Here is a 53,862-nt window from a genome sequence, read left to right on the forward strand (position 1 = left end):
CTTGTGCACGCGGTTCGCGTGCACAAGCCCCGTCTCAGCGGTGCAGGAGCCTCGTCTCGGCGATCAGGCGTTGGCGACCGCGACCTGGACCGCGAGGATCGGGCCCTCGGCGTACTCCGTCGCGACGGCGAGGGTCTCCCCCGCCACCAGGTCCTGGTGTGCCTCGGCGGCGTCGAGGAGGCCGCGCGGAGCGGTGATCGACAGGACGATCCGGTCGGAGACCTCGAGGCCGGCGTCCTTGCGGGCCTGCTGGATCGCGCGGATCAGGTCGCGGGCGGCACCCTCGGCCTCGAGCTCGTCGGTCAGCACCGTGTCGAGGACGACGAAGCCACCGCGCGGCAGGACACCGGTCGCGGTCCCACCGGAGGCATCGCCGGCAACGGTCTCGAGCGTGTACTCACCCTCGACCAGGGCCAGGCCACCCGCCGTCACGACGCCTGCGGCATCGACGGACCAGTCACCGGTCTTGGAGCCCTTGATCGCCAGCTGCACGTCCTTGCCGAGGCGCGGACCGGCGGCGCGGGCGTTGACCGTGAGCTTCTGCTCCACGCCGTACGCCGACGCCTCGTCGCTGTCGGCCGCAACGAGCTGCACGGACTTCACGTTGACCTCGTCGGCCACGATGCCGGCAAACGCCGACAGGTCGAGGTCGGAGACGACCGTGAGGCCGGCCAGCGGGAGACGGTTGCGCAGGTTGTTCGCCTTGCGCAGGGCCGAGGTCGCGGAGCAGACGTCACGGACGACGTCCATCGCGGCGACGAGCTCCTCGTCCTCCGGCAGGTCGTCGACGGACGGCCAGTCGGCGAGGTGCACCGAGCGCTCGCCGGTCAGGCCGCGCCAGATCTCCTCGACCGTGAGCGGGGCCAGCGGCGCCAGCACGCGGCAGACCGTCTCCAGCACCGTGTAGAGCGTGTCGAAGGCCGCCTCGTTGTCGGCGGTCACGACGCCGTCGGCCACCCAGAAGCGCTCGCGCGAGCGCCGGATGTACCAGTTCGTCAGCACGTCGATGAAGCCGCGCGTGCTCTCGCAGGCGTTGGCCACGTCGTACGCGTCGAGCTGCACGGTGACCTCGCCGACGAAGTCACGGAGCTTGGCGAGCAGGTAGCGGTCGAGCGGGTCGCTCGAGTCCGTACGACGCGTCGCGGTGTAGTCAGCCGCGTTGGCGTACAGCTGGAAGAAGTACCAGGACGACCAGAGCGGGATCAGCACCTGGCGGACCGAGTCGCGGATGCCCTGCTCGGTGACGACCAGGTTGCCGCCACGCAGGATCGGCGAGGACATCAGGAACCAGCGCATCGCGTCGGCGCCGTCGCGGTCGAAGACCTCGGCCACGTCCGGGTAGTTGCGCAGCGACTTCGACATCTTCTGGCCGTCCGAACCGAGCACGATGCCGTGGCTCACGCAGGACTTGAACGCCGGGCGGTCGAAGAGCGCGGTCGCCAGGATGTGCAGCGTGTAGAACCAGCCGCGGGTCTGGCCGATGTACTCGACGATGAAGTCGGCCGGGAAGTTCGCCTCGAACCAGTCGGCGTTCTCGAACGGGTAGTGGTTCTGCGCGAACGACATCGATCCGGAGTCGAACCAGACGTCGAGGACGTCGGTGACCCGGCGCATCGTCGACTGGCCGGTCGGGTCGTCCGGGTTCGGACGCGTCAGGTCGTCGACGTACGGGCGGTGGAGGTCCGTGACCTCGACGCCGAAGTCCTTCTCCAGCTCGGCGAACGAGCCGTAGACGTCGACGCGCGGGTACTCCGGGTTGTCGGACTTCCAGACCGGGACCGGGGAGCCCCAGAAGCGGTTGCGGGTGATCGACCAGTCGCGGGCGTTCTCGACCCACTTGCCGAACTGGCCGTGCTTGATGTGGTCCGGGGTCCACGAGATCTGCTCGTTGAGCTCACCCATGCGGCCCTTGAACTTGGTGACCTCGACGAACCACGACGACACAGCCATGTAGATCAGCGGCTGGCGGCAGCGCCAGCAGTGCGGGTAGCTGTGGTCGTAGGTCTCCTGGCGGAACAGCACGGTGCCGGGGGTCACCTTGCCGGTCGTGGCCTTGAGGTCCGCGATGACCGGCTTGTTGGCGTCGAAGACCTGCAGGCCGGCGTACTCCTCGACGGGGAAGGTGAACTTGCCGTCCTTGCCGACCGGCACGACGGTCTCGACACCGGCAGCGTCGAGGACGGCCTTGTCGTCCTCACCGAAGCCCGGCGCGAGGTGCACGATGCCCGTGCCGTCCTCGGTCGTGACGAAGTCGGCGACGAGCACCCGGTGGGCGTTGTCGGCACCGGCGTAGTAGCTGAACGGCGGCAGGTAGCGACGGCCCGCGAGCTCGGCACCAGTGAAGGTCGCGACGACGGTCGCCTCCTCGCCGAGCTCCTTCTTGTACGCCGCCACGCGGCCCTCGGCGAGCAGGAAGCGGCCGGCGACCTCACCCGTCGACTCGACCAGCGCGTAGGTGACGTCCGGACCGACCGCGACGCCCATGTTGGACGGCAGGGTCCACGGGGTCGTGGTCCAGATCAGGACGTTCGCACCGTTGAGCGGGTCAGCCGCGTCGTCGGAGTCGGCCAGCTTGAAGCCGACCGTCAGCGCCGGGTCCTGACGCATCTTGTAGACGTCGTCGTCCATGCGCAGCTCGTGGTTCGACAGCGGCGTCTCGTCGTTCCAGCAGTACGGCAGGATCCGGAAGCCCTCGTAGACCAGGCCCTTCTCGTGGAGCTGCTTGAAGGCCCAGATGACCGACTCCATGAACTCGGGGTTCATGGTGCGGTAGTCGTTGTCGAAGTCGACCCAGCGCGCCTGGCGCGTGACGTAACGCTGCCACTCGTCGGCGTACTTGAGGACGGAGGCGCGGCACGCCTCGTTGAACCTCTCGATGCCGAGCTCGTGGATCTCGTCGGTGGTCTTGAGGCCGAGCTGGCGCATCGCCTCGAGCTCGGCGGGCAGGCCGTGGGTGTCCCAGCCGAAGCGGCGCTCCACCCGCTTGCCGCGCATCGTCTGGTAGCGCGGGATCAGGTCCTTGACGTAGCCCGTCAGCAGGTGGCCGTAGTGCGGCAGGCCGTTGGCGAACGGAGGGCCGTCGTAGAAGACGAACTCGTCACCGCCGTCGGCGCGCGTCGGGCGCTGGTCGATGGAGGCCTGGAAGGTGCCGTCCTTCTCCCAGTAGGCCAGCACGGCCTCCTCGATGCTCGGGAAGCGGGGGGACGCGGGGACGCTCGTTGCGTCGGTGTGGCTGACCTTCGGATAGGTCATCTCGGCTCCTGCGGGGTACGTCGTTCTCGGGTCTCTTCCAGATTTCTCTGGGCCACGAGGACGACCTTCCGGCCGCGGTACCACCTCGCTTGCCGGCGTACGCCGACCGCTTCGTTGTGGCTGTGACGGGCCACCCGTCCGGTTCTACTGACGCCCGACTGCTGCGCGTTCTTCCGGAGGCTCGCCGCTGATGACGGCTCAGACGCCTTGGGCAGAATCGTACGGCGTGGCGCGCATCTCGTGGCAATCGGATTCGCCGGGCGCAAGGATGACGGTCGTGAGCACCTACGCCCTCGACGCCGCCGTCGCCTCCACCCCGCTGGGAGACGGCGTGCATCGCGTCGCCGTCACGACGGACTGGAACACCGCCAACGGCACCCCCAACGGCGGCTACATCCTGGCCCTGGTCCTGAACGCCGTCCTGCAGGAAGCGGCCGAGCCCGACCCGCTCAGCATCGCGATCACGTACTTCCGGCCGGCCCAGGCGGGCGACGCCGAGATCCGCGTGCGGCAGGTGCGCGCCGGCCGCCGGGTCTCGACGTACGACGCCCTGGTGGTGCAGGGCGACAAGGAGGTCGCGCACGCCGTCGTCTCGACGCACGACTGGGACCAGGCCGGCGCGGTGACCAACACTCCGCACGGTGCTCCGGAGATGCCGAAGCCCGAGGCGTGCGCCGACCTGACGACCGTCATCCCGGGCGGGATGGTGCCGATCCTGGATCGCTACACCTACCGCGCCGCGGCGATCCCGGGCTGGCTCGAGGGCTCCCCCAGCGGCACGACGGAGTCGCTGTGCTGGATCCGGACCTCGGACGCGCGGCCGGTCGACGCGATGCTCGCCGGCGCGATGACCGATGCATTCCCGCCGGTGACGGCCGAGATCGGTCACCTGGCCTCGGCGACGATCCAGCTCACCGTGCACTTCCGCCGTCGGCCGGAGACGACCTGGGCGCTCGGCCACGTCGTGACGCGGCACGTCATCGATGGCTATGCCGACGAGGACGTCGAGCTCTGGGACGAGCAGGGCCGGCTCATCGCCCAGTCGCGCCAGCTGGCCATTCTCGCCGGCTGAGCGAGTCTGGCGGGCTGAGCGAACCTCAGCGCAGGAGCGCGGGGACCAGGCCGGCGACGCGGGCCTGGAGGTCAGCCCCTGCCTGCGGGTCACCGGCGAGGTGGGCGAAGACGGCCTTCTCGAAGAGCCCGTCGATCAGCGTGTACGTCGTCGGCTCGTCGTACGCCGGAGTCGCGCCCGCGAGCTCCGCGAACCGGGTGACGATGCGCCACACCATCGCCTCTAGGGTGTTGTCGATCGTGATGACGTCGTCGCGCAGCTCGGCTTCGTACATCGCGGCCGTGCGCAGGTCGTACCAGAGCCGGTGCATCGCGATGTCGTCGTGGAGCGTCTGGACGAGGCGCTCGCTGAATCGCTGGCCGAGCTCCTCCGGCGTCTGCGACTCCTCGACGACGTCGTCGTAGCGGGTGACGCAGACCTTCTTGTACTCCCGGACGGCGTGGATGATCAGCTCGACCTTGGAGTCGAAGTAGTAGTGCACGACGCCGTGCGAGAAGGGCGAGTTCTGCGCGATCTCGCGCAGGGAGGTGCGCGCGTAACCCAGCTCGCCGAGCGTCTGCAGCGCCGACGCCGCCAGCTCGGCCCGACGGGCGTCGGTCTTCGCTGCGCCGCGGGCGGCGGGCACGGTCACGGCAGTCATAGCGGGAAGTGTAAGTGTTCATGGACCGACGCGCCCGGTCGGTTCACAGAGGGTGACCCCCGTAGAATCCGCTCACGTGACTGAGAATCTGATCGAGACCTCCGCCTGGGGCCACGGCCTCGCGACCCTCGCCGCTGACGGCACCACCCTCGACGTGTGGTTCCCGGCTCCCGCGCTCGGCGCGAAGCCGGCCGACGCGGAGGTCCCGGCCGAGCTGACCGCGCTGGCGACCGCCGATGCCGATCGTGGTGTCACGCGCGAGGTCGTCACGGTCGAGATCGCCGATCTCGGCACCGGTCCGGCGTCGGCCGCAGATGCGTGGCTGCGCCTGCACCTGCTCTCCACCCGCCTCGTGCAGCCGCACGGCCTGTCGCTCGACGGCGTCTTCGGCCTCCTCGCCAACGTCGTGTGGACCTCCCAGGGTCCGTGCGCGGTCGACGGCTTCGAGCTCACCCGCGCCCGCCTCAAGGCCGCCGGTCGTCCGGTCGCGGTCTACGGCGTCGACAAGTTCCCGCGCATGGTCGACTACGTCGTGCCCTCCGGCGTACGCATCGCCGACGCGGACCGCGTCCGCCTCGGCGCGCACCTCGCCTCCGGCACGACCGTCATGCACGAGGGCTTCGTGAACTTCAACGCCGGCACGCTCGGCACCTCGATGGTCGAGGGCCGCATCTCCGCCGGCGTCGTCGTCGGCGACGGCTCGGACATCGGTGGCGGCGCCTCGATCATGGGCACGCTCTCCGGTGGCGGCAAGCAGGTCATCTCCGTCGGTCAGCGCTGCCTGCTGGGCGCCAACTCGGGCCTGGGCATCTCGCTCGGCGACGACTGCGTCATCGAGGCCGGCACCTACATCACCGCCGGCTCCAAGGTCACCCTCGCCGACGGCTCGGTCGTGAAGGCCGGCTCGCTGTCGGGTGCGTCCAACGTGCTGTTCCGCCGCAACTCGGTCTCGGGTGCACTCGAGGCCGTGGCGTGGAAGGGCGAGGGCATCGCCCTCAACGCCGCGCTGCACGCCAACGACTGACCGCGTTCGACGAGCGACGGCGAAGGGGAAACAGGTGCGGGTCCGCAGCGCTGTGACCACCCTCGCCGTCCTCGCGGGCGTCGGGGCCGTCGGCGTCGCGGTCGTCCGCGGCACCGGTCCCCTGCCTGACCCGGAGGGCTGCACCGCCCTCGTCGAGGGCCACCACGTGGCGCTCGACACCGAGCAGGCGGAGAACGCCGCACTGATCGCCGCGATCGGCGTCCACCGCGACCTCCCGGCCCGTGCCGTCAGCATCGCGCTGGCCACGGCATACCAGGAGTCGAAGATGATCAACGTCGAGCACGGTGACCGCGACTCCCTCGGGCTCTTCCAGCAGCGGCCCTCGCAGGGCTGGGGCACCGAGGCGCAGATCCTCGACCCGGTCCATGCCACCAATGCGTTCTACGACGCGCTCGTGAAGATCGACGGCTACGAGTCGATGCGGATCACCGAGGCAGCGCAGAAGGTGCAGCGATCGGCGTACCCGGAGGCGTACGAGGACCACGCCGAGGACGGCCGGGCGCTCGCCTCGGCGCTGACCGGCTGGTCCGCGCACACGTTCACCTGCGTGGTCCGCCCGGACGAGACCTACGACGACCAGCGGCTCTCCGTCGTACAGGACGAACTGCGCAACGTCTTCGGCGCGACGGCGACGAAGGTCAGCACGCGTGGCGTGCTCGTGGAGGAGCATGCCGACGGTGCCGCTGCCCGCCGTCAGGGATGGGCGATGGCGTCCTACCTCGTGGCCCAGGCGAAGCGCCTCGGCATCAGCCAGGTCAGCTACGACGGGCGGGTCTGGCACGACGGTGATGCGAGCGAGGACGGCTGGACCGCGCACGGCACTGCCGACGGTGTCGAGGTCACCGTCCGCTGAACGCCGCCCCTGCCAGCGCCAAACTGTCAGACTGACAGTCTGGCCAGGCGGTCGGCTGAGCGCGTCAGGCGCCGAGGCGGGCGATGGCGGCGTCGATGCGCTCGTCGGTCGCGGTGATCGCGATCCGCACGTGCTGCGCGCCTGCAGGGCCGTAGAAGTCACCCGGCGCCGCGAGGATGCCGCGCTCGGCCAGCCACTGGACGGTGTCCCAGCAGTTCTCACCGCGGGTCGACCAGAGATAGAGGGCCGCCTCGGAGTGGTCGACAGTGAAGCCCGCCTGCTCCAGGGCCGCCTTGAGCCGTACGCGGCGCGCGGCGTAGCGGGCGTACTGCTCCTCCGCGTGCGCGTCGTCGCCGTAGACCGCGGTCATGACCTCCTGGACCGGACCGGGGACGATCAGGCCGAGGTTCTTGCGGACCGCGAGGAGCTCCTTGATGACCGCCGGGTCGCCGGCGACGAATCCGGCGCGGTAGCCCGCCAGGTTGGAGCGCTTCGAGAGCGAGTGGACGACGAGGATCCCCTCGGCGCTGCCTCCGCTGATCGACGGGTGGAGCACCGACGTCGCGGAGCCCTCCCAGACGCAGTCGAGGTAGCACTCGTCGGAGACCAGCAGGACGCCGCGCTCGCGGCACCAGTCGACGACCTTCTTGAGGTGCTCCGGCGGCAGCACGCGGCCCGTCGGGTTGGACGGGCTGTTGAGCCAGAGGATCTTGGGCGTCTGCGGACCGAACGCCGTCAGCGAGTCAGCCGCCATCGGCGTCGCGCCGACCAGCGCCGCCCCGACCTCGTACGTCGGGTAGGCAGCCTCGGGGAACGCGACCAGGTCGCCCTCACCCACGCCGAGGTGGAACGCCAGCTGGGCGATGAGCTCCTTGGTGCCGACGACCGGAAGGATCTGGTCGAGGCCGAGGCCCGTGACACCGTGGACGCGTGCGAACCAGTCGCTGATCGCCTGACGGGTCGCGGGCAGGCCGATCGTCGTCGGGTAGCCCGGCCAGTTGGCCGCAGCCACGAGCGCGTCGATCGCGACCTGCGGCGTCGGGTCGACCGGCGTACCGATCGAGAGGTCGACGATGCCGTCAGCGTGCGCGCGCGCCGTGGCGGCGTACGACGTCAGCTTGTCCCAGGGGAAGTCGGGGAGACGACCCGAGACGGAACCGGGGAGGGTCACTCCTGGTTCTGCGGGGGAAGCTCGGCGATGATCGGGTGGTCCTTGTCGATCTCACCCATCTTCGCCGCACCACCCGGCGAACCGAGGTCGTCGAAGAAGTGCACGTTGGCGTCGTAGTACTGCTTCTGGTCGGCCGGGACGTCGTCCTCGTAGTAGATCGCCTCGACCGGGCAGACCGGCTCGCAGGCGCCACAGTCGACGCACTCGTCCGGGTGGATGTAGAGCATCCGCTTGCCCTCGTAGATGCAGTCGACGGGGCACTCGTCGACGCATGCGCGGTCCTTGACGTCGACACACGGCTGCGCGATGACGTAGGTCATCTGATCCTCCAGAGGGGCTTAACGGAAAGCTGCGGGGCCAGCCTAGTATCCCCGCCATGTCCGACGGCAGCCGCTCTCCCTATCTGGGCCCCCACGTGGTCGGCCAGCGTGTCGTCGTACGCCGCCTGGTGCCGGGTGCAACGGGCCCGACAGGCGGGCCGGCGTTCACCGATGTGCTCGGCGAGTGCGTCGCCTGGGACCCATGTGTCGTCGTCACGGCCACGGGTGAGCGCGTCGAGATCCCTCTCGACCTGATCGTGTCCGGCAAGCCGGTCCCGCCGCGCCCGTCCGTGCGGCTGCGCGCCTCGGTCGCGGAGTGCGAGTCGCACGTCGCGGGGCTGTGGTCGTCGGCGGAGACGGCCGCGATCGGCGCGTGGCAGGTCCGCTCGTCCCGGACGGTCGGGCGCAAGCGCGCCAACTCGTGCCTGGCCGTCGTGGACCCCGGCCTCCCCCTGAGCGAGGCGCTGGACGCCGTCGGCGCCGCCTACGACGCCCTTGGCAAGCCGGCCCTGCTCCACGTGGAGGCCGATTCCGACCTCGAGGGTGCCCTGCTCGCCCTCGGCTGTACGCCGGCCGGCGGCGAGGCCGACTTCCTCCTTGCCGGCGTGACGCGCGCGCTCCGCGCCGCCGGGCGGCCCTCGGTCGCCGTCGACCTGTCGGCGTCAGGCGCCCACGCGATCGCCGAGGTCAGCAGCGCCTGCGACGCGATCGCCGAAGCAGCAGCGAGCATCGACGGCGACTGGATCGGCATCCACGACCTCCTGGTCGACCCGTCGCACCGGCGACGGGGCCTGGCCCGATCGGTGGTCGCCTCACTGCTCGAGTGGGGAGTCGAGCAGGGCGCGTCGACAGCGTGGCTGCACGTCGAGACCGACAACGCCGCGGCCCGCGCGCTCTACTCGTCACTCGGCTTCGTCGAACACCACCGCATGCGCTACATCGCGCTGCCTGGCTGACCGAAACCCGCGACTCGACACGTCAAAACCCGGGTCTCGGCGCGCCAAAACCCGGGTCTCGGCGGTCAGGGCGCGGGCTTCGGGGGCTTGCAGACCACCCGGTCGGCCGCGTTGTAGTGCGTGTGCATCTTCTCGACGCGCACCTCGGATCCGTTGCGCCGGAAGTGCCGGTAGACGTCGATGTCGAAGCCCGTGTTGGGCTCCTGCGGCTCGCAGTCGGGAGCCCGCGAGACCCGCTCCCCCGGTGGCACGACGTTGTAGCGATCGCCGGTCGTGGCGGTGATGTCCCAGTGCTTCGTCGACCACATGCTGACGGTCACCACACCCGAGCTGGACGGCGTCGACTTCTGCACGTGGGTCTCGATCAGGACCCCGTAGGGGGTGTCGTTCTGGAACTTCAGGTCGACGGTCGGCCAGGCGACCGTCGCCTCGCGGCCGACCGGATAGCGGTCGAAGTAGAGGCTGTGCGGCTTGTGCTGGATGTCCTTCAGGCCGGCGAAGAACGCGGCGTTGAAGGTCGTGGTCGCCACCTGCGAGACCCCACCGCCGAGCGCCGTCGTGATCTCGCCGCCGTCGATGACGTAGCCCTCGACGAATCCGTTGGCCTTCGTGCGCTGGCCCACGGTGTCGTTGAGCGAGAAGGTCTCGCCGGGCGCGAGGACCGTGCCGTTGATCAGGCTCAGGGCACGGGGGATGTTGATGTTGCGGTAGTCGGTGTGCGGGTAGTAGGTCGTGAAGGTCGAGACCTTCTCCATGATCCCCCACTTCCGGGCATCCGCGGTGGTGACCTCGGGCTTCTCGACGGTGGCCTCCACCGCGAGCCGGCGGCTGGCGCCGGTCTTCGTCAGGACGTCGGGAAGCGCCGCGGTCACGTCGTCGGGGTCATAGCCGACACCGGGCTTGCCCGGCACCACCGTCGGTACGCCGCGGACGAGCTCCACCGTCGCGTCGACCGGCTTGCCGGCGTCGCCGAGGTGAGCGTTGACGATGCTGGCAAGGCGCTTGCCGTTGACCTTCGGCACCAGCCGACCGTTCTCGGCGACCATCGACAGTGCCGGCGCGAGCTCCGCCGGCCGCAGCACGAGCTTCTGGGTGTCGAAGACGAGTGTCACCGGCCCGCTCATCGCGGGCGTCGCGAACTCCTCGAGCGCAGCATGGACGTCGTCGTCGCTGATCGCGGGCTGTACGTCGGTCAACGGCAGCGTCACACCCTGCCCGGCGACGTACGCCGCGAGGAGGGAGGCCCTGGTCGCAGCGGGGTCGAGGCCGAGACCCGACTGGGCGGGCACCGCCTTCGCGCGGCTGCCGACGAAGCGCACAGCGCCCTCACGCGGCGCAGTGCCGTGACGCTCGTCGAGGCCGGCGACGACCTGACCGAGCGCGGCGTCGTCGACGTCGACCACCGGCGCCACCTCGTCGGCACCCGCGTAGTAGTCCCACAGACGGCGCGGGTCGAAGGACCGCCCGCCGCCCGCCTTCTCCACGGTGGCCGCCGCATCGAAGTGGAAGCCGAGCTGCTCGGCCGTGAAGGTCTCCGTCGTGCCGCCGACGGTGACGCCGACCGTGTCGTGGCCTGCGAACTCCTTCTCCAGGCGCGCCTGCGCGACCGCCGGGGCCAGTCCGCCCAGCTCGACCCCGGCGACCGAGGTGCCACGCGGGAGCCGGTCAGCAGCGAATGCCCACGCGGCCGCGTAGAGCCCGCCGGCCAGCAGGGTGACCAGCAGGAGCGAGAGAACGACTGCGCCGCCGCCGAGCCGGCGACCCATCAGAGGCCCGCGAAGAGATCGGTCTCGAAACCGTCGTCGCCGACCGCGCCCTTGGCGCCCTTCGCGAGGCGGTAGAACTCGGTGCTCCAGAAGGCGGTGCCGACCGATCCGCCCATCGCGAAGAACGGGCCCTCGGGGTCGATCTGGGTGCGGTGCGCCTTCATCGCGTCGATCTTCTTCTCGCCGAACTCCCCACCGTCGACAGCCGCCGCGAGCCAGGCATCCGGCGTCGTGAACGGACCCATGTCTCCGTCAGGATCCATCCCAGCGAAGGTCTCGGTGTCACCGCTGGCGCGCAGCGCGCGGAGGCTGTCGCGCATGCGGCCCTCGGACATCGCGCACCAGTAGATCTTGGCGATGTCGTGGGGCTCGCCGAGGTCGGGCTTGTAGGACTCCACGGCGGCCAGCTGGGCGGCGTACATCGCGACGCGGTGCGCCTGGATGTGGTCGGGGTGGCCGTAGTTGCCGAACTCGTCGTAGGTGACCAGGACCTGCGGGCGGACCTCGCGGATCACCTTCACCAGCTCGTCGGCCGCCTTCGTCAGGTCGGCGTTGGCAAAGGCGCGCTCGTCGGTCTCGTCGGCGGCGATCGCGTAGCCCTTCTCGTGCCACTTCATGCCGGAGTCGCGGAACGCACCGAAGCCGCCGAGGAAGCGGTGGTCAGTGACGCCGAGGATCTCCATCGCGGCCGCGAGCTCCTCGCGACGGTGGTCGCCGAGGGTGTCGTCCTGGTCGGCCGCGATGTGCGCCAGCTCCGGGACGAGGACCTCACCGAGCTCACCGGCCGTGCAGGTCACGAGCGTGACCTGGCGCCCCTCGGCGACGTAACGCGCCATGGTCGCGCCGTTCTGGATCGTCTCGTCGTCGGGGTGGGCGTGGACCAGCAGGAGGCGCATGTCAGCGGGCGCAAGGCTCATGCGGGCAACCCTAGCCAGCAGCGCAGACAATCACTGGAGGTCGGGACGCTTGATCCGGATCGGTGCCTGCGGGAGGTCAGCGGTGCGCGGGGGCAGGACGACCTGCGTGGGCTCGGGCTCCTCGGCGTCGAGCCATCCGTCGTACTCGTCGACGAGGAGCTCCAGCGCGATCATCGGGGCGTCGGAGGTGACGCACCACGGATGGTCCTCGTCGTCGTCCTCGCCGGCGAGGCGCTCACGCGTCACGTCGGCGTCGAAACCGTCGCGGCGCAGCCGGGCGGCCACGGCCCGGGCGTCGTCCTCCTCGAAGAAGATCCCTCTCATGGGCGCTACGGTGCCAGACATGTCGGACAGCACCACCCCCGGGCCAGAGACCACGCCCGGGCCCGGGACCACTCCCGCGCCTGCCCACGGCGTCCACCTGCGGCGTACCGAGGAACGGGTCGACGAGGTGGCGGCGCTCGCCACGGCGTGCGGCGGGGCCGTCGGGGTCGGCGGTGTGCTCGACCATCTCGAACGCCGGCTGCGGCGCGCCGTCCCGACCGGCCTGAAGGTGTGGAGGCAGTGGGCCTGGGACCGCGCCGACTCGTTCAGCCAGCGCTGGTGGCCGCAGGGCATCACCACCTCCATCGACGCGACCGGCACCCGGCGCGGCCTGGTCGCGGGACGCGAGGTCGTGGTCACCAGCTGGTACTCCCACCAGGTCGCCGGCATCAATAAGGGCGTGCGGATCTCGTTCGTCGACGTCAACGCACGGCGCTACCGCCACGTGCTGCTGGTCGTGCCGAAGGTCGTCGACGGCCAGGTGACGCTCGCTCCCCTGAAGGCACACGCGGGCGGCATCGTCTGGGTCGGCCCGTGGCTCTACGTCGCGGGCACCGCCAAGGGGATCCACGTCTTCCGGCTCGACGACATCGTCGCGATCCCCGACGACCTGTACGACGAGGACGCCGACCGGATCGGACGGCACGGTGACCGCCTCGCCAGCTACGGACACCGCTACGTGCTGCCGCTGCGCTTCTCCTACCGCGCCGCTGCCGACGAGGGTGAGGAGCCGCTGCGCTACTCGTTCCTCTCGCTCGACCGCGACCCGGCCGGCCCTGCGCTGGTCGTCGGCGAGTACGGCCGGCGCAAGCAGACCACCCGGCTGGCCCGGTTCGAGCTCGACCCGGAGACGTACCTGCTCCCGACCGACGAGCGCGGCCTCTCCCGGCCGCTCCTGCTCGAGGGCAGCGGACAGCGCGGCATGCAGGGAGCGTGCGTCGTCGGCGACACCTGGTACCTCACCGCGTCCCACGGACCCTGGGGACTCGGCACCCTGTACGTCGGACGGCCGGGCGCCTGGCGCGCCGTGCGGCGGGCGCTCCCGATGGGGCCCGAGGACATCGCCTACGTGCCCGCGACCGACTCGCTGTGGTCGGTGACCGAGCACCCCGGACGCCGCTGGATCTACAAGCTGCGGCGACCGTCGGTCTGGACCACCGTCCGTTCATGAAGCCCTCAGGTGCCCGTCACTTCGACGGCACCTGCGCACTGCAAGCAATCCTTAACGTCCCGGACGTCCCGCCCCGAGATCCGGCGCGGGCTGACGCCCGGGAGACCTGACATGCACGTCCCGTTCCGCATCGCCACCGCTTCGCTCGCGCTCGTCGCGGGCACGACGGGTGCCGGCCTCGCCGTCATCGGCACGGCGGATGCCGCCGCGCCGCACCCGCACAACGTGATCTACCTGCTGGGCGACGGCATGGGCCGTACCCACGTCACCGCCGGCCGCGAGCGCTTCTACGGCGCCCACGGCAAGCTGAACATGGAGAAGCTCCCGGTCGTCGGCCAGGTGTCGACGTACTCGGTCGAGAAGAACTCCGGGCAGCCCGGCTCGGGCGACTTCAAGCCCAACCTTGTGACCGACTCCGCCTCGGCCGCGACCGCGTGGTCCTCCGGCGTGAAGACCTACAACGCCGCCCTCGGCGTCGACGCCAAGGGCACCGTGAAGGCAACGCTCATGGAAGCCGCCCACCAGGCTGGCCTGGCCACCGGCAACGTCTCGACCGCGGAGATCACCGACGCAACCCCGGCAGGTCAGATGAGCCACGCGCTGGCCCGCGGCTGCCAGGGTCCGACGTACTCCGCCTCCGCGTGCCAGGACACGACGATCACCGGCAGCGCCCTGCCGACCAGCGACGTCCGGGTCACCCCGATCGCCGACCAGGTCGCCCGCAACAACACCGCGGACGTCATCCTCGGCGGCGGCCTGGCCCGCTTCGACGCCGCCGATGAGGACGCGCTGAAGGCGTCGGGCTACGCGGTGCTGGGCTCGCCGGCGTCGCAGACCGTGGCGACGAAGTCCGACCTGTCGGGAGCCACCGGACAGAAGGTCTTCGGCCTGTTCAACAAGGGCAACATGACGATCGAGAAGTTCAAGCAGGACAACCCCGGCTCGGTCCAGGCCGAGGAGCCGACGGTCGCCGACATGACCCGCAAGGCGATCGACCTCCTGCAGGCCAGGAGCACCGCCACGGGCGGCAAGGGTTTCTTCCTCCAGGTCGAGGGCGCCCTCATCGACAAGCGCTCGCACGCCAACGACGCCGCCCAGACGCTCCAGGAGATCAAGGCGTTCGACGACGCGGTCAAGGCGGCGTACGACTTCGCCCAGGCGGACGGCAACACCACCGTGATCGTCACCGCTGACCACGAGTGCGCCGGCTTCAACATCATCGAGAAGGGCACGTTCACCAACGCCGAGGCGACGACTCCTCCGGCGAACGCCGACGCCGTCAACACCGCCAACAGCTCGGTGCTCGCCCGCCCGACGGGTGGTTCGAAGGACGCGACCCGGTCGACGGGCATCCTCAACGCCCCGGGCGCGACCAACGCCAACAACTTCGCCCCGGCCACGTTCCGTACGCCGGACGACGCCGCCGCGGTGACCGACGGCTCGGCCGACGCCAGCCTGTGGCTGACCTACCTCTCGGGCAACCACACCGGCGCCGATGTGCCGATCTTCGCCTTCGGCCCCGGCAGCAAGCGGATCGGTGCCGAGATCGACAACACCGACCTCTTCGGGATCATGGCCAAGGCCGCGGGCCTGAAGGTCACCCGCTGACCCAGCACCCGCGGGACCCGGGTCGGCGCGAGCCGGCCCGGGTCCCGTGCATTCATCCGGAGGACACATGAAGAAGCTCGCCGCCACCGTCCTGACGCTGACCCTCGCGGCCGGCGCCACCGCCTGCTCGGGCACCGATGACGCCGCCACCACCGCGGACCCGACCGTGCAGACGTCGTTCCCCGGACTGGCGACGCCGACCGGAGAGCCCGAACTGCCGGGCATGACCGACGCGCATCCGTCACGGGGCACGGTCACGTGGGTCTCGGGCCCGTTCGACACCCGATTCGACACCCGCGGGCTCCGCTTCGACGGATCGGCGATCCGCGGCGAGCTGGACGTGACCAGCGACGTCAGCGAGATCCTCGACCTGCAGGTGCTCGCCGGCTTCTACGACGCGCGCGGTGCGTACCTCGGCGAGGGCCGCTGGACGCTGCACAGCGAGGACGACAACGTCGGGCGGCCCGACGAGAGCGTGCGCTTCGCCGTGCGCGTGCCGTCGGCGTACGCCGGGAAGGCGGTCGCCGCGACCGTCGGCGTACCGGTGCTGGTCAACGAGTGACGGCTCAGAGCCAGCGCTTGGTCCGCAGCGCGTAGTCGTCCCACTCGTCGCCGAAGTTGCGCTCCATGGCGCGCTCCTCGGGCAGCACCTGGAGCTCGTCGATCGCGACGACGAAGGCGGCGACGGGTAGCCAGGTGGCCGCTCCCCCACGTCCGAGCGCGTGCGCGGCGAGCGCCCCGGCCATGCCGACGTACATCGGGTTGCGCGTGCGCCGGTAGGGGCCGTCGGTCACGAGTGCCGTGGCCTTCTCCGGGTGGAGCGGGTGCACCGTGGTCTGCGCAGCGCGGAACCGCTCGGCGGCTGCGGCCACCAGCCCGACACTGCCCGCCGCAAGAGCCGACGCGGCGACCTTGCGCACCGGACCCGCCCCCTCCTTCGGGGCGAGCAGGCGCTGGACGCCGGCGAAGCCGAGCGCGATGACCGGAGGCGGCACGACAGGCATGGTCCGACGGTAGCGCGGGGTTCAGCGGCGGTCAGCCGCGCTCGGCGTACCAGTGCAGGAGGCGGTCGGCGAACTCCACGACGAGCGTCTCGTCGGGGTACTTGCCGAAGTGGTCGTGCAGCTCGTGGTCGAGGTACGCCACGATGTCGTCGCGCTTCGTGGTGTGGCTCAGCCGCGTGAGGATCGGCTGGATGAGGGGCTCGTACTCGTCGGGGTAGATCCCGTTGGCGGCGTAGTAGCCGAGCGGGTCCCAGTCACTGAGCATGTGACGGACCTCGATGACATCCGTCGATTCGTGCTGCACGGTCATGAGCGGTATCCAAGCACGACCTGTGACGCCCGCCACGCGAAATGCACGAGGACCCCCTGCGCCGTGTCGGCGGACGGGGCCCTCAGCAGGTCACATGCCCGGGATGGCCTGGACCCGCGCCTCCGGTTGAATACGTCCATGACCGTCTGGACCTGCTTCGCCGTCGGGCTCGTGCTCGTGATCGGTACGTCGATCAGCATCATCGGCGCGCTGGTCGTGCCCCGTCGCGTCGACTCCTGGATCACCTCGGCGGTCGACGGTCTCCTCGACCGCACCTTCCTGCTGACGCTCCGGCCGGTCCGGTCCTTCGAGCTGCGCGACCGTGTTCTGGGCTGGCAGGCGCCGCTCGCGCTCGTCGTACGCCTGACGGTGTGGATGGGGCTGCTCGTCCTGGGCTACGCGCTGATGATGATGCCGGACACCGACGGCCACCTCAGCGATGCGTTGCGGGATGCCGGGTCGTCGATGTTCACGCTCGGCTTCGCTGTGCCCCACGGAGGCGACGGCCAGGTGCTCGCCTATCTCGCGGGCTTCACCGGCATGGTCGTCGTCGGCCTGCAGATCGGGTACCTGCCGACGCTGTACTCCGGCTTCAACAAGCGCGAGACCGAGGTGAGCCTCCTGGTCTCGCGGGCCGGCCTGCCCGCCTGGGGCCCCGAGATCCTGCTGCGCACCCACTGGGGCATGGGTGGCGGCGACACCGCCCCGGTGCTCGACGAGCTCTTCGTGCGGTGGGAGCGCTGGACCGCCGAGGTCGCGGAGTCGCACGCGACGTATCCCGCGCTGCTGCGACTGCGTTCGCCACGGGTCGACTCGCACTGGCTGACGTCGCTGATCGCGGTCATGGATGCCGCAGCGCTGCACCTCGCCCTGTCGCCGGACGCGGAGCCGAAGATCAACGCCCGCCTCGTGCTCCGCATGGGCTTCACAACGCTCGACGACATGGCCCGCACGCTCAAGCTCGCCGTACCGTCGCAGAAGTCGATCGACGCCGAGGCGACCCCGGTTTCCGTGACGTACGACGAGTTCGTCGCCGCCACGGCCGCGCTCCGTTCGGTCGACTATCCCGTGACGATGACCGACGAGGAGGCGTGGCCGCACTTCCGCGGCTGGCGGGTCAACTACGACACTGCCGCCCTCGCCCTCTGCCGCGAGCTCGACGCTCCCCCGTCGATGTGGACGGGCCCGCGCCGCTGGCCGTCCGAGCCGCGGGCACCCTGGCGGCCCGCGCCCGGCCGCGGGCGCGTCCGCGACTGACGGCGTACCGTGAAAGCCATGGCCACCGACCCCTTGTGCCCCACCTGCGGGCAGCCGCTACGACATGGCGGACACCTGACTGACGACGACGCCGCACTCGTCGCCCGCACCGGCAACGCCGGCATCACGTTCGAGACCCAGGGACGCTGCGAGAACGAGGCCTGTGCCGACTTCGGGCGCGAGTTCGCCCCGACGGAATGGCTCGATCCCGCCGGGGCCTGACGCACTTCCGTAGAGTGCTGGACGTGACGCGCAACGAGGTGCCCGAGCTCTCCGCTTCGATCCAGATCGCCGCCCCCGTCGAGGAGGTGTGGCAGCTCGTGAGTGATGTGACGCGGATGCCCGAGTGGAGCCCACAGGTCCAGTCCGTGCGCCTGCGCAGCGGCTTCGACGAGGTGTCACTCGGGGCAGAGTTCACCAACCGCAACAGCCTCGGCGGCGGGCTCGACTGGACGACGCACGCCACCATCACCGCGTACGACGCTCCCCGCGAGGTCGCCTTCCGCGTCGAGGAGAACTGGGTGACCTGGCGCTTCGCCCTCTCCCCGACGGACGACGGCACCCTGCTCGTCCAGCACCGCGAGGCGCCCGACGGCATCTCCGACCTGTCGCAGCAACTCACTGACGGCTTCATGGGCGGCACCGAGCAGTTCAGCGACACGATGCGCGCCGGCATGGCCGAGACGCTCGAGCGGATCAAGTCCGCTGCCGAGTTCCACTGACCCACACCGGAGGCATTCATGGCAGTCCGCGTCGACCTCAACGTCTCCCTCGACGGCTTCGCCACCACGACCGACCAGAGCCCGGAGAACCCCTTCGGCGAGGACTGGTCCCGCCTGACCGCGGCGTACGTCGCGACGAAGACGTTCCGCGAGCGGGTCCTCGGCGACCGATCGGGCGCGGGCACGACGGGAGTCGACGACCGCTACGCCGCGGCGTACTTCGAGGAGATCGGCGCCGAGATCATGGGCGCGGGCATGTTCGGACTGCACACCTTCCCCGACGACCCCGAGTGGAAGGGCTGGTGGGGCGACGAGCCGCCGTTCCGCTGCCCGGTCTTCGTCCTGACCCACACGGCGCGGCCATCGATCACGTTCGACAACGGCACGTCGTTCCACTTCATCAGCGCGACGCCGCACGAGGCGCTCGCGCGGGCGCTCGAGGCGGCCGACGGCGCGGACGTGCGGATCGGTGGCGGCGCCTCGGTCGCGCGCTACTTCCTCGCCGCCGGCCTCGTGGACCAGCTGCACGTCGCGATCGCTCCGATCCTGCTCGGCAGCGGCATCCGGCTGTGGGACGACCTGCGCGGCCTCGAGGCGGGTTACCAGGTCACCAGCGAGACCGCGGAGAGCGGCACCGTCCACGTCACCTTCCGCCGGTAGGCCTCCGGACGACGAGAGCCAGCGCAGCCACGGCGGCCACGAGCTCCGCGACGAAGCTCGCCGTCTTCCCGGCGAACCACAGTGGTTCGTACATGTCCGGAAGCGGCCCGATCCGCCCCGGATCCATCCAGGTGTACGCCGCGACGGCAGCCGCTCCCCCCGCGGCGACGGCCAGCGCCGCGAGCGCAGTCCACCGACGCGGCCACACCACGACCCCCACGGCCGCGAGCGCCGCGGCGACTCCTTCGATGCGAAACAGCGTCGCCTGGCTGACCACCGACGTGGCGACGAGGCGGTAGTCGTCGGCGTACCGCAGGTGCACCCAGGCGTCCACGGCCAGGCCGCCCACCACGAGCGGGACGAGCAACCACCGGCGCAGGTCCATGGCACGCCTCCTTCTCGCGTGACACGAGACGCGGCCGCGGACGGTTCACGGTGAACCATCCGGCCTCCCGCCTCGTGTCACTGGGGACGGCGGCGCCGAGCCGCATGGACACAGCGAAACGAGGACGCCATGGACGCGACACGACACGGGCAGCCCGCGCGGGCGGGCGCGGCGGCGCTGGTCGGCCTTGCCGCCGCCCTGCTGGCCGGCTGCGGCGGCTCGACCCCCGCGGACTCGGGCAGCGGCGAAGGCCCGGAGCAGATCGGGACGGCCACCGGCGAGTACGGCACCTACCTGACTGCGGACGACGGCAAGGCCGTCTACCTATGGGAGGGCGACCACAGCGGTACGTCGGCCTGCTCGGGGGCCTGCGCAGGCGCGTGGCCGCCGGTCCTCACCGACGGCGCACCCCACGCCGGCAGCGGGGTGGCCACCGGCCAGCTCGGCACCGTCAAGCGGTCGGACGGGACGACCCAGGTCACCTACGCCGGCCACCCCCTCTATTACTACGCAGGCGACGGCAGCGCGGGCAGCACCAACGGCGAGGGAAGCAAGGGCTTCGGCGCCGCTTGGTGGCTCGTCGCACCGGGCGGCACCGCGGTCATGGAGAAGGACGAGTCGCCCTCCCCGACGGACTCCTCGTCGTCCGACGACGGTGGCTACTGACCGGGCCGGCGCTCCCCGCGCCGGTGCTCCCCGCGCCGGTGAATCCGGGAGCACACTGGAGGACGTGACCGCGCGTCCGCTCCGCGACGACGGCCTGCTCCGCGCCCTGCACGACGAGCACGGCCCGGCGTTGTGGCACTACGCGCTCGGCCTGACCGGCGGCGACGTGGCGCATGCGGAGGACGTCGTCCAGGAGACGCTCCTGCGGGCCTGGCGGCACCCTCAGGCGTTCGAACCGCGACGGGGATCGCCCCGTGCCTGGCTCTACACGGTGGCGCGGCACATCGTCGTCGACGACCACCGCTCCGCCCGCAGCCGGCACGAGGCGGCGACCGGTCGCGTGCCCGAGCAGGAGGTGCCGGACGAGACGACGCACGTGCTCGACCAGGCCCTGATCAGCGAGGCCCTCGCGCGCCTCTCGACCGAGCATCGCGCGGTGCTCCAGGAGTGCTACTACCGCGGCCGCAGCGTCGCCGAGGCGGCCGTCGTGCTGGGCATCCCGCCCGGCACCGTGAAGTCCCGGACCCACTACGCCCTGCAGGCGCTGCGCCTGGCGGTCGACGAGCTCGGAGGTGAGCGATGAGCACCGATCCCTGGGAGTACGCCGACGCGGCCTACGCGCTGGGCGCGCTCGAGCCCGACGAGCGGGCGGCGTTCGAGAGGCATCTCGCGAGCTGTGAGGCGTGCCGGTCACGCGTGACGTCGGCCGGATCCGCCGTCGGCCTGCTGGCGCGCGGAGAGAGCCCGGACACTCCCCCGCTTCCGGCGACGCTACTGCCCGGGCTGCTGCACCAGGCGCGACGTGTGCGACGGCGCAGGCTCGTGGTGACCGGCGCACTGAGCGGCGTGGCCGCGGCCTGCGTCCTCGCGGTCGTCCTGGTCGCGGCCCCGCTCCGCGACGGTCCCGCGCGCGAGCCGATGGCCCAGGTCGGCCACCCGCCGATCAGCGCCGAGGCCGCCGTCGTACCCACCGCATGGGGGACGCGGATCACCCTCACCTGCCGCTATCTGGGCGAGCCAGCCGGCTACCGCTACGCCCTGCGCGTGCGTGGCACCGACGGCACTGTCACGACCCTCGGGACCTGGTCGCTCGGCGATCGCGACGTCACCTTCACCGGCGGCACGGCCCTGCCGGTCGCGGAGATCGCCGCCGTGGAGGTGACGGACGGGAGCGGCACGACGCTCCTCACCCTTGACCACCCGGGCGCCTGAAAGGGGCCGAGCCCGATCAGGCGTCGTCGAGGTGGGCGATCAGGACATTGAGCTCGTCGCGCAGGCTGACGACCGAGGACCGATCCAGATCCATGGCCGACGCGAGTCGCAGCGGCACGTCGGCGACCTGCTCGCGCAGCGCGCGGCCTGCGGCGGTCAGCTCGATCAGGACCCGGCGCTCGTCCTCCGCATCGCGGCGGCGCTCCACCCGACCCGCCAGCTCGAGTCGCTTGAGCAGCGGCGTGAGCGTGCCGGAGTCGAGCCGCAACCGGTTGCCCAGGGCGCTGACCGTGACCGGCTCCCCGGCCTCCCACAGCACCAGCATCACCAGGTACTGCGGGTAGGTCAGCCCGGTGCCGGTGAGCAGCGCGGCGTACTGCTTCGTGACGGCGCGCGTGGCGGCGTACAGCGGGAAGCAGAGCTGCTGGTCGAGGGCGAGCTGCGGGAAGTCGGGCACGTCCCCATGTTAACCCCTTGCGTCATTCGATTGTGCGCAATACAGTTGTGCACATGACCGCTCTTTACACAGCCACCGCCGTCAGCACCGGCGACGCCCGCAACGGCCACGTCTCCTCGACCGACGGCCTCCTCGACCTCGACGTCCGCATGCCGAAGGAGCTCGGCGGCGCCGGCGGCGCCACCAACCCCGAGCAGCTCTTCGCCGCCGGCTACGCGGCCTGCTTCCACTCGGCGCTCAAGCTGGTCGGCGGCAAGGCCCAGGCCGACCTGAGCGACACCGAGGTCGTCGCCGACGTCTCCCTGCACGCCGACGACCTGGGCTTCGCGCTCTCCGTCCAGCTCGAGGTCACCATCCCGAACGTCGACGCCGGCACCGCCCAGAAGCTCGTCGACGCCGCCCACCAGGTCTGCCCCTACTCCCGCGCGACCCGCGGCAACGTCGAGGTCACGCTGACCGTCGCCTGACGGCAGTTCGATCAGCGGGTGCCGAGCCGGAGTCCGACCCGGACGACGTCACCGATCTCGACACCCGCTGCTCGCCGCACCGCCACCTTGAGTGGCAACGCGCACTGCTCGCCGTAGGGGAAGGTCGCTGTCCGGAACGCCGTCTCCCCGATGCGCGCCTCGACCGGGATCTGCCCCCAGTAGACGAGCTCGCGCCCGACCTCCCGGAGCTCGTCGCTCTCGTCGGGCGGGATCACCACGAAGAAGTACGGCGACGGCCCGCGCCACTCGATGACCTCGCCCTCGAACTCCCACTCCACCCTGCCGACCGTAGCCCGGCACACCGACAAGCGGTTCGCCCGCGCGCCCCGATACCGATCAGTACGGCCCCACAATCGTCCACTGCGGGGCCGTACTGATCGGTATCGCAAGCGGACAACCCGAAATGAACGCGACCCCGGCAGCCAAGGCGGCTGCCGGGGTCGTCGTACGAGATGGATCAGACGGTCACCATTTCGTCTGACGTCCTGCGGGGCTCGCCTCCGCCACACCTCGCTGCGCTCGGCGTGACTCCGGCTCACTCCTCGGATCAGACGTTGAAGCGCCACTCGCAGACGTCGCCGTCCTGCATGACGTACTCCTTGCCCTCGATGCGGACCTTGCCGAGCTCCTTGGCCTTGACCACGGAGCCGGCCGCGATCAGGTCGTCGAAGGCGATGACCTCGCCCTTGATGAAGCCCTTCTGGAAGTCGGTGTGGATCGCACCAGCGGCCTCGGGGGCGGTGGCGCCCTTCTTGATCTCCCAGGCGCGCACCTCCTTCGGGCCGGCCGTGAGGTAGGTCTGCAGGCCGAGGGTGTCGAAGCCGACGCGCGCGAGCTGGTCCAGGCCCGACTCGGGGATGCCGAGGTCGTTGAGCATCTCGAGGGCCTCGTCGGCCTCCATCTCGATCAGCTCGGACTCGATCTTCGCGTCGAGGAAGATCGCCTCCGCGGGCGCCACGAGGGCGCGCATCTGGTCCTTGAGCGCCTCGTCGGCGAGCTCGTCGGTGTCGCAGTTGAAGACGTAGATGAAGGGCTTCGCGGTCAGCAGGGTGAGCTCGCGCAGGTGCTCGGCCTCGATCTTCGTGGCGATGACCGGCGTGCCGGCCTCGAGCGCTTCCTTGGCCTGCTTCACGGCCTCGAGCTTGGCCACGGACTCCTTCTTGATCCGCGCCTCCTTCTCCAGCCGCGGGATCGCCTTCTCCACCGTCTCGATGTCGGCGAGGATCAGCTCGGTCTTGATCGTCTCGATGTCCGAGCCCGGGTCGACCTTGCCGTCGACATGCGTGACGTCCTCGTCGCGGAAGACGCGGGTCACCTGGCAGATCGCAGCGGCCTCACGGATGTGCGCGAGGAACTTGTTGCCCAGGCCCTCACCCTGCGACGCGCCACGGACGATGCCCGCGATGTCGACGAACTCGACGGTGGCCGGCAGCAGCTTCTGCGAGCCGTAGATCTTCGCGAGCTCGGCCAGGCGCGGGTCGGGGACACCCACGACGCCGACGTTCGGCTCGATCGTGGCGAACGGGTAGTTCGCCGCGAGCACGTTGTTCTTGGTCAGCGCGTTGAAGAGCGTCGACTTGCCCGCGTTGGGGAGACCGACGATTCCGATAGTGAGAGCCACGGGGCGGAATTCTACGGGGGATTACGGGCGGTTCCGACCGAGGTCGTCGTGGGCCTGCACCCACTCCTCCGCGACGACGGCCGCACCGAGCGACAGCTCCCCCGCCAGCACCGTCGCGGCGATGATCTCGGCCAGCTTGCGGGCCTTGCCCGCGCCGTAGCAGTCCATGATCTCGAGGCCTTCGCGCTGGGTCGCGAGGCCGGTGCCGCCGCCGTACGTCGCGATGATCAGCGACGGGAGGGTGACCGAGACGTACAGGTCGCCGTTCGGGAGGAGCTCCGTGAAGCCGTAGAGCGCGGAGGACTCCGCGACGTTGGCGACGTCCTGGCCGGTCGCGATGAAGATCGCGGTGATGCCATTGGCGGAGTGATTTCCGTTGTTGTTCGTCACCGACATGATCGAGCCGAGCTGGCCCTTGAGACGGGCGGCGAAGAGCTTGTCCGTCGAGACGTTGAGGTGCTTCAGCACCAGATCGGCGGGCAGGGTCGCCTCGGCGACGACCCGCTTGCCGCGCGTGTGGAGCATGTTGACGACCGACGTCTTCTTGTCGGTGGCGAACTGACCCTCGAGCACGAAGTGCAGCTCTCCCGGGTAGTTGAGCTTGATCCAGGCGCACGCGGCGAACGTCGCCTTGCCGGTCATGTTCTGACCCGCGGCGTCGCCGGTGGAGTAGTTGAAGCGCGTGTAGAGCAGCTTGGAGACCGAGAACTGCTGGATCTCGAGCAGCTTGCCGGTCGTCGTGGTCGTCTCCGCTGCCGCGGCGACCTCGTCGAAGTGCTCCGTCAGCCACTCGCCGAACGCACGCGCCTCGCGCGCGGACTCGAAGGAGAAGACGGGAGCGCGCTGCATCTTGTCGTCGAGGACGGTGGTCGTGATGCCGCCGGCCTCGCGGAACAGCTTCATCCCGCGCGAGTACGACGCGACGAGCGTGCCCTCCGTGGTGGCGAGCGGCACCAGGAACTCACCCTGGGCGTGCTCACCGTTGACCAGCAGCGGACCCGCCAGACCCACCGGCACCTGCGCGACGCCCAAGAAGTTCTCGATGTTGCCCGGCAGGGTTTGTGGGTCGAGCGAGAAGTGCCTCATGTGCGGCTGGTCCGCGCCGGTCGCGGCGGCGAGGAACTCCTGCCGCGCGCCGATCGCCTCGGCGGAGTAGTCGTCGCTGCGGTCTCGGGGAATCCGGAGGTCGGTCACGACCGCGAGCATCGCACCCGAGCTGCCGACAGGTGCACAGGACACGCTGTCCAGTGCATCGGCGGCGGCCATGAACCTGTTGGCCCGTGAGCAAAGAGTTACGCCGCCCGTCACCCGCCGACGAATCCGCGGAACAGGGACGGCGGAGAGTACGGATCGCCGAGGCAGCCCCGATGGAGAGGCCGCCACCCCGTGCCGCCGAGAGGAGTCCACGATGACCCGCAACAACTGGTTCGCCCGCACCGCCCGAGGCCGCGGCTGGACGCCGATCACCTGGCAGGGGTGGGCGCTCGCCGTCTCCCTCATCCTCGTGCCGCTCGCCTTCGCCGGCGCCCTCGGCGCCACCCCGAGCGTGCTCGCGGCTGCGGCGTACGGCGCCGTCACGGCGTTCGCACTGTTCCCGCTGCTGTGGATGGCGATCCTCAAGGGCCCGGCGCCGCAGTGGCGCTACGTCGGCCAGGACGACTGACTTCCGAACTTTCCGGTGTGGCAACCGTCGCGCAGCGACGTGACTTGTGCCACGGTTGGGCCAGGCCCAACGAAGAGCCGACGAAAGGTCTCCCCGACATGGCGCAGATGCACTACTGGTTCGACCGTCGCAACCTCGGCCAGCTGCTGGTCCCCGTGACGTGGCAGGCGTTCGTCCTGATCGGGATCCAGGCACTGATCGTCGGCATGACGGTGGTGTCGGTGATCGACGAGACGTCCACGGGCATCGCGATCGCCAAGGGCATCCTGGGCTTCTTCGCCCTCTGCCTGACCTTCTGCGTCGCCATCGCCAAGAGCCCGATGCCGCACTGGCTGCGCCACAGCCTCGGCGACTGACGTCGCACCGGCCCGACCGAAGGCCGTAATTTCCTGTACACAATGTGTAACTCAGTGTTGCAACATCTTGCTACCGTGCAGGCATGACTGTCATCGACCCCTCCGCCCCCGTCCTCGTCACGGGCGGCAGTGGCTACGTCGCGAGCTGGATCGTCCGCTACCTGCTGGAGGACGGCCGCACCGTCCGGGCAACCGTCCGCAACCCTGACAAGGCGACCGGCCTCGAGCACCTGCACGCGCTCGCCGCCGCCCACCCCGGCCGACTCACGCTGCACAAGGCCGACCTCCTCGACGAGGGCAGCTACACCGAGGCGATGGCCGGCTGCGAGCTCGTCATCCACACGGCGTCGCCGTTCCTCGTCGGCAAGGTCAAGGACGCGTACGCCGACCTGGTCGAGCCCGCGCTCGAGGGCACGAAGAACGTGCTCACCAGCGTCGACGCGACGCCATCGGTCAAGCGCGTCGTCCTGACCAGCAGCGTCGTCGCCATCTACGGCGACGCCGTCGAGATGCGCGGCAAGAGGACCTTCACCGAGGCCGACTGGAACGCCACCAGCAGCCTCGAGCACCAGCCCTACTCGTACTCCAAGACCGTCGCCGAGCGTGAGGCGTGGGACCGGCAGGCAGCACAGGACCGCTGGGACCTGGTCACCATCCACCCCGGCCTCGTCCTCGGTCCGTCGCTGACGAAGGTCAGCGTCTCGGGCTCGATGACGACGATGGAGATGTTCACCGACTACAGCCAGACCTTCGGCACCGCGCGCCTCTGGCTCGGCGTCGTCGATGTGCGCGACGTGGCCCGCGCCCACATCGCCGCGGGCTTCACCCCGGAGGCACAGGGGCGCTACCTGACCAACTCCGAGTCGATCCGGATGCTCACGATCAGCCGGATCCTGCGTGCGAAGTTCGGATACCGGCCGTCGTTCCCGCTCTTCGAGGCGCCGAAGGCGGGAGCGTGGCTGGTGGCGCCGTTCGTCGGCCAGACCCGCGACTTCATCGCGAAGAACGTCGGCTTCCCGCTCGCCTTCGACAGCAGCCGTACGACGAAGGAGCTCGGCGTCATCTTCCGTCCCGCGGCGGAGTCGGTCGAGGCGCACTTCCAGCAGATGATCGACGACGGCATCACGCGCGCCTGACCGCAGCCGTCCTCGCGACACAGCAACGCCCCCGGGTCGAGGACCCGGGGGCGTCTGCCGTTGTCGGTGGGGCTCAGGCGCCGAGCTTGGCGGGGTTGTGCACGTCCATCGCTCCGATGTGCTGCTGCGACTCCACGAGGCCCTCGTCCGAGGGCTTCAGGCCCTTCTCGAAGACGCGCTTGCGCTGCTTCTCGCGGACGTCCTGGTGCGCCTCGGACGGGATGTCGAAGCCGAAGTGCGCCTGCGCCTCGCGAACCTCCCAGACCTTGTCCGAGAGCGGCGGGATGCCGAGGATCGCGGGCGCGGCGACCGGGACGGCCTGCGGCGCGATGAAGTTCATGAAGTACAGACGCACGTTGAGGTTGCTGTACAGCAGCGCGTGCATCGCCTTGACCGGGAGACGGACCGCCGCGTCGGTCAGGGGGCCCTGGCGGAGGCCGGCCATGTCGCGCATGTGCTTCGGGTACGTCGAGATCACGGCCTTGCTCAACAGGAAGATGGCCGGCGCGAGCGCCTTCTTCTTCCACTCGGGAGCGTCGACGGGCAGGGCCACGTCGATCGGCAGGATGAACTTGATCATGTCCTGCGCGCCCTCGGAAGCGGCCAGACGCGGGCGCCACTCCTCGAAGTAACGGTGGACGGCCTCGCGCGTGGTGGGGACCAGGTCGGGATCGATGGTCTGGAGCTTCGCGACCTCGCGCATCTCCTCCCAGAAACGGTTCTCCTCGGCCTCGGTCAGCTTGCCCGGACCGAACATCTCGTAGCACTTGAGGATCGAGTGCCACGCCGTGACGTGAATCCAGAGCTGCGAGCCGCCGTCGTTGGCGTCGTACGTGCCGCCGGTGACCGGGTCGTGACCGATCGCCTTCGAGTGGACCTTGACCAGGACGTCGGCAGCCTTGCAGGTCTGCTCGGCGCCGCCGAAGAGCTGGAGGCCGAAGTAGCGCAGCGTGCGGCCGTAGCGGGTCGCGGGGCGGTACTTCACGCCACCGGACTGGATCACCGCGGCGGCAAGGTTCGGGTCGAAGTGCTCGATGGTCACCGCGCGCACGAACCCGAGGACGTACGACGTGGGGTGGCCCCACACCTTCCAGGACACCGAGTCCGGACCGAGGAAGCCGTAGTCGGCCATCGGCTCGTACTGCTTCATGAGCTGCGTGCGGGTCTTGATGCCGAGCATCCGACTCCCCCTTCGTGGGCGCCTCTTGTTACAGCGGCGTAGAAAATTGTTACAGGCCCGTAGGTTCGCATGGGATGCCGCGTCGCGGATAGCGTTTGGCAACGTGAGCCGAGACACAGCGTCACAGACACCGCGCCGCAAGTACGCCGCGCGCGTGCCCGTCGACGAGCGGCGGGAGCAACTGCTCGATGCTGCGCTGCACGTGTTGGTCCGCGATGGATACGAGAACGTCACCATCGAGGCGATCTCGCAGGAGGCCGGCGTGACCCGGCCCGTGGTCTACGGTGCATACGACGGCCTCGAGCCGCTCCTGCACGCGCTGCTCGACCGCACCCAGGGGCGGGCGCTCGGCCAGGCGATGCAGCTGCTCAACCGGAGCGGTGACGCCACCGACATCGACGCGTGGCTGATCGGCGCGACCTCGGGGATCATCGACGTCGTCCAGGATGACCCGGATACCTGGGCCGCCGTGCTCTACCTCAACGCGGGCGCCCCCGCGATCGTCCGCGAGCGGGTCGCCGAGACGCGTGAGCTGATCCGGCAGTACGTCTGCTCGGGACTCGAGGCCGGCATGGCCCTGCGCGGTGGCCCCGACCTCGACCCGCAGATCCTGTCGCACCTGGTCCTTGTGACGGCCGAGGAGTTCGGGCGGCTGATCCTCGAGGAGCCGCCGCGCTACGACAAGGAGCGCCTGGTCCAGGCGATGACCAACATCCTGCGGGTGCTCCCCAAGGACTAGCGTCTCGGCCATGTCCACGATGAAGGCAGCCGTCGTCCAGCAGGGCCAGTTCAGCGTCACCGACCTCCCGGTGCCGACTCCCGGACCGGGGCAGCTGTTGCTGCGCGTCGTCCGGGCCGGCATCTGCGGCTCCGACCTGCACGCCCGCTCCCACACCGCCGACCTGCACGCGCTCGGCCGCGACCTCGGCTACGAGGCGATCATGGCGCCGTCGCAGCAGGTCGTCATGGGCCACGAGTTCGTCGGTGAGCTCGTCGCGCGCGGCCCGAGGACGAAGCGGACCTGGAAGAAGGGCACCCGCGTCGTCGCCGTCCCGATGGTCAAGCACGGCGACGAGATCCACATGACCGGCTTCGACATCGACGCCCCCGGCGCGTACGCCGAGTACCTGCTCGTGCAGGAGGCCTTCGCGTTCGAGGTGCCCGACGGCGTCGACGACGACAAGGCCGCCTTCACCGAGCCGCTCGCCGTCGCCTGGCATGCAGTACGCCGCGGGTCGGTGGGCAAGCGACCGGCCATCGTCATCGGCTGCGGCCCGATCGGCCTCGCCGTCATCCTGATGCTCAAGGCCTCGGGCGTGAAGACGATCGTGGCCTCCGACCTCTCCCCCACGCGGCGCGAGCTGGCCAAGAAGTGCGGCGCCAGCGTGGTCGTCGACCCGCGCGAGCAGTCGCCGTGGACGGCGTACGAGCTGAAGGGGCCGGTCGGCTCGGTGACCGAGCTCGCCGACTTCGGCCTGTCGGCGATCGGCGCGATGCGCAAGGTGCCGCTGCTGCCCTGGGGCCGCGTGATGCGGGCTGGCGAGAAGCTCGGTGCCGCGCCGGCCGGTCCGGTCATCTTCGAGTGCGTCGGCGTGCCCGGCATCCTCGACCAGATCTTCGCGGCGGCGCCCGTGCGCTCGCGGATCGTCGGGGTCGGCGTCTGCATGGAGCCGGACACGGTACGCACGACGCTCGCGCTCAACAAGGAGCACGAGATCCGGTTCGTCTTCGCCTACGACCCGGAGGAGTTCCAGCACGCCCTGCACCTCATCGCGAGCGGCAAGGTCGACCCGTCGCCGCTGCACACGGGCACGGTCGGACTCGGTGACCTGGACCAGGCCTTCACCGACCTCGGCGACCCGGAGACGCACGCGAAGATCCTCGTCGACCCGACCCTGTGACTCCGCTCTCGCGGCGTTGACCTTCGTTTGACCGATCGGTAAATTAACCGATCGGTCAAACAAGGAGTCACGCCATGGACCTCGCAGCCTTCTGGCACGCGATCGAGAACCCGATCCTCTTCGCGCTGCCCGTCTTCGCGGTGTGCATCGCGATCGAGGCAGCCTTCTACGCCTGGGACGCGGCGAACGACCGCGCCGCCGCGGGCGAGCGCGGCTACCTGAGCGTCGACACCCGGACCAGCCTCTCGATGGGCGCGGGTGCCCTCGTCGCGATGGTCTTCTTCAAGACGATCACGCTCGTCCTCTTCGTCTGGCTGTGGCAGGAGGTGGCGCCGTGGCACATCCCCGTCACCTGGTGGAGCTGGGCGGCACTCCTCCTGATCACCGACTTCACCTGGTACTGCAACCACCGCTTCTCGCACGTGGTCCGGATCGGCTGGGCCGCTCACCAGGCGCACCACTCCAGCGAGTACTTCAACTTCGGCACCGCACTGCGCCAGAAGTGGAACCCGTGGTCCGAGGCGATCTTCTGGCTGCCACTCCCCCTGCTCGGCTTCGAGCCCTGGATGATCTACGTCGTCTTCGGCGGCAACCTCGTCTACCAGTTCTTCAGCCACACCGAGCGGATCGGCCGGCTCTGGGCACCGGTGGAGTACGTCTTCAACACCCCGTCGCACCACCGGGTGCACCACGGCTCCGACGACATCTATCTGGACCGCAACTACGGCGGCATCCTGATCGTCTGGGACCGGCTCTTCGGCACCTTCCAGCCCGAGATCTTCACCCCGAGGTACGGCCTGACGTCGCCTGTCGAGACCTACAACCTGCTCGAGCTCGAGTACGGCGAGTACCGCAACATCTGGCGTGACGTGCGGGCAGCCGCGGGGCTCCGTGCGCGACTCGGCTACGTCTTCGGCCCGCCGGGATGGAACCCGGTCGACGGGCGACCCGTCCTTCCGGCGAACGATGACCCGGCGCGGCGTACCTCTGCCGACGGCGCCCCGGTCCCCGCCTGAGTAGTCTCGTCCGGTGACGACCGACCGCTCCCCCGCCAAGCTGCCCCGCGACCAGCGGGAGGCCCTGCTGCTCGACGCGGCGCGGGAGGAGTTCGGCGCGGCCGGCTACGCGGGAGCCTCGCTGGGCGCGATCGCCGCCCGGGCCGGCGTCAGCAAGGCACTCGTGCTGACCTACTTCGGCTCCAAGGACGGCCTGTACGCCGCGTGCGCCTCGCGCGCCGGCACCAACCTCGCCGACCGGATCGAGCAGGTCATCACCTCGCCGCTCGGACCCGACGCCATGGCACTCGCGACGCTCACAGCCATCTTCGAGGGGCTCGAGGGACGTCAGCAGGACTGGAACGTCCTCAACGACCGCACCGCCCCCAGCGGCACCGCGGCCGCCGACGCCCTCCGGGTCCAGCGGCGCACCATCGCGGAGCAGGCCAGCCGCGGTGTGGCCAGCCTGGACCGCTTCTCCGGCCTCGAGGCCGACGACCGCGAGATCCTCACCAGCATCTGGATGAGCGCCGTCACCGCCGTCGTCCACTGGTGGCAGCGCCACCCCGACCGCAGCGCTGCCGAGATGGCCGAGCGCTGCGGCCGGATCCTGGCGACGCTCGTCGACTGAGGTCGCTCTAGGCTTCGGTCCCATGCGCATCGCCACCTGGAACGTCAACTCGCTCAGGACCCGCATCGACCGTGTCGAGGCGTTCCTGCAGCGGCACGACATCGACGTCCTCGCCATCCAGGAGACGAAGGCCAAGGTCGACCAGATCCCCGAGATGGGCCTGCAGATGCTCGGCTACGAGGTCGCCGCCGTCGGCTACGACCAGTGGAACGGCGTCGCGATCGTCTCGCGCGTGGGCATCTCGGACGTCGAGGTCGGCTTCGACGGGATGCCGCAGTTCAAGGACGCCTCCGAGGCCCGGGCGCTCGGCGCGACCTGTGGCGGCGTACGCGTGTGGTCGCTGTACGTGCCCAACGGCCGCAAGCCCGACGACCCGCACTATGCGTACAAGCTGGAGTGGCTGGCCGCCCTGCGCGCGTCGGCCGGTGCGTGGCGCGACCAGCCGACCGCGCTCGTGGGTGACTGGAACATCTGCCCCACCGACGACGACGTCTTCGACCTCTCGCAGTTCCGCAACTCCACGCACGTGACGCCGGCGGAGCGCGCAGCGTTCGCGGCGTTCGCGGAGGACGGGTGGAACGAGGTGACCCGCACGCACGCGGCTGGTTACACGTACTGGGACTACTACCGGCAGCGCTTCGAGCGGGACCGCGGTCTGAAGATCGACTTCGCCGTCTGCTCGCCGTCGCTCGCTTCGCGGGTGACCGATGCGTTCATCGACCGCGAGGAGCGCGACCCCACCGTCTTCGCTGGCGCGCCGTCCGACCACGCGCCGGTGGTCTTCGACATCGCCGACTGAGCCGCGGCCGGCGGCGAGCTCTGCGGACCTGCGCATGTGCGAGACGACGCGCCGATGGAGCGGTCATCGCCGGCGCGTCATCTCGCACGTGCGTGATTGCGCAGGGCCGCGATCACCTTGTGTCGGGCCTGATCCCTAGGTTCCGGTCCATGAAGACACGAACCGTTGCCCTCGTTGCTGCGGCCGCTGGCTGCACCACCGGAAGCCAGGTCATCGACGGCCCCGGCCGTCACGTCCTCGTCACCGTCGCTCTTGTTGCAGCTATTGCCGCAGTCATGAACGAGCGGCGCGCCGCCTGAGGAGTGCCCTACCCGGGGACATTGGCTGAACCTCGTCCGCGGCGGTTGCGAAGGTCTTTGGCGCTGTTGGCTCATCGACCCGTCGAAGTCTTCACCAGGGCGACGACTTCGTCGGCTGAGTCGACGGGCAAGCGACCAGATCTTCACCCAGGCAAAGATCTACTCCGGTCCGCTGGCGGCTACGACGTGCGGCGAGTCGATGCGTTCATCGAGCACGAGGAGCGCGCGCCGCTCATTGAGCTTTTCGGGATTGCGCACGTGCGAGACGACGCGCCGATGGCGCGGTTGTCACCGGCGCGTCGTCTCACACGTGCGGGATCGCACAGGGCCGCGATCGCGCGGCCGGGCCGCGCCAGCAACCCGGCCCTGTGGCACCGCGCCGGTGCTGCACCGGGCCACCTGCGGCGGGTCAGTTCAGAGAGTGTCGGTGCCGGGGCATACCGTGACCGTGTGACCGCCGCTCCAACGATCTGGGACGAGGGCACCGAGCCGGCGCGCCGGGTGGTGCTCCTCGGCGTTGCGCTCACCCTCACGGTCGCTGCACTGGACCTGGTGGTCGGGCGCGGCCTCGGCGTCATCTTCGACATCGGGTTCGTGCTGATCGCTCCGGCGCTCGCTCTGCGGGTCCACCCGCGAGACTTCTTCCCGATCAGCGTGACGCCACCGCTGCTGATGCTGGCGCTCTTCGTCCTGATCGCCGCCGACGACCCGTCGGTGATCGCCCGTGCGGACGACGGCATCGTGCAGGCGACGTTCTCCGGGCTGGCGCTCCACTCCTGGGCGCTCTTCCTCGGCTACGCCGGGTGCCTGGCGTTCCTCCAGATCCGGCGCAAGCGCATCGCGGCAGGCCTGGCCCGACCGCGTCAGTCCTCGAAGCGGTCGGGGTCGCCGGCGCCGCGGCGTACGACCTCGGGCGTGCCGTCGGAGTAGTCGACGACCGTCGTCGGCACGGCCGGGCACTCGCCGGCCTCGACCACCGCATCGACCAGGTGGTCGAGCTCCTCCTTGATGTCCCAGCCCATCGAGCGGGGCTCGACCTCGTCGGGGAGGATCAGGGTGGAGGCCATCAGCGGCTCCCCCATCGCCTCGACCAGGGCGTGCACGATCGCGTGGTCGGGGATCCGCACACCGACGGTCTTCTTCTTCGGGTGCATGAGGCGCCGCGGGACTTCCTTGGTGGCCTCGAGGATGAACGTGTACGGCCCCGGCGTTACGCCCTTGATCGCCCGGAAGACGTGGTTGTCCACGTGCACGAACGTGCCGAGCTGACTGAAGTCCTTGCACAGCAACGTGAAGTGGTGCTTGTCGTCGAGGCCGCGGATCGTGAGGATCCGGTCCTTGCCGTCGTGGTTGTCCAGGCGCGAGACCAGCGCGTAGCCCGAGTCGGTGGGCAGCGCGATCAGGGCGTCGCCCTTGAGCAGCTCGACGAGCTGCTCGATGACGCGCGGCTGCGGGTTCTCCGGGTGGACGTCGATGTAGCGGGCCATCAGCGCGTCGCCTGCTCGGCTGCCTTGAGGTCCTTGCGGAGCTCCGGCGGGAGGGCGAAGATCAGCGACTCCTCGGCCGTGTGCACCTGCGTCGCATCGGGGTAGCCACGCTCCTTGAGGAACGAGATGACGCCCTGCACGAGCTCCTCGGGCACGCTCGCGCCGCTCGTCACGGAGACGGTGGAGACACCGGTCAGCCAGGCCTCGTCGATCTCGGAGGCGTCGTCGATCCGGTACGCCGCGTGGGCGCCCGCCTCGAGGGCCACCTCGGCAAGACGGACCGAGTTGGAGGAGTTGGCGGAGCCCACGACGATCACCAAGTCGGTGCCGGGCGAGATCTCCTTGACCGCGAGCTGGCGGTTCTGCGTGGCGTAGCAGATGTCGTCCGACGGCGGGTCGAGCAGCTCCGGGAAGCGCTCGCGCAGCGCCTTCACGGTGGCCATCGTCTCGTCGACGGAGAGCGTGGTCTGCGAGAGCCAGACGACGCGCTTCGGGTCGCGGACGACGACCTTGTCGACATCCCACGGGCCCTCGACGAGCTGGGTGTGGTCGGGCGCCTCGCCCATCGTGCCCTCGACCTCCTCGTGACCGGCGTGGCCGATCAGCAGGATGTCGAAGTCCTCCTTGGCGAAGCGGACCGCCTCGAGGTGCACCTTGGTGACCAACGGGCAGGTGGCGTCGATCGTCTTGAGGTTGCGCTCCTCGGCCTCCGCGTGGACCGCCGGGCTCACGCCGTGGGCCGAGAAGACGACGGTCGCGCCCGCGGGCACCTCGTCGAGCTCGTTGACGAAGATCGCGCCGCGCGCGGCCAGGTCGCCGACGACGTGCTTGTTGTGGACGATCTCCTTGCGCACGTAGACCGGCGCACCGTAGAGGTCGAGCGCCTTCTCGACGGTGATCACCGCGCGGTCGACGCCCGCGCAGTAGCCGCGCGGGGCGGCCAGGCGCACCGCCTTCTCGGCCTGGTCGGGCGTCAGGACGGGCGGCAGGCCCAGGTCAGCGCTCATGGCGCTCAGTCTAGGCGGCTCCAGGTCGTCCGCCTGAGCCGCGCCATGGTGGCATCGCTCAGGCGGACAACCTCGGATCAGTTGTCGAAGTCGCGGCCGCGCGGGCCGGTCCGCCCGAGGGCAGCCAGGCCCGCCAGCACCACGGCGCCAGCGATGGCCGCCCCGGCGTACGGGAGCTTGCCGTCCTGGCCGATCAGCCAGCCGCCGACGACCGCGGCAGCGAGCGCGGCGACCAGCAGCACGACGGTGAAGACGAGCAGACGCGTGCGGAACCAGCCGTGGGTCTGCTCCACGTGCGCGAGGTACGCCGCGCGGGTCTCCTGCAGCTCGGTGGCGAGCTGGGCGGCCCGGACCTCGGCGTCGCGGCGGGCGCCGAGCGCGTCCTGCGCGACCTCCGTGTGGTGCAGGACGGTCGCCTCGACCTTGCCGCGCTCGAGGGTCTTCTCCTCGAGGGCCTGCTCGGCCGCGGCTCGCGCCTCGGCAGATGCGGCAGCGCCTGCCTCCGCCTCGAGCCGCGCGGTGTGAGCGGCATCGGTGGCGGCGGACTGCTCGGTCAGGCTGGTCTGGATGCGCTCCACCTCGGCGGTGGCGGCGGCCTGGACGCGCTCGATCTCCGCCTGCGCGGTGGCGTGCGCCTCGCGCTGGGCGTCGGCGGCAGCCTGGGCGGCCTCCGCAGCAGTCCGGGCAGCCTCTTCGGCAGCAGCACGTGCCTCGGCGGCCTCCGTCGCAGCCTTCTCGGCGGCTGTGCGGGCCTCCGCCTGCTCCCCGGCAGCGGTCTCGGCCGCGGTGCGGGCAACCGTCGCGGACTCGAGCTCACCGGCAAGGCCGGCGACCTTGGCGTGCGCCTCCTCCTCCGCAGCGAGAGCGGCGGCAGCCGCCTCGGCGCGCTCGACAGCGTGCTGCTCGGCGGCCTCTCGCTGGGACTGGGCGTGCTCGGCGAGGGCGGCCTGGTCGACGGCAGCCTTCTCGGCGAGCTCGCGCTCGGCAAGCGCCTTCGCGGCGGCCTCGGCCTGTGCAGAGGCAGCCTGCTCGGCGGCGGTGCGTGCCTTCGCGGCGGCCGTGGCGGCGGCCTCGGCAGCCGTCCGGGCCTGGTGGGCAGCCTTCGCCTGGTCGGCGTGCTCCGCGGCCTGGGTGTCGGCGAGCGTGCGCGCGTCCGCAGCGGTGCGCGTCGCCTCGGCGAGCTCGGCGACGGAGGCGCGTGCGGCGGCCTCGGCGTCCGCAGCCTGCGCGGCACGCCCGGCCGCGTCCTTGGCGGACGTCTCGGCCTCGAGACGGAGCTGCTGCTCCGCGTGCGCCTGCTCGGTCAGCTCCTGCAGCGCCTTCTCGGCGGCCGCGCGGGCTTCGTGCGCCTCGGCGACGAGGCGGGCCTGCTCCGCGGCGGCGGCGTCGGCCTCGGCGCGGGCCTGCTGCGCCTCGGTCACGGCGGCCTCGGCCTGCAGCCGCGCCTCGGTGAGGTCAGCGGTGGCCTTCTCGGCCTGGAGTCGCGCTGCTTCGGCCGCCTTCACCTGCGCCTGGAGCTGCTCGAGGTGGGCGCGCATCTCGATCTCGCCCTGCTCACGCTCGCGGGCGAGGTCGACGAGGGAACGCTCGGCGGCCTCGCGGGCGGCGTACGCCTGCTCGGCGCGCTCGGCGAGGGTGGTGGCGCGTGCCTCCGCCTCCTGGCGGGCCAGGATCGCCGCGGCGGCCGACTGCTCCGACGCGATGCGCTCGGCCGACTGCTCCTGGGCGGCACGCTCAGCCGCCAGACGGAGCTGCTGGGCGCGCTCGGCCGCTGCGGTGGCCGCGAAGGCGCGGTCGTTCGCCTCCTCGATCGTCAGCTCGACGCCCTTGCGGCGGCGCCAGAACGACCCGCCCGACTCAGTGATGTCGGTGGGAGGAATGTCGGAAGAAGCCATGGCGGAAGGCTATCGGTGGAGACCCGGCATGTCGGTCCAAACACCTAGGCTGCGGGCATGGCTCTCGACACGTCCCTGGAGGCTCCGGCTCCGGTCCGGCAGATCGCGCAGGCGATCTCGGGATGGGTCGACCGACTCGGCGCGGTGTGGGTCGAGGGGCAGGTGGCGCAGGTGAGCCGGCGCCAGGGCATGGCGACGGTCTTCATGGTGCTGCGCGACCCGATTGCCGACATCTCGATCCCGGTGACCTGCTCGCGGGTGCTCTTCGACAGCCTCAACCCGCCACTCGTCGAGGGCGCCTCGATCGTGGTCCATGCCAAGCCGACGTTCTATGCCCCGCGCGGCACCCTGTCCCTCCAGGCCCGCGACATCCGGATGGTCGGTCTCGGTGAGCTGCTCGCCCGCCTCGAACGCCGACGCCAGCTGCTCGCGGCCGAGGGCCTCTTCGCGCCCAAGCTCAAGCGATCGCTGCCGTTCCTGCCGACGAAGGTCGGCCTCGTCACTGCGCCCAACTCGGCTGCCGAGCGCGACGTCCTCGAGGTCGCCCGACGACGGTGGCCGGCGGTCACCTTCGAGATCGCCCACGCCGCCATGCAGGGCACCCGGTGCGTCGCGGAGGTGATCGCGGGCGTCGAGCGCCTCGACAAGGACGGTGACGTCGACGTCATCGTGATCGCGCGCGGCGGCGGGTCGGTCGAGGACCTGCTGCCGTTCAGCGACGAGACCCTGATCCGGGCGGTCCACAAGGTCCGCACCCCGGTCGTCTCCGCGATCGGGCACGAGCCCGACCAGCCGCTGCTCGACCTGGTCGCCGACGTGCGGGCCGCGACCCCGACCGACGCTGCCAAGCGCGTGGTGCCCGACATGGCGGAGCAGATGGCGCTGCTCGGCACGGCGCGATCGCGGCTGCACCGGGCGATCGAGGGCCGGCTCGCCAACGAGCAGGCCCGCCTCGACATGGTCCGCTCGCGCCCCTCGCTCGCCACACCGCGCTCGCTCTTCGACAACCGTGCGGGCGAGGTCAGCGCCCTTGCCGAGCGCGCGCGTCGCACGGTCGCCCACCGCCTCGACCGTGCCGCCGACGAGATCAGCCACCACCGGGCGCGGGCCCGCGCCCTCTCCCCGCTGGCAACCCTCGAGCGTGGCTATGCCGTGCTGCAGGACCACGCCGGCCACGTCGTGACCGCCGTCGGCGAGGTGCACGCAGGCGCGGCCGTCACGATCCGGGTCAGCGACGGACGCATCGCCGCCACCGTTTCCGCCGACCACTCCCCCGACCTCGCCACCGAAGGATCCGACCATGTCTGACACCCCCGTCGCCGACCTCTCCTACGAGGCGGCTCGAGACGAGCTCGTCGAGACCGTGCAGCGGCTCGAGACCGGCGGCACCACGCTCGAGGAGTCGCTCGCCCTGTGGGAGCGCGGCGAGGCGCTGGCCCAGCGCTGCCAGGAGTGGCTCGACGGCGCCCGCAAGCGGCTCGACGATGTCGTCGCCGAGCGCCAGGGCGACTGACGGTCAGCCCTTGAGCGGGTCCTGCGCGAGCAGCCCGATGAACTGCTGCAGCTCCTTCGGCGATGCCCCGCCGAAGACGAGCAGGGTCTGACCCTTGCCGCGTTCGCGCGACGGGTTCGGCTCGTCGCCCCACTGGACGCCCAGGTTCGCCGTGTACGCCGTGTCGTCGCTGTGCCCCTTGAACGTCCAGGTCTTCCACTCCGGCGAGATGGCACTGTCGATGCCGATCGTCGCGCCCTCGTGGACCTGCTCGTAGCCGTACTCCTCGAGCAGGTCGCCGGCGCTCTGCACGATCGCCTGGCGCAGGCCGATGTACCTGCCGTCGGCGGTGAGCAGGTCGAGCTCCCACGCCAGGTTGTCGGCGTTGTAGACGGCCCGGGTGGCGCTCCAGCCCTTCGGCAGCTCGGCCGGGTAGGCCGGGTCGAGGCCTCCGGCACCCTGCAGGTCCTTCACCACCTGGAGGTAGTCGACCTTGTCCGGGTGCACGGACAGCGGGTCGCGGTTGATGGCGCGAAACGCCACGAACGCGAGGATCACGAGGAGCGTGACGATGAGTGCGCCGACCATGCCGGCGGCGCTGCGCTCGTACCGCGCACTTCCCTGGGCCATGTGCCCATCCTCGCAAGGCAGGCCCACCGGTGCGCGTCGGGGGTCGGGTGGCGGTCACGGGCCGATAACATCTGCGGTATGAACGCCCCCCTCGACCTGAGCGTCAACCCCGAAGCCCCCGACCGCAACCTCGCCCTCGAGCTCGTGCGCGTCACGGAGGCTGCGGCGATGGCCGCCGGTCGCTGGGTCGGCAAGGGCGACAAGAACGGCGCTGACGGCGTCGCGGTCAACGCCATGCGCGTCATGATCTCGAGCGTCAGCATGAACGGCACCGTCGTGATCGGTGAGGGCGAGAAGGACGAAGCCCCCATGCTGTTCAACGGCGAGAAGGTCGGCGACGGCACCGGCCCCGAGTGCGACATCGCGGTCGACCCGATCGACGGCACCACGCTCACCGCCAAGGGCATGAACAACGCGATCGCCGTCCTCGCGGCTGCCCCGCGCGGCTCGATGTACGACCCCTCCGCTGTCTTCTACATGGACAAGCTCGTCACCGGCGCCGAGGCCGCCGACGTCGTCGACATCCGCCTCCCCGTCGCGGAGAACATCCGCCTGATCGCCAAGGCGAAGGGCACGGCGAAGGAGGACGTCACCGTCGTGCTCCTGGACCGTCCGCGCCACGACAAGCTCGCCGAGGAGATCCGCAACGCGGGTGCCCGGATCAAGTTCATCTCCGACGGCGACGTCGCCGGCGCCATCATGGCCGCCAAGGCCGACACCGGCATCGACCTGCTGCTCGGCATCGGCGGTACGCCGGAGGGCATCATCACCGCCTGCGCGATGAAGTGCCTCGGCGGCACGATCCAGGGTCGCCTGTGGCCGACCGACGACGAGGAGCGCCAGCGCGCCATCGACGCGGGCCACAACCTCGACCCCGACTTCGTCCTGCACACCGAGGACCTGGTCACCGGCGACGACTGCTTCTTCGTCGCGACCGGTATCACCGACGGCGAGCTCATGCAGGGCGTCCGCTACCGCGCCGGCGGCGCGACCACCGACTCGCTCGTCATGCGCGGTCGCTCCGGCACGATCCGCCGGATCACCTCCGAGCACCGCCTCGGCAAGCTGCGTGCCTACTCGGGCATCGACTTCGGTCACTGATCCGACCGCGAACTTTTCCGACGGCCCGCGACTCATGTCGCGGGCCGTTGGTGCTTCACTGGCGTCGTGACTGAATCGATCACCGTCTCCGACGAGCTCTTCGCCCCCGTCGGTGACGGCCAGGAGATCTGCTTCCAGACCTTCGGCACGCCGGACGCAGCACCGCGCGGTCCGCTGCTGCTGGTCATGGGCCTGTCGGGTCCGATGATCTGGTGGCCGGTCGGCTTCTGCGAGGCATTGGTCGAGGCGGGCTTCTTCGTCATCCGCTACGACAACCGCGACACCGGTCGCTCGTTCCGCGCCGAGGGGCGCGTGGCCCGCGGCGACCTGATCAAGGCCTTCCTGGGACGGCCGGTCCAGGCGCCGTACTCGATCTCGGACCTGGCCACCGACGGCATCGCGATCCTTGACCACCTCGGCATCGAGAGTGCCCACGTCTGCGGCATGTCGATGGGCGGCATGATCGTGCAGACGATGGCGATCGAACACCCGACGCGCGTGCGGTCGGTGACGTCGGTGATGTCGACGACCGGCGACCGTCGCGTCGGCTTCCAGCACCCGACGCTGATCCCCAAGCTGCTGCGTTCACCCGGACGCGGGCGCGAGGCGTACGCCGATGCGACGGCTGCGTTCTGGAGCTTCATCGGCTCGCCGGGCTATCCGACCGCGCTCGACGAGGTGAGGGCGCGGGCGCTCGACACCTACGACCGCGGCATCTCCGCCTCGGGCGTGATGCGCCAGATGATGGCGATCCTGACCCAGCCCAACCGCTCCCGCCGCCTCGCCGCGGTGACGGTGCCGATGACCGTCATCCACGGACGCGCGGACAAGATGGTGCATGTCTCGGGTGGTCGTGCGACCGCCCGCGCTGCCCGCGCGGACCTGCTCCTCATCGACGGCATGGGCCACGACCTGCCGCGCGCCCTGTGGGCGACGTTCGTCCGGTCGATCACGGCCACGGCCGACCGCGCCGCCTGATCCGCCGAGACGGGGCCTGTGCCGCGCTGAGACGAGGCCCGTGCCAACGCGAGACGGGGCTTGTGCCGCGAAGCGCGGCACAAGCCCCGTCTCGGCGTTGCACTAGGCCCGTCTCGGCGCGGCACGAGCCCCGTCTCGGCGGTGGGTCAGGCGGTGGGCTCCACGTAGACCGAGCGGCCGAGCTCGACGAACTCGGCGGACTTCGCCTGCATGCCGGCCTTGCCCTCCTCCGTGAGCGCGGACGCGTCGAGCGCGGCCTGGTCGGCGGGAGTCAGGTCCGCGCCGAAGCGGTCGCGCACGTCCTGCGAGATCCGCATCGAGCAGAACTTCGGGCCGCACATGGAGCAGAAGTGCGCGGTCTTGGCGTTCTCCGCCGGCAGCGTCTCGTCGTGGAACGCCTCGGCCGTGTGCGGGTCGAGTGACAGCGCGAACTGGTCGCGCCAGCGGAACTCGAAGCGCGCGTGCGACAGCGCGTCGTCCCAATCACGGGCGTTCGGGTGGCCCTTGGCCACGTCGGCTGCGTGCGCCGAGAGCTTGTAGGTGATGACACCGGTCTTCACGTCGTCACGGTTGGGCAGGCCGAGGTGCTCCTTCGGCGTGACGTAGCAGAGCATCGCGGTGCCGTGCATCGCGATGGTCGCGGCGCCGATGGCCGACGTGATGTGGTCGTAGCCAGGTGCAATGTCCGTCACTAGCGGCCCGAGCGTGTAGAACGGCGCGCCGTGGCACCAGTCCTGCTGCAGGACGACGTTCTCCTCGACCAGGTTGAGCGGGACGTGGCCAGGGCCCTCGACCATGACCTGGACGTCGTACTCCCAGGCGCGCTTGGTGAGCTCGGCCAGCGTCCGCAGCTCACCGAGCTGGGCGGCGTCGTTGGCGTCCGCGGTCGCGCCGGGGCGCAGGCCGTCGCCGAGCGAGAATGCCACGTCGTACTGCTGGAAGATCTCGCAGATCTCGTCGAAGTGCGTGTAGAGGAAGTTCTCCTCGTGGTGCGCGAGGCACCAGCCGGCCATGATCGAGCCGCCGCGCGACACGATGCCGGTGACGCGGTTGGCGGTCAGCGGGACGTAGCGCAGCAGCACGCCGGCGTGGATCGTCATGTAGTCGACGCCCTGCTCGGCCTGCTCGATCAGGGTGTCGCGGAAGATCTCCCAGGTCAGCTTGTCGGCCTCGCCGTTGACCTTCTCCAGCGCCTGGTAGATCGGGACGGTGCCGATCGGGACCGGGCTGTTGCGGATGATCCACTCGCGGGTGGTGTGGATGTCGTCGCCGGTCGACAGGTCCATGACGGTGTCGGTGCCCCAGCGGATCGCCCAGGTCAGCTTCTCGACCTCTTCGGCGATGGAGGACGTGACCGCCGAGTTGCCGATGTTGGCGTTGACCTTCACCAGGAACTTCCGGCCGATGATCATCGGCTCGGACTCGGGGTGGTTGACGTTGTTGGGGATGATCGCGCGACCGGCAGCGACCTCCGAGCGCACCAGCTCGACGTCGCAGCCCTCGCGGACCGCGACGTACTCCATCTCCGGCGTCACGATGCCCTGCCTGGCGTAGTGCATCTGGCTGAGGTTCTTGCCCGGCCTGGCCTTGCGCGGCTTGTACGCACGGCCCTGCCACTGCTCCCGGTGTACGCCGGAACGCAGCGCCGCCTTGCCGTTGTCGAGGAGCTGCACCTCGCGGCCGTCGTACTCCTCGGTGTCCTCGCGGTCCTCGATCCACTCCTGGCGCAGGAGCGGCAGGCCGACCTCGGGCTGCGAACCCGGGCCCTCGGTCGCGTAGCGGTCGAAGGTCGCACCGTTGGTCAGGTCGACACGCGTGACCGGCACGCCGAGGTCGCCCTTGAGGACGCGGCTGTGGGCCGGGTGCACCGGCTCGTGGAAGGGGCTCGTCTCGACGCGCTCGATGGTCGTGCGCTCTGCGTCGGTGGCGGTCATGCGGTCTCCTCGGGGGACGGGGCGGGATTGCCCGTGGGGATGGTGTGGGCGACGGGTCCGCGTCCGCGGCCCAGGGTCCAGGTGCTGCTGAGGGTCAGGCGGTCGGTCACGTACGCCGCGGCGTCGCGCGCGGCGGTGGGCAGGTCGGCGCCCCGGGCGAGCAGGGCAGCCACGGCGCTGGCGTAGGTGCAGCCGGTGCCGTGGTCGTTGGTGGTGGCGACGGCTGCGTGCTCGATCGGCACCGGCTCGCTGCCGGGGGCCGCGAGCCAGTCGACGCAGCTGGCCGGGCTGCCGGCGACGACACCCGGGGCCACCTCCGGCCCACCCGTCAGCAGCACGACGGGACCGTCGAGCTTGTCGGCGAGGGAGGCCGCCAGCGCCCGGACGGGGGTCGGGTCATCGGCGGCGAGGCCGAGCAGCATGCGGGCCTCGGCAGCGTTGGGCGTGACGACCGTGGCCACGGGGAGCAGGTCGTCGACGTAGGCCGCCACCAGACCATCACCTGCCAGCGCCGCCCCGGTCGTGGCACGCAGGACCGGGTCCACGACGAGAGCGCGCGAGGCGTCCGCCGCGCACCAGCCGGCGACGAGCCGCGCGACCTCAGCCGTTCCGAGCATGCCGGTCTTGACCACAGCGGGCGCGAGGTCATCGAGCACCGCAAGGAGCTGCGCGGCGACGACGTCGAAGGGCACCGGGTGGATCGCGTGCACCGCCACGGTGTCCTGTGCCGTCACGGCGGTGACCACCGATGCACCGTGCAGCCCGAGGTCCGCGAACGTCGCGAGGTCGGCCGCGATCCCGGCTCCACCACCGGAGTCCGTGCCCGCGATGGTCAGGGCGACGCGAGGCGTCACCACGGCGCGTCCTCGAGCAGATCGAGCAGCTCGCGAACGACGGCAGCCGGGTCCGCGGCACGCATCACCGCACCCATGACCGCGAGGCCGTCGACACCTGCCCCGATCGCATCAGCGGCCGTCGACGGCGTGATGCCACCCAGGGCGAAGACGGGGATGCCGGCCGCACCCGACGCGGCGTACTCCTCCGGGGAGAGGGCCGCGTAGCCGGGCTTGGAGACGCTCGCGGCGAACGGCGACAGGGTCGCCCATGACGCACCGGCAGCGGCGGCGACGTGCACCTCAGTGGCGGAGTGGCACGACCGCCCCCAGGGCAGGTCGCGCGGCGCCACGACGGCGGGATCCGCCGGGAGGTGGACGCCGGCCGCCCCGTAGAGCGGTGTGTGGGCCGAGATCACCGTCGCGCCGACCTCGGTCAGCGCCGCGACGAGCGCCGTCCGGGACAGCTCCGTCTCGTCCAGCTCGCGTACGACGACGTGCGTCAGGCCCGCCTCGACGCAGTCCGCGACGAGGGAGACCAGCGACCGTCCGAGCGGCAACTGGCTGCGATCGGTGAGGAGGAGCAGCCTCCGGCGGTGGTCGCGCAGGTCGAGGTTCACGACACCAGTCCCGTCGTGGGCGACGACGCCCGGGCGGTGGCCCGGCGCGGGATCCGGCCGGCCTGGCGGGCGGCGTACCCGGCCTCGACCCCCAGGCTCAGCGCCCGCGCCATCAGCACCGGATCGTCGGCGCGGGTGATCGCCGTCGCGGCCAGCACTGCGGAGCAGCCCAGCTCCATGGCCCGTGCGGCGTCGGACGCAGTGCCGACCCCGGCATCGAGCACGACCGGGACGGAGGCCCCGGCGACGATCGCCTCGATCGCGTGCGGGTTGAGCAGGCCGAGCCCGGAGCCGATCGGCGACCCGAGCGGCATCACCGCTGCGCAGCCCACGTCCTCGAGGCGCCGGGCCAGGACCGGGTCGTCGGTCGTGTACGGCAGGACGACGAAGCCGCGGCGTACCAGCTGCTCGGCGGCGTCCAGCAGCTCGATCGCGTCGGGGAGCAGCGAGACCTCGTCGCCGATCACCTCGAGCTTCACCCAGTCGGTCTGCAGCGCCTCGCGGGCGAGCTCGGCGGTGAGGACGGCCTCGCGCGCCGTGCGGCACCCGGCCGTGTTCGGCAGCAGTCGTACGCCGTGGCCCGCCAGCGTCCCGAGCAGGCCACCGTCGGACGTGCCCGAGGCGCGCCGCATCGAGACCGTGACGAGCCCCGGTCGTGCGGCCTCCAGGACCGGGTCGAGCAGGGCCGGCCGCGGGAGTCCGCCCGTGCCGAGGAAGAGTCGGGACGCGAGCTCCACGCCCGCGATGACCAGTGCGTCAGCGTGCGCGGGGCCGCTGGCGGAGCGGGAGCGCAGCGAGCTGTCCGTCGGGGTGCTAGCCACCCTGCACCGCCGTGACGATCTCGACGACGTCGCCGTCGTTCAGCGTGGTCGTGGCGTGCACCGCGCGGGGCACGACCTCGCCGTTGACGGCAACCGCGCTGCCCCGGACGGGGCCGCCGAGCAGGTCAGCCACGAGGGACGCCACGGTGGCAGCGCCGGCGCACGCGTGTGGAGATCCGTTGACGGTCAGGTTCATGCGTTGGCTCCTTCGCGGGCGAACCGGCGCGGGTCGAGAGCCGCGTCGATCGCTCCGGTCTCGAGGTGGTCCGCGACGAGGCGGGCCGTGAGCGGCGCCAGCAGGACGCCGTGGCGGTAGTGCCCGGCGGCGAGCACGACGCCGTCAACCCCGCTCGGCCCGACGAGCGGCAGGTTGTCGCGGGTGCCCGGGCGGTTGCGAGCGATGGCTTCGACGAACGTCGCCCGGTCGAGCGACGGCAGCAGCTCGCGCGCTGCGTCCAGCAGGCGGTGAACCCCCTCGACGGTCACCTCGGCCTCGCCGTCGTGCTCCTCGGACGTCGCCCCGATGACCACCTCCGTCGAGCCTGCGCGCGGCACGACGTAGACGGACTCACCGTGCACGAGGCCGCGGACCACCTGCCGCGGGCCGTCGTCAGTGCGCACCCGGAGGATCTCGCCGCGAACCGGACGGACCAGCTGGGCGAACGGTTCCGGGAGCGTCGCACCGGTCGCCACGACGGTCGCGTCGTACGCAGGATCTGCCATGTCGCGCGCAGGATCTGCCATGTCGGCGACCGCGGAGCGCGTGACGGGCACACGTGCGAGGAGCGCGGCAACGACGGCACGCGGGTCGACGCTGTGGTCGTCAGGCAGGTAGGCGCCGCCGACGACCCGACCCAGTCCGGGCTCGCGCGCCATCAGCTCGCGCCGCGACAGCGACTCCGCGGTGATCCCGGCGGAGGCCAGCAGGGCGAGCTGGCGGTCGACCTCCTGCAGGTCGGCGGCGTCGGCCGCGGCCAGCACCGTGCCCGTGCGGTGGAGGGGTACCCCCAGGTCAGCGGCGAAGGCGGGCCACAGCGCAGCCGACGCGCGGCCGAGGCGCCAGAGGTCGTCCTCGCCGTGCCACAGCTCCCCGGCAGGGCAGAGCATCCCGGCTGCGGCGTACGACGCACCGGAGCCCGGCGACGGGTCGATCACCGTGACGTCATGACCGCGACGCAGCAGCTCGGCCGCCGAGGCGAGGCCGATGACGCCCGCGCCGAGCACCCTGACCTTCATCGCGTCCGCACCACCGAAGCAAGCGCGCGCGCTGCAGCGACCGGATCCGGCATCGCCCAGATGCCACCGATGACGGCGACCCCGTGCGCTCCCCCGGCCACCACCCGGGCCGCGTTGTCGGGAGTGATGCCGCCGATGCCGAGCACCGGCACTCCCCCGGGCACCACGGCGGCTCCCATGCCCTCCACCCCGAGCGGATCGGGCAGCCCGTCCTTCGAGGTCGTGGCGAAGACCGGTCCGACTCCGACGTACGAGGCGCCGAGGTCACCCGCGGCGCGTACGTCGGCCGCCGTACGGCAGGTGGCACCGATCAGGAAGCGGTCCGAGAGGAAGCCGCGTGCCTGCGCCCGCCCGACCATGGACCGGACGTCGGCCACCGGGAGGTCGCTCGCCCCGACGTGGACGCCGTCGGCGCCCGTGATCACCGCGACGTCGATGCGGTCGTTGACGATCACCTTCGCGGCGGGCACGAGGTTCATCACGTGGTTGGTCAACGCGATCAGGCCGTCGCGCTCGAGGGTCTTGTCGCGCACCTGGAAGGCGTCGACGCCCGCCATCGCGAGGGCAGGCAGCAGCGCGAGGTCGTCGACGGACGACACCAGGCACATCAGCTGGGGCACCACGAGGTGCACTCCTTCACGTCCCTATCGCCGGCATTACCCGGATCAGGTTCGACGGTCGGAGCGGCTCCAGCTCCCTCTCAGTCCACTGCCGCGGACTCCCGTGTGTTCTTGTTCGCCTGCGACCTTAGCGCACTACCTCCGCAGCTCCGTCGCCTCGTCCAGCCACCCGAGCTTCTCCGGGTTGCGCATGGCGAAGATCCGGGTGATCCGGCCCGCGACGATCTCGACGCTCACGATCGTCGGCCCGCCCACCTCGTCGTCGATCCGTACGCCGACACCGCCGTTGAGCGCGAAGACATCGACGGTCGGGTTGACCGAGACCCGCGGGAAAGGACGGAGCAGGTTGGCGACCTTCTTGGCACCGATGATCGGCATCCGTACGGCGTTGGCCACGCCGCCACCGTCCGCGAGCAGGACGACGTCCGGCGCAAGCACGTCGAGCAGTCCCTGGAGGTCCCCGGTCGTCACCGCTGCGATGAACCGGTCGACCACCTCCCGCTGCTCGCGGCGGCTCACCTGCATCCGCGGCCGGCGCGCGTCGACGTGGTTGCGCGCGCGGCTGCTGATCTGGCGCACCGCCGCCGAGGTCTTGCCGACCGCTTCGGCGATCTCGTCGTGCGGCAGGTCGAAGACCTCCCGCAGGACGAAGACCGCCCGCTCGGTCGGCGTGAGCGACTCGAGCACCGTCAGCATGGCGATCGAGACGCTCTCCGCGAGCTCGACGTCCTCGGCCACGTCGGGAGCGGTCAGGAGCGGCTCCGGCAGCCACTCGCCGACGTACTCCTCGCGGCGGCGGCTCAGCGTCCGGAGCCGGTTGAGCGCCTGCCGCGTGACGACCCGGACGAGATACGCCCGCGCGTCACGCACCGTCGCCCGGTCGACCTCGGCCCACCGCAGCCAGGCCTCCTGCACGACGTCCTCGGCGTCGGCCGCGGAGCCGAGCATCTCGTAGGCAACGGTGAAGAGCAGGCTGCGGTGAGCGACGAACGGGTCGTCCCCGAGGGCGGTGGCGCTCATGCCGGCGACGCTACTCCCGCGCGCTGACCAGCCTCGGGACGCGAGGCCAGGGGCTTCATGCCGCAGGCATCGGCGAATCCCTCCGACTCGATGCCCATCGCCACGTTGCCGCGGGTGGTGAGGTTGGCGAAGCCGATCACGCTGGTCAGCTCGACGAGCGCCGCCGGACCGAGCGCGTCAAGCAGCCTGGCGGCCAGCTCGTCCGTGACCTCCACCGGCGTGGCGCTCATCGCCTCGGCGTACCCCAGGACGTCGCGCTCCAGCGCCGTGAAGACGTCGGACTCGCGCCAGCACGGGACCTGCTGTGCCTTCACCAGGTCGAGCCCCTCGTGCCGGGCCATGAAGTAGTTGAAGTCCAGACACCAGCTGCAGCCGATGTACGACGCGACCGCCATGTGCGCGAAGGCCTTGAGGCCGGGGTCGCAGCGGTCCCACTTCGTCAGCTTCTGCCCGAACCCCATGGACGCGTTGAGGACGGGCTGGTTGTGCCACATCACGCCGAGCGACTCGGGCACCTTGCCGAACATCTTCGTGCTGAACCTCCGGACGATCGCGCCCTTCAGGCCCGAGATCTCGGTGGCGGGAATGCGGGTGGTCATGGTTCCGGTGGTCATGGTTCCTCCTGGGTCGGTTCCGGATGGGATGACATGAAGACACCGGCCGGGCCCCGGATGTGACAGCGCGGCGTGAGGTGACCTCTGCAGGTGGTCCAGACGGCAGGGGTGACATGCGTCGCGCATTCGCGTTCTGACTGGCCAGCCGGGCTCTCCAGTTCTAATTTCGTGTCCGTGCTCGTTGTCCTTTCTGTCGGCTTTGTCGGTGTCCTGGCGCTCTTCTGTGCGCTCCAGGTCATCGCGACGTTGACGCCGAACGAGACGCACCGCGGTCACGAGACCGACCCGGAGGAGCTCGTCCTCCAGCGACTCCACGCGCTGGCCGAGGCACGCCGTGCCCACGTCGAGGCGATGCGCACCGCGCGCTACGACGAGCTGCGCCGCACGGGCGACACCGAGCCCTCGGTCGGCATCGGGGTGCGCGGCACCCGCTGAACCCACGTCCTCCACGGGCCGACGGCGCCGGGCTGTCGGTGAGCGGTGACAGAGTGATGCCATGAGCGGCACACCCGGCGGGAGCCCCGAGCGCCCCGCGCTCTTCTTCAGCGGTCCGGCCGAGTTCGCGCAATGGCTGGCGGCCCACCACGACAGCGCGCCCGACCTCTGGATGGGCCTGCGCAAGAAGCATGTCGCCGACCGCGGCCTCACCTGGGAGGACGCCGTCATCGAGGCGCTCTGCTGGGGCTGGATCGACTCGAAGGTCGAGCGGATCGACGACGACGCCGTGCGCCAGCGGTGGACGCCACGACGACCCGGCAGCAGCTGGAGCCGGATCAACATCGCTGCGGTCGAGCGCCTGACCGCCGAGGGGCGGATGCAGCCCTCCGGCCTCGCGGTCTTCGCGGCCCGCAAGATCGCTCCGTCCGGCTACACCCACGAGCACGACGGCGAAGCCGTGCTCCCCGAGGCATATCTCGCGCTGATGGCAGCCGACGCGAAGGCCACCGCGTTCTGGGAGATCGCGACTCCGTCGTACCGGAAGATCTGCGTGGTGTGGGTCAACGGGGCCAAGCAGCAGGCGACCCGCGATCGACGGATGGCACAGCTGCTCGAGGACCACGCCGCCGGCCGGGTGATCCCCTCGCAGCGCTACGGCGAGCAGCCGAAGTGGGTCGAACGGGCCGCAGCGGCGGCCGCACAGGCCTAGCCTGACCGCATGATCCGCGCACTCCCCTTCCTCGTCGAGCTGATCCTGATGATCTTCTGCCTCGTCGATGCGATCTCGGCGCCCGAGCACCGGGTCCGCAACCTGCCGAAGTGGGCCTGGATCCTGCTCATCCTGATCGTGCCGCTCGCCGGCGGGATCGCCTGGCTCGTGGCCGGCCGCCCGACGGCCGACGCCTCGCGGCAGTGGGCGCCGCCCGGCTTCCCGGAGTACGACCGCCCGGGTCGCGCGACCGCAACCAACCCCGACGACGACGAGGCCTTCCTGCGCAAGGTCCGCGAGCGCGCCGAGGAGCAGCGCCGTCGCTACGCCGAGGAGAAGCGCAAGGCCGAGAAGCAGGACCCCGACGCGCCCCAGGAGTGAGGCTCAGGCGGTCTGCTCACCGGCCGCGCCGAGGTAGGTGCGCACCGCCTGCGCTGCCGCGCGTCCTGCGCGCGTCGCGCCGATCGTGCTGGCCGACGGGCCGTAGCCGACCAACTGGACCCGCGGGTCGCGCGCAGCCGTGACCGCGGTCTGCACGTCCTGCCCCGTCGTGAGCAGCTGGATGCCGCCCTCCGGGCCACGCAGGTGCAGCGGAGCGAGGTGATCGACCGCCGGCCGGAAGCCGGTCGCCCAGAGGATCACGTCGACGGGCTCGAAAGCGCCGTCCGCCCAGCGCACGCCGTCCGGCTCGATCCGCGTGAACATCGGTCGCCGCGCGGCGTAGGCGCCGAGACGCTCCGCTTCCCGCTCCTGCTGTCGCAGCGCCAGACCCGTCACGCTCACGACGCTGGCCGGTGGCAGGCCCTGCGCGACCCGTTGCTGCACGAGCGTCACCGCGTCACGACCGACGGACGCGTCGAAGCCATCTCGCCAGACCGGCTCGCGGCGGGTCACCCACAGCGTGTCCGTGAGCGGCGCCAGCTCGCCGAGGAACTGCACTGCCGAGGCACCCCCACCGACGACCAGCACCCGCTTGCCACGGAAGTGGTCACGGCCCGGGTAGTCCGCCGTGTGCACCTGCTCCCCGCGGAACGTCTCGGCGCCCGGGTAGTACGGCACGAAGGGCCTCGTCCAGGTGCCGGTCGCGTTGATCAGAGTGCGGGTCACCCAGCGGCGCGGGCCGGCGTGGACGACCAGCAGATCACCCTCGCTGGTCACCCGGTCGACGGCCACCGGCCGGACCACAGGCAGGTCGTGCAGCGCCTCGTAGCGCGCGAACCACGCCGGCACCACGACGTTCGCCCTGTCGGCGGAGCCACCGGGCGCCGCCGCGTCCGGCAGGTCCGCGACACGGTGGACGTCGTTCATCGTGAGCGAGTCCCAGCGGTGCTGCCAGGCACCGCCTGCACGGTCGTCGGCATCGAGGACGACGTGGTCGATGCCCAGCCGCTTGAGGTGGTACGCCGCGGACAGTCCCGCCTGTCCGGCTCCGATCACCACCGCGTCGTACGTGTGCACGGGGACAGAACGCCGACACCCGCGCCGCGATTCCGGGGAGGGTCCTCAACGGACTCACGCACGCACAGCCACAGGAGCGGCGTACATTTGCCGCTCGTGAGCACTGGTCCTGAATTCCGCTACTCCGACCTCCTCCCCATCGGCAAGGACGAGACGCCGTACCGGCTGATCACCACCGAGGGAGTCTCCACCGTCGAGGTGGACGGCCAGACCTTCCTCAAGGTCGCGCCGGAGGCGATCCAGCAGCTGACCGAGGCGGCGATGCACGACATCAGCCACTACCTCCGGCCGGCGCACCTCTCGCAGCTCCGCAAGATCATCGACGACCCCGAGGCGTCGGGCAACGACCGCTTCGTCGCGCTCGACCTGCTCAAGAACGTCAACATCTCCGCCGGTGGCGTGCTGCCGATGTGCCAGGACACCGGCACCGCGATCGTCATGGGCAAGAAGTCCGAGGGCGTCCTCACCGGCGCCGACGATGCCGAGTGGGTCTCCAAGGGTGTCTACGACGCCTACACGAAGCTCAACCTCCGCTACTCGCAGCTCGCGCCGCTGACGACGTACGAGGAAAAGAACACCGGCACCAACCTGCCGGCCCAGATCGAGCTCTACTCCACCCCGTCGAAGGACGGGAAGCCGGAGTACAAGTTCCTCTTCATGGCGAAGGGCGGCGGCTCGGCCAACAAGTCGTTCCTCTACCAGGAGACGAAGGCCGTCCTGAACCCGAAGCGCCTGCTCGAGTTCCTCGACGAGAAGATCAAGTCCCTCGGTACGGCGGCCTGCCCGCCGTACCACCTGGCTGTCGTCATCGGTGGCACGAGCGCCGAGTTCGCCCTGAAGACCGCGAAGTACGCCTCCGCGCACTACCTCGACAACCTGCCGACCGAGGGCTCGATGAGCGCCCACGGCTTCCGCGACGTCGAGCTGGAGGAGGAGGTCTTCAAGCTGACCCAGTCCTTCGGCATCGGCGCACAGTTCGGCGGCAAGTACTTCTGCCACGACGTCCGTGTGGTGCGCCTCCCCCGCCACGGTGCCTCGTGCCCCGTCGCGATCGCCGTCTCCTGCTCGGCCGACCGCCAGGCGCTCGGCAAGATCACCGCCGAGGGCGTCTTCCTCGAGCAGCTCGAGACCGACCCGGCGCAGTACCTCCCCGACACCGAGGAGCAGCACCTCATTCAGGGCGGCGAGGTCGTGAAGATCGACCTCAACCAGCCGATGTCGGAGATCCTCGCCGAGCTCTCGAAGCACCCGGTCAAGACCCGCCTGTCGCTGACCGGTCCGCTGGTCGTGGCCCGCGACATCGCCCACGCCAAGATCCAGGAGCGCCTGGACGCCGGCGAGGGCATGCCGGAGTACATGAAGAACCACCCCGTCTACTACGCCGGTCCGGCGAAGACCCCCGACGGCATGGCGTCCGGCTCGTTCGGCCCGACCACCGCCGGTCGCATGGACTCCTACGTCAAGGCGTTCCAGGCCGAGGGCGGCTCGATGGTCATGCTGGCCAAGGGCAACCGCTCCAAGCAGGTCACCGAGGCCTGCGACACCTACGGCGGCTTCTACCTCGGCTCGATCGGCGGCCCCGCCGCCCGTCTGGCGCAGGACTGCATCAAGGACGTCTCCGTGCTCGAGTACGAGGAGCTCGGCATGGAGGCGGTCTGGAAGATCGAGGTCGAGGACTTCCCGGCGTTCATCGTCGTCGACGACAAGGGCAACGACTTCTTCACCGACCCGAGCGGCGCCGTCACCGTGCCGGTCTCCGGCATCCGGGTGCGCTCGGCGGAGTGACCCCCGCACACACCTGAGGAAGGCCCCGGTCCGCTACGGACCGGGGCCTTCTGCGTCGTCCGGCGTGTGCCACGGGAACAGTCACCGATCCGTTACCGGACGAGTGAGGCATTCTTCGCTCCGGCGACGTAATCTGCCGCGGTGGCGCCGCGTCGGCGCCCGCATCACCTCGGGGGAACTCATGCGTCGCCACCTGCTCGCTGCCGCGCTGATCGCCGGCTCCGTCACCGTCCTCGCCGGCACCCCGGCGTACGCCGCTCCGGCCGCGCCGGTGCTGTCCGACTTGGACACCAGCGTGGCGGGCCACGTCACCGGCACCGTCACCGGAGGCCCCGACGCCCAGTCGG

At 70.7% G+C, this 53,862-nt stretch carries 63 protein-coding genes and 1 riboswitch (1 of these 64 only partly in view); of the genes, 34 read left to right on the forward strand and 29 right to left on the reverse strand.

The window, feature by feature from the left end; translation table 11 throughout:
• Window positions 1-63: 63 nt before the first annotated feature.
• Complete coding sequence (gene ileS / locus EPD65_RS09280) at window positions 64-3,252, reverse strand: isoleucine--tRNA ligase (protein WP_131583427.1); 3,189 nt, start codon at window positions 3,250-3,252, stop codon at window positions 64-66.
• A 277-nt stretch (window positions 3,253-3,529) separates the two neighbouring features.
• Here ileS and EPD65_RS09285 point away from each other — a divergent pair, with 277 nt between their 5' ends.
• Window positions 3,530-4,324: an acyl-CoA thioesterase gene (locus EPD65_RS09285; RefSeq protein ID WP_165872953.1), complete on the forward strand. Its 795-nt coding sequence runs from the start codon at window positions 3,530-3,532 to the stop codon at window positions 4,322-4,324.
• A gap of 25 nt (window positions 4,325-4,349) precedes the next feature.
• Here EPD65_RS09285 and EPD65_RS09290 read toward each other — a convergent pair whose 3' ends face one another.
• Window positions 4,350-4,964 (reverse strand): TetR/AcrR family transcriptional regulator, encoded by a 615-nt coding sequence (locus EPD65_RS09290; RefSeq protein ID WP_131583431.1) that lies wholly within the window; start codon window positions 4,962-4,964, stop codon window positions 4,350-4,352.
• A gap of 76 nt (window positions 4,965-5,040) precedes the next feature.
• Here EPD65_RS09290 and dapD point away from each other — a divergent pair, with 76 nt between their 5' ends.
• Complete coding sequence (gene dapD / locus EPD65_RS09295; protein WP_243640524.1) at window positions 5,041-5,988, forward strand: 2,3,4,5-tetrahydropyridine-2,6-dicarboxylate N-succinyltransferase; 948 nt, start codon at window positions 5,041-5,043, stop codon at window positions 5,986-5,988.
• Window positions 5,989-6,022: 34 nt separating this feature from the next.
• Entirely contained in the window at window positions 6,023-6,862 is an 840-nt protein-coding gene (locus EPD65_RS09300; protein ID WP_131583433.1) for a hypothetical protein, read from the forward strand.
• Window positions 6,863-6,926: 64 nt separating this feature from the next.
• On the opposite strand, the gene dapC is transcribed toward EPD65_RS09300, so the two are convergent.
• Window positions 6,927-8,033 carry a succinyldiaminopimelate transaminase gene (gene dapC / locus EPD65_RS09305; protein WP_131583435.1) on the reverse strand — a complete coding sequence of 369 codons (1,107 nt, stop codon included), beginning with the start codon at window positions 8,031-8,033 and terminating at the stop codon, window positions 6,927-6,929.
• Window positions 8,030-8,353, reverse strand: a complete 324-nt coding sequence (fdxA, locus tag EPD65_RS09310) for a ferredoxin (RefSeq protein ID WP_107700536.1) — start codon at window positions 8,351-8,353, stop codon at window positions 8,030-8,032. The genes dapC and fdxA overlap by 4 nt, the downstream gene beginning before the upstream one ends.
• 56 nt (window positions 8,354-8,409) lie before the next feature.
• Here fdxA and EPD65_RS09315 point away from each other — a divergent pair, with 56 nt between their 5' ends.
• Window positions 8,410-9,309 carry a GNAT family N-acetyltransferase gene (locus tag EPD65_RS09315; protein ID WP_131583437.1) on the forward strand — a complete coding sequence of 300 codons (900 nt, stop codon included), beginning with the start codon at window positions 8,410-8,412 and terminating at the stop codon, window positions 9,307-9,309.
• 65 nt (window positions 9,310-9,374) lie between these two features.
• Here EPD65_RS09315 and EPD65_RS09320 read toward each other — a convergent pair whose 3' ends face one another.
• The 3 genes from EPD65_RS09320 to EPD65_RS09330 are packed head-to-tail and all read right to left on the reverse strand — an operon-like array spanning window position 9,375 to window position 12,316.
• Entirely contained in the window at window positions 9,375-11,075 is a 1,701-nt protein-coding gene (locus EPD65_RS09320; protein ID WP_131583439.1) for a VanW family protein, read from the reverse strand.
• Entirely contained in the window at window positions 11,075-11,992 is a 918-nt protein-coding gene (gene mshB, locus EPD65_RS09325; protein WP_131583441.1) for an N-acetyl-1-D-myo-inositol-2-amino-2-deoxy-alpha-D-glucopyranoside deacetylase, read from the reverse strand. Before mshB ends, EPD65_RS09320 begins: the two co-directional genes overlap by 1 nt.
• A gap of 30 nt (window positions 11,993-12,022) precedes the next feature.
• The gene (locus tag EPD65_RS09330; protein WP_207891487.1) at window positions 12,023-12,316 is read right to left on the reverse strand and encodes a hypothetical protein; all 294 of its coding nucleotides are present in this window, start codon (window positions 12,314-12,316) and stop codon (window positions 12,023-12,025) included.
• Between the two features lie 19 nt (window positions 12,317-12,335).
• Between EPD65_RS09330 and EPD65_RS09335 the strand changes: the two genes are divergently transcribed.
• The 3 genes from EPD65_RS09335 (at window position 12,336) to EPD65_RS09345 (ending at window position 15,657) form a co-directional block, all read left to right on the forward strand.
• Window positions 12,336-13,487, forward strand: a complete 1,152-nt coding sequence (locus EPD65_RS09335) for a hypothetical protein (protein WP_131583443.1) — start codon at window positions 12,336-12,338, stop codon at window positions 13,485-13,487.
• A 111-nt stretch (window positions 13,488-13,598) separates the two neighbouring features.
• Entirely contained in the window at window positions 13,599-15,095 is a 1,497-nt protein-coding gene (locus tag EPD65_RS09340; RefSeq protein ID WP_131583445.1) for an alkaline phosphatase, read from the forward strand.
• A gap of 67 nt (window positions 15,096-15,162) precedes the next feature.
• A complete protein-coding gene (locus EPD65_RS09345; protein ID WP_131583447.1) occupies window positions 15,163-15,657 on the forward strand; it encodes a hypothetical protein in 495 nt (164 codons plus the stop codon).
• A 4-nt stretch (window positions 15,658-15,661) separates the two neighbouring features.
• On the opposite strand, the gene EPD65_RS09350 is transcribed toward EPD65_RS09345, so the two are convergent.
• Window positions 15,662-16,099, reverse strand: coding sequence for a methyltransferase family protein (locus EPD65_RS09350; protein WP_131583449.1), 438 nt, complete (start codon window positions 16,097-16,099; stop codon window positions 15,662-15,664).
• A 31-nt stretch (window positions 16,100-16,130) separates the two neighbouring features.
• Window positions 16,131-16,409: a hypothetical protein gene (locus tag EPD65_RS09355; RefSeq protein ID WP_131583451.1), complete on the reverse strand. Its 279-nt coding sequence runs from the start codon at window positions 16,407-16,409 to the stop codon at window positions 16,131-16,133.
• 138 nt (window positions 16,410-16,547) lie between these two features.
• Here EPD65_RS09355 and EPD65_RS09360 point away from each other — a divergent pair, with 138 nt between their 5' ends.
• The 4 genes from EPD65_RS09360 to EPD65_RS09375 are packed head-to-tail and all read left to right on the forward strand — an operon-like array spanning window position 16,548 to window position 19,048.
• Window positions 16,548-17,666 (forward strand): hypothetical protein, encoded by a 1,119-nt coding sequence (locus EPD65_RS09360; RefSeq protein ID WP_131583453.1) that lies wholly within the window; start codon window positions 16,548-16,550, stop codon window positions 17,664-17,666.
• Window positions 17,667-17,684: 18 nt separating this feature from the next.
• A complete protein-coding gene (locus EPD65_RS09365) occupies window positions 17,685-17,888 on the forward strand; it encodes a hypothetical protein (RefSeq protein WP_131583455.1) in 204 nt (67 codons plus the stop codon).
• A gap of 23 nt (window positions 17,889-17,911) precedes the next feature.
• The gene (locus EPD65_RS09370) at window positions 17,912-18,388 is read left to right on the forward strand and encodes an SRPBCC family protein (RefSeq protein ID WP_207891488.1); all 477 of its coding nucleotides are present in this window, start codon (window positions 17,912-17,914) and stop codon (window positions 18,386-18,388) included.
• A gap of 18 nt (window positions 18,389-18,406) precedes the next feature.
• The gene (locus EPD65_RS09375) at window positions 18,407-19,048 is read left to right on the forward strand and encodes a dihydrofolate reductase family protein (protein ID WP_131583459.1); all 642 of its coding nucleotides are present in this window, start codon (window positions 18,407-18,409) and stop codon (window positions 19,046-19,048) included.
• On the opposite strand, the gene EPD65_RS09380 is transcribed toward EPD65_RS09375, so the two are convergent.
• A complete protein-coding gene (locus EPD65_RS09380; RefSeq protein ID WP_131583461.1) occupies window positions 19,032-19,433 on the reverse strand; it encodes a hypothetical protein in 402 nt (133 codons plus the stop codon). The two genes, EPD65_RS09375 and EPD65_RS09380, sit on opposite strands and share 17 nt — an antisense overlap.
• A 129-nt stretch (window positions 19,434-19,562) precedes the next feature.
• Between EPD65_RS09380 and EPD65_RS09385 the strand changes: the two genes are divergently transcribed.
• The 3 genes from EPD65_RS09385 to EPD65_RS09395 all read left to right on the forward strand — a co-directional run bounded on the left by EPD65_RS09385 (window position 19,563) and on the right by EPD65_RS09395 (window position 21,311).
• Window positions 19,563-20,099 (forward strand): COG4315 family predicted lipoprotein, encoded by a 537-nt coding sequence (locus tag EPD65_RS09385; protein ID WP_207891489.1) that lies wholly within the window; start codon window positions 19,563-19,565, stop codon window positions 20,097-20,099.
• 64 nt (window positions 20,100-20,163) lie between these two features.
• Window positions 20,164-20,682: a sigma-70 family RNA polymerase sigma factor gene (locus EPD65_RS09390; RefSeq protein WP_131583463.1), complete on the forward strand. Its 519-nt coding sequence runs from the start codon at window positions 20,164-20,166 to the stop codon at window positions 20,680-20,682.
• Window positions 20,679-21,311, forward strand: a complete 633-nt coding sequence (locus EPD65_RS09395) for an anti-sigma factor family protein (protein ID WP_131583465.1) — start codon at window positions 20,679-20,681, stop codon at window positions 21,309-21,311. The genes EPD65_RS09390 and EPD65_RS09395 overlap by 4 nt, the downstream gene beginning before the upstream one ends.
• A gap of 16 nt (window positions 21,312-21,327) precedes the next feature.
• Here the strand turns inward: EPD65_RS09395 and EPD65_RS09400 are convergent, their stop codons facing one another.
• Entirely contained in the window at window positions 21,328-21,768 is a 441-nt protein-coding gene (locus EPD65_RS09400) for a MarR family winged helix-turn-helix transcriptional regulator (RefSeq protein WP_131583467.1), read from the reverse strand.
• A 53-nt stretch (window positions 21,769-21,821) separates the two neighbouring features.
• Here EPD65_RS09400 and EPD65_RS09405 point away from each other — a divergent pair, with 53 nt between their 5' ends.
• Window positions 21,822-22,235, forward strand: a complete 414-nt coding sequence (locus EPD65_RS09405; protein ID WP_131583469.1) for an organic hydroperoxide resistance protein — start codon at window positions 21,822-21,824, stop codon at window positions 22,233-22,235.
• Between the two features lie 11 nt (window positions 22,236-22,246).
• On the opposite strand, the gene EPD65_RS09410 is transcribed toward EPD65_RS09405, so the two are convergent.
• From EPD65_RS09410 to EPD65_RS09420, 3 genes are all read right to left on the reverse strand, one after another.
• Complete coding sequence (locus EPD65_RS09410) at window positions 22,247-22,534, reverse strand: DUF1905 domain-containing protein (RefSeq protein WP_131583471.1); 288 nt, start codon at window positions 22,532-22,534, stop codon at window positions 22,247-22,249.
• 269 nt (window positions 22,535-22,803) lie between these two features.
• Window positions 22,804-23,877 (reverse strand): redox-regulated ATPase YchF, encoded by a 1,074-nt coding sequence (gene ychF, locus EPD65_RS09415; protein WP_131583473.1) that lies wholly within the window; start codon window positions 23,875-23,877, stop codon window positions 22,804-22,806.
• A 21-nt stretch (window positions 23,878-23,898) separates the two neighbouring features.
• The gene (locus tag EPD65_RS09420) at window positions 23,899-25,116 is read right to left on the reverse strand and encodes a hydroxymethylglutaryl-CoA reductase (protein WP_207891490.1); all 1,218 of its coding nucleotides are present in this window, start codon (window positions 25,114-25,116) and stop codon (window positions 23,899-23,901) included.
• A gap of 169 nt (window positions 25,117-25,285) precedes the next feature.
• Here EPD65_RS09420 and EPD65_RS09425 point away from each other — a divergent pair, with 169 nt between their 5' ends.
• The 3 genes from EPD65_RS09425 (at window position 25,286) to EPD65_RS09435 (ending at window position 27,032) form a co-directional block, all read left to right on the forward strand.
• Window positions 25,286-25,540 carry a hypothetical protein gene (locus EPD65_RS09425; RefSeq protein WP_131583475.1) on the forward strand — a complete coding sequence of 85 codons (255 nt, stop codon included), beginning with the start codon at window positions 25,286-25,288 and terminating at the stop codon, window positions 25,538-25,540.
• 98 nt (window positions 25,541-25,638) lie between these two features.
• On the forward strand, window positions 25,639-25,896 hold the full coding sequence (locus EPD65_RS09430) for a hypothetical protein (protein WP_131583477.1): 258 nt from the start codon (window positions 25,639-25,641) through the stop codon (window positions 25,894-25,896).
• Between the two features lie 83 nt (window positions 25,897-25,979).
• The gene (locus EPD65_RS09435; protein ID WP_207891491.1) at window positions 25,980-27,032 is read left to right on the forward strand and encodes an NAD-dependent epimerase/dehydratase family protein; all 1,053 of its coding nucleotides are present in this window, start codon (window positions 25,980-25,982) and stop codon (window positions 27,030-27,032) included.
• A 73-nt stretch (window positions 27,033-27,105) separates the two neighbouring features.
• On the opposite strand, the gene EPD65_RS09440 is transcribed toward EPD65_RS09435, so the two are convergent.
• The gene (locus EPD65_RS09440) at window positions 27,106-28,212 is read right to left on the reverse strand and encodes an oxygenase MpaB family protein (RefSeq protein WP_207891492.1); all 1,107 of its coding nucleotides are present in this window, start codon (window positions 28,210-28,212) and stop codon (window positions 27,106-27,108) included.
• 103 nt (window positions 28,213-28,315) lie between these two features.
• Here EPD65_RS09440 and EPD65_RS09445 point away from each other — a divergent pair, with 103 nt between their 5' ends.
• The 7 genes from EPD65_RS09445 to EPD65_RS16275 all read left to right on the forward strand — a co-directional run bounded on the left by EPD65_RS09445 (window position 28,316) and on the right by EPD65_RS16275 (window position 33,767).
• Entirely contained in the window at window positions 28,316-28,951 is a 636-nt protein-coding gene (locus EPD65_RS09445) for a TetR/AcrR family transcriptional regulator (RefSeq protein ID WP_243640525.1), read from the forward strand.
• A 10-nt stretch (window positions 28,952-28,961) separates the two neighbouring features.
• Window positions 28,962-30,113: a zinc-binding dehydrogenase gene (locus EPD65_RS09450; RefSeq protein WP_243640526.1), complete on the forward strand. Its 1,152-nt coding sequence runs from the start codon at window positions 28,962-28,964 to the stop codon at window positions 30,111-30,113.
• A 74-nt stretch (window positions 30,114-30,187) separates the two neighbouring features.
• A complete protein-coding gene (locus EPD65_RS09455; RefSeq protein ID WP_131583481.1) occupies window positions 30,188-31,129 on the forward strand; it encodes a sterol desaturase family protein in 942 nt (313 codons plus the stop codon).
• A 13-nt stretch (window positions 31,130-31,142) separates the two neighbouring features.
• The gene (locus EPD65_RS09460) at window positions 31,143-31,739 is read left to right on the forward strand and encodes a TetR/AcrR family transcriptional regulator (RefSeq protein ID WP_243640527.1); all 597 of its coding nucleotides are present in this window, start codon (window positions 31,143-31,145) and stop codon (window positions 31,737-31,739) included.
• A 22-nt stretch (window positions 31,740-31,761) separates the two neighbouring features.
• Window positions 31,762-32,538, forward strand: a complete 777-nt coding sequence (locus EPD65_RS09465) for an exodeoxyribonuclease III (protein WP_131583483.1) — start codon at window positions 31,762-31,764, stop codon at window positions 32,536-32,538.
• Window positions 32,539-32,687: 149 nt separating this feature from the next.
• Window positions 32,688-32,837, forward strand: a complete 150-nt coding sequence (locus tag EPD65_RS16270) for a hypothetical protein (protein WP_165872954.1) — start codon at window positions 32,688-32,690, stop codon at window positions 32,835-32,837.
• Window positions 32,838-33,287: 450 nt separating this feature from the next.
• A complete protein-coding gene (locus EPD65_RS16275) occupies window positions 33,288-33,767 on the forward strand; it encodes a DUF6542 domain-containing protein (protein WP_165872955.1) in 480 nt (159 codons plus the stop codon).
• On the opposite strand, the gene EPD65_RS09475 is transcribed toward EPD65_RS16275, so the two are convergent.
• From EPD65_RS09475 to EPD65_RS09485, 3 genes are all read right to left on the reverse strand, one after another.
• Window positions 33,701-34,324, reverse strand: a complete 624-nt coding sequence (locus tag EPD65_RS09475; RefSeq protein WP_131583485.1) for an L-threonylcarbamoyladenylate synthase — start codon at window positions 34,322-34,324, stop codon at window positions 33,701-33,703. The genes EPD65_RS16275 and EPD65_RS09475 overlap by 67 nt on opposite strands.
• Window positions 34,324-35,331 (reverse strand): 4-hydroxy-3-methylbut-2-enyl diphosphate reductase, encoded by a 1,008-nt coding sequence (locus EPD65_RS09480; RefSeq protein WP_131583487.1) that lies wholly within the window; start codon window positions 35,329-35,331, stop codon window positions 34,324-34,326. Before EPD65_RS09480 ends, EPD65_RS09475 begins: the two co-directional genes overlap by 1 nt.
• A 77-nt stretch (window positions 35,332-35,408) precedes the next feature.
• The gene (locus EPD65_RS09485) at window positions 35,409-37,226 is read right to left on the reverse strand and encodes a coiled-coil domain-containing protein (RefSeq protein ID WP_131583489.1); all 1,818 of its coding nucleotides are present in this window, start codon (window positions 37,224-37,226) and stop codon (window positions 35,409-35,411) included.
• 57 nt (window positions 37,227-37,283) lie between these two features.
• On the opposite strand from EPD65_RS09485, the gene xseA reads away from it, so the two are divergent.
• Window positions 37,284-38,534, forward strand: a complete 1,251-nt coding sequence (xseA, locus tag EPD65_RS09490; protein WP_131583491.1) for an exodeoxyribonuclease VII large subunit — start codon at window positions 37,284-37,286, stop codon at window positions 38,532-38,534.
• Window positions 38,527-38,739: an exodeoxyribonuclease VII small subunit gene (locus EPD65_RS09495; protein WP_131583493.1), complete on the forward strand. Its 213-nt coding sequence runs from the start codon at window positions 38,527-38,529 to the stop codon at window positions 38,737-38,739. Before xseA ends, EPD65_RS09495 begins: the two co-directional genes overlap by 8 nt.
• A gap of 3 nt (window positions 38,740-38,742) precedes the next feature.
• On the opposite strand, the gene EPD65_RS09500 is transcribed toward EPD65_RS09495, so the two are convergent.
• Entirely contained in the window at window positions 38,743-39,348 is a 606-nt protein-coding gene (locus EPD65_RS09500; protein ID WP_131583495.1) for a DUF4245 family protein, read from the reverse strand.
• Between the two features lie 78 nt (window positions 39,349-39,426).
• On the opposite strand from EPD65_RS09500, the gene glpX reads away from it, so the two are divergent.
• Together glpX and EPD65_RS09510 are read left to right on the forward strand one after the other, a co-directional pair.
• Complete coding sequence (glpX, locus tag EPD65_RS09505; protein WP_131583497.1) at window positions 39,427-40,449, forward strand: class II fructose-bisphosphatase; 1,023 nt, start codon at window positions 39,427-39,429, stop codon at window positions 40,447-40,449.
• Between the two features lie 66 nt (window positions 40,450-40,515).
• Entirely contained in the window at window positions 40,516-41,427 is a 912-nt protein-coding gene (locus EPD65_RS09510; RefSeq protein WP_243640528.1) for an alpha/beta fold hydrolase, read from the forward strand.
• Window positions 41,428-41,573: 146 nt separating this feature from the next.
• Here the strand turns inward: EPD65_RS09510 and thiC are convergent, their stop codons facing one another.
• The 9 genes from thiC to EPD65_RS09555 form a co-directional block, all read right to left on the reverse strand.
• Window positions 41,574-43,361 carry a phosphomethylpyrimidine synthase ThiC gene (gene thiC, locus EPD65_RS09515; RefSeq protein ID WP_131583499.1) on the reverse strand — a complete coding sequence of 596 codons (1,788 nt, stop codon included), beginning with the start codon at window positions 43,359-43,361 and terminating at the stop codon, window positions 41,574-41,576.
• Complete coding sequence (thiD, locus tag EPD65_RS09520) at window positions 43,358-44,218, reverse strand: bifunctional hydroxymethylpyrimidine kinase/phosphomethylpyrimidine kinase (RefSeq protein WP_165872956.1); 861 nt, start codon at window positions 44,216-44,218, stop codon at window positions 43,358-43,360. The genes thiC and thiD overlap by 4 nt, the downstream gene beginning before the upstream one ends.
• Entirely contained in the window at window positions 44,212-44,814 is a 603-nt protein-coding gene (locus tag EPD65_RS09525) for a thiamine phosphate synthase (protein ID WP_131583500.1), read from the reverse strand. The genes thiD and EPD65_RS09525 overlap by 7 nt, the downstream gene beginning before the upstream one ends.
• On the reverse strand, window positions 44,811-45,608 hold the full coding sequence (locus tag EPD65_RS09530; RefSeq protein ID WP_279387559.1) for a thiazole synthase: 798 nt from the start codon (window positions 45,606-45,608) through the stop codon (window positions 44,811-44,813). The genes EPD65_RS09525 and EPD65_RS09530 overlap by 4 nt, the downstream gene beginning before the upstream one ends.
• Window positions 45,609-45,627: 19 nt before the next feature.
• Window positions 45,628-45,831, reverse strand: coding sequence for a sulfur carrier protein ThiS (gene thiS / locus EPD65_RS09535; RefSeq protein ID WP_131583502.1), 204 nt, complete (start codon window positions 45,829-45,831; stop codon window positions 45,628-45,630).
• Window positions 45,828-46,871: a glycine oxidase ThiO gene (gene thiO / locus EPD65_RS09540; protein ID WP_131583504.1), complete on the reverse strand. Its 1,044-nt coding sequence runs from the start codon at window positions 46,869-46,871 to the stop codon at window positions 45,828-45,830. Before thiO ends, thiS begins: the two co-directional genes overlap by 4 nt.
• Complete coding sequence (locus tag EPD65_RS09545; RefSeq protein ID WP_207891493.1) at window positions 46,868-47,494, reverse strand: thiamine phosphate synthase; 627 nt, start codon at window positions 47,492-47,494, stop codon at window positions 46,868-46,870. Before EPD65_RS09545 ends, thiO begins: the two co-directional genes overlap by 4 nt.
• A gap of 1 nt (window position 47,495) precedes the next feature.
• Window positions 47,496-47,605, reverse strand: a riboswitch (TPP riboswitch).
• Between the two features lie 21 nt (window positions 47,606-47,626).
• Entirely contained in the window at window positions 47,627-48,511 is an 885-nt protein-coding gene (locus EPD65_RS09550; protein ID WP_131583506.1) for an RNA polymerase sigma-70 factor, read from the reverse strand.
• Window positions 48,508-49,125 (reverse strand): carboxymuconolactone decarboxylase family protein, encoded by a 618-nt coding sequence (locus EPD65_RS09555; protein WP_243640529.1) that lies wholly within the window; start codon window positions 49,123-49,125, stop codon window positions 48,508-48,510. Before EPD65_RS09555 ends, EPD65_RS09550 begins: the two co-directional genes overlap by 4 nt.
• A gap of 174 nt (window positions 49,126-49,299) precedes the next feature.
• Between EPD65_RS09555 and EPD65_RS09560 the strand changes: the two genes are divergently transcribed.
• The 3 genes from EPD65_RS09560 to EPD65_RS09570 all read left to right on the forward strand — a co-directional run bounded on the left by EPD65_RS09560 (window position 49,300) and on the right by EPD65_RS09570 (window position 50,653).
• Window positions 49,300-49,560, forward strand: coding sequence for a hypothetical protein (locus EPD65_RS09560; protein WP_131583508.1), 261 nt, complete (start codon window positions 49,300-49,302; stop codon window positions 49,558-49,560).
• A 61-nt stretch (window positions 49,561-49,621) separates the two neighbouring features.
• Window positions 49,622-50,272 (forward strand): YdeI/OmpD-associated family protein, encoded by a 651-nt coding sequence (locus tag EPD65_RS09565; protein ID WP_131583510.1) that lies wholly within the window; start codon window positions 49,622-49,624, stop codon window positions 50,270-50,272.
• A 9-nt stretch (window positions 50,273-50,281) separates the two neighbouring features.
• Complete coding sequence (locus EPD65_RS09570; protein ID WP_131583512.1) at window positions 50,282-50,653, forward strand: PLD nuclease N-terminal domain-containing protein; 372 nt, start codon at window positions 50,282-50,284, stop codon at window positions 50,651-50,653.
• 3 nt (window positions 50,654-50,656) lie between these two features.
• Here EPD65_RS09570 and EPD65_RS09575 read toward each other — a convergent pair whose 3' ends face one another.
• A complete protein-coding gene (locus tag EPD65_RS09575; RefSeq protein WP_131583513.1) occupies window positions 50,657-51,730 on the reverse strand; it encodes an FAD-dependent oxidoreductase in 1,074 nt (357 codons plus the stop codon).
• Window positions 51,731-51,826: 96 nt separating this feature from the next.
• Between EPD65_RS09575 and EPD65_RS09580 the strand changes: the two genes are divergently transcribed.
• Both EPD65_RS09580 and EPD65_RS09585 read left to right on the forward strand, forming a co-directional pair.
• Window positions 51,827-53,515 carry a fumarate hydratase gene (locus EPD65_RS09580; RefSeq protein WP_207891494.1) on the forward strand — a complete coding sequence of 563 codons (1,689 nt, stop codon included), beginning with the start codon at window positions 51,827-51,829 and terminating at the stop codon, window positions 53,513-53,515.
• A gap of 181 nt (window positions 53,516-53,696) precedes the next feature.
• Window positions 53,697-53,862, forward strand: partial view of a flagellar hook assembly protein FlgD gene (locus tag EPD65_RS09585; protein ID WP_131583516.1) — the 5' portion only. The gene runs 1,652 nt beyond the window's last position; 166 of the gene's 1,818 nt are visible here — the first part of the coding sequence; it begins with the start codon at window positions 53,697-53,699; its stop codon lies beyond the right edge, outside the window.

Source organism: Nocardioides jejuensis, assembly GCF_004337475.1.
Taxonomy (GTDB): domain Bacteria; phylum Actinomycetota; class Actinomycetes; order Propionibacteriales; family Nocardioidaceae; genus Nocardioides; species Nocardioides jejuensis.

Excerpts from the sequence above, each read along its gene's own strand:
- EPD65_RS09500 (WP_131583495.1), bottom strand. The coding sequence starts at position 39,348 with ATGGCCCAGGGAAGTGCGCGGTACGAGCGCAGCGCCGCCGGCATGGTC.
- xseA (WP_131583491.1), top strand. The coding sequence starts at position 37,284 with ATGGCTCTCGACACGTCCCTGGAGGCTCCGGCTCCGGTCCGGCAGATC.
- EPD65_RS09550 (WP_131583506.1), bottom strand. The coding sequence starts at position 48,511 with ATGAGCGCCACCGCCCTCGGGGACGACCCGTTCGTCGCTCACCGCAGC.
- mshB (WP_131583441.1), bottom strand. The coding sequence starts at position 11,992 with ATGAGCCTTGCGCCCGCTGACATGCGCCTCCTGCTGGTCCACGCCCAC.
- EPD65_RS09380 (WP_131583461.1), bottom strand. The coding sequence starts at position 19,433 with ATGGACCTGCGCCGGTGGTTGCTCGTCCCGCTCGTGGTGGGCGGCCTG.
- EPD65_RS09480 (WP_131583487.1), bottom strand. The coding sequence starts at position 35,331 with ATGAGCGCTGACCTGGGCCTGCCGCCCGTCCTGACGCCCGACCAGGCC.
- EPD65_RS09365 (WP_131583455.1), top strand. The coding sequence starts at position 17,685 with ATGGCCACCGACCCCTTGTGCCCCACCTGCGGGCAGCCGCTACGACAT.
- glpX (WP_131583497.1), top strand. The coding sequence starts at position 39,427 with ATGAACGCCCCCCTCGACCTGAGCGTCAACCCCGAAGCCCCCGACCGC.
- EPD65_RS09350 (WP_131583449.1), bottom strand. The coding sequence starts at position 16,099 with ATGCCTGTCGTGCCGCCTCCGGTCATCGCGCTCGGCTTCGCCGGCGTC.
- EPD65_RS09465 (WP_131583483.1), top strand. The coding sequence starts at position 31,762 with ATGCGCATCGCCACCTGGAACGTCAACTCGCTCAGGACCCGCATCGAC.
- EPD65_RS09485 (WP_131583489.1), bottom strand. The coding sequence starts at position 37,226 with ATGGCTTCTTCCGACATTCCTCCCACCGACATCACTGAGTCGGGCGGG.
- EPD65_RS09555 (WP_243640529.1), bottom strand. The coding sequence starts at position 49,125 with ATGACCACCGGAACCATGACCACCCGCATTCCCGCCACCGAGATCTCG.
- EPD65_RS09290 (WP_131583431.1), bottom strand. The coding sequence starts at position 4,964 with ATGACTGCCGTGACCGTGCCCGCCGCCCGCGGCGCAGCGAAGACCGAC.
- EPD65_RS09435 (WP_207891491.1), top strand. The coding sequence starts at position 25,980 with ATGACTGTCATCGACCCCTCCGCCCCCGTCCTCGTCACGGGCGGCAGT.
- fdxA (WP_107700536.1), bottom strand. The coding sequence starts at position 8,353 with ATGACCTACGTCATCGCGCAGCCGTGTGTCGACGTCAAGGACCGCGCA.
- EPD65_RS09395 (WP_131583465.1), top strand. The coding sequence starts at position 20,679 with ATGAGCACCGATCCCTGGGAGTACGCCGACGCGGCCTACGCGCTGGGC.
- EPD65_RS09340 (WP_131583445.1), top strand. The coding sequence starts at position 13,599 with ATGCACGTCCCGTTCCGCATCGCCACCGCTTCGCTCGCGCTCGTCGCG.
- EPD65_RS09315 (WP_131583437.1), top strand. The coding sequence starts at position 8,410 with ATGTCCGACGGCAGCCGCTCTCCCTATCTGGGCCCCCACGTGGTCGGC.
- EPD65_RS09375 (WP_131583459.1), top strand. The coding sequence starts at position 18,407 with ATGGCAGTCCGCGTCGACCTCAACGTCTCCCTCGACGGCTTCGCCACC.
- EPD65_RS16270 (WP_165872954.1), top strand. The coding sequence starts at position 32,688 with ATGAAGACACGAACCGTTGCCCTCGTTGCTGCGGCCGCTGGCTGCACC.
- EPD65_RS09495 (WP_131583493.1), top strand. The coding sequence starts at position 38,527 with ATGTCTGACACCCCCGTCGCCGACCTCTCCTACGAGGCGGCTCGAGAC.
- EPD65_RS09450 (WP_243640526.1), top strand. The coding sequence starts at position 28,962 with ATGTCCACGATGAAGGCAGCCGTCGTCCAGCAGGGCCAGTTCAGCGTC.
- EPD65_RS09335 (WP_131583443.1), top strand. The coding sequence starts at position 12,336 with ATGTCGGACAGCACCACCCCCGGGCCAGAGACCACGCCCGGGCCCGGG.
- EPD65_RS09405 (WP_131583469.1), top strand. The coding sequence starts at position 21,822 with ATGACCGCTCTTTACACAGCCACCGCCGTCAGCACCGGCGACGCCCGC.
- EPD65_RS09565 (WP_131583510.1), top strand. The coding sequence starts at position 49,622 with ATGAGCGGCACACCCGGCGGGAGCCCCGAGCGCCCCGCGCTCTTCTTC.
- EPD65_RS09425 (WP_131583475.1), top strand. The coding sequence starts at position 25,286 with ATGACCCGCAACAACTGGTTCGCCCGCACCGCCCGAGGCCGCGGCTGG.
- EPD65_RS09455 (WP_131583481.1), top strand. The coding sequence starts at position 30,188 with ATGGACCTCGCAGCCTTCTGGCACGCGATCGAGAACCCGATCCTCTTC.
- EPD65_RS09330 (WP_207891487.1), bottom strand. The coding sequence starts at position 12,316 with ATGAGAGGGATCTTCTTCGAGGAGGACGACGCCCGGGCCGTGGCCGCC.
- EPD65_RS09355 (WP_131583451.1), bottom strand. The coding sequence starts at position 16,409 with ATGACCGTGCAGCACGAATCGACGGATGTCATCGAGGTCCGTCACATG.
- EPD65_RS09385 (WP_207891489.1), top strand. The coding sequence starts at position 19,563 with ATGGACGCGACACGACACGGGCAGCCCGCGCGGGCGGGCGCGGCGGCG.
- EPD65_RS09360 (WP_131583453.1), top strand. The coding sequence starts at position 16,548 with ATGACCGTCTGGACCTGCTTCGCCGTCGGGCTCGTGCTCGTGATCGGT.
- EPD65_RS09475 (WP_131583485.1), bottom strand. The coding sequence starts at position 34,324 with ATGGCCCGCTACATCGACGTCCACCCGGAGAACCCGCAGCCGCGCGTC.
- EPD65_RS09570 (WP_131583512.1), top strand. The coding sequence starts at position 50,282 with ATGATCCGCGCACTCCCCTTCCTCGTCGAGCTGATCCTGATGATCTTC.
- ileS (WP_131583427.1), bottom strand. The coding sequence starts at position 3,252 with ATGACCTATCCGAAGGTCAGCCACACCGACGCAACGAGCGTCCCCGCG.
- EPD65_RS09345 (WP_131583447.1), top strand. The coding sequence starts at position 15,163 with ATGAAGAAGCTCGCCGCCACCGTCCTGACGCTGACCCTCGCGGCCGGC.
- EPD65_RS09320 (WP_131583439.1), bottom strand. The coding sequence starts at position 11,075 with ATGGGTCGCCGGCTCGGCGGCGGCGCAGTCGTTCTCTCGCTCCTGCTG.
- thiC (WP_131583499.1), bottom strand. The coding sequence starts at position 43,361 with ATGACCGCCACCGACGCAGAGCGCACGACCATCGAGCGCGTCGAGACG.
- thiS (WP_131583502.1), bottom strand. The coding sequence starts at position 45,831 with ATGAACCTGACCGTCAACGGATCTCCACACGCGTGCGCCGGCGCTGCC.
- thiO (WP_131583504.1), bottom strand. The coding sequence starts at position 46,871 with ATGAAGGTCAGGGTGCTCGGCGCGGGCGTCATCGGCCTCGCCTCGGCG.
- EPD65_RS09440 (WP_207891492.1), bottom strand. The coding sequence starts at position 28,212 with ATGCTCGGCATCAAGACCCGCACGCAGCTCATGAAGCAGTACGAGCCG.
- EPD65_RS09430 (WP_131583477.1), top strand. The coding sequence starts at position 25,639 with ATGGCGCAGATGCACTACTGGTTCGACCGTCGCAACCTCGGCCAGCTG.